Annotated in this window: 54 protein-coding genes, 1 tRNA gene and 2 pseudogenes (1 of these 57 running past the window's edge); 27 read left to right on the forward strand and 30 right to left on the reverse strand. The window is 47.2% G+C overall.

Annotation, left to right across the window (positions count from 1 at the left end; all coding sequences use genetic code 11):
• The first annotated feature begins 180 nt into the window (after positions 1 to 180).
• Positions 181 to 1,887, forward strand: coding sequence for an FAD-dependent oxidoreductase (locus tag JCM12296_RS05575; RefSeq protein ID WP_054690836.1), 1,707 nt, complete (start codon positions 181 to 183; stop codon positions 1,885 to 1,887).
• A gap of 235 nt (positions 1,888 to 2,122) precedes the next feature.
• Complete coding sequence (locus JCM12296_RS47090) at positions 2,123 to 2,335, forward strand: hypothetical protein (RefSeq protein ID WP_281491932.1); 213 nt, start codon at positions 2,123 to 2,125, stop codon at positions 2,333 to 2,335.
• Positions 2,336 to 2,452: 117 nt separating this feature from the next.
• Here the strand turns inward: JCM12296_RS47090 and JCM12296_RS05585 are convergent, their stop codons facing one another.
• The gene (locus JCM12296_RS05585; RefSeq protein ID WP_054690837.1) at positions 2,453 to 2,938 is read right to left on the reverse strand and encodes an FmdE family protein; all 486 of its coding nucleotides are present in this window, start codon (positions 2,936 to 2,938) and stop codon (positions 2,453 to 2,455) included.
• 216 nt (positions 2,939 to 3,154) lie between these two features.
• Complete coding sequence (locus JCM12296_RS05590) at positions 3,155 to 3,619, reverse strand: tellurite resistance TerB family protein (protein ID WP_054690839.1); 465 nt, start codon at positions 3,617 to 3,619, stop codon at positions 3,155 to 3,157.
• Positions 3,620 to 3,904: 285 nt separating this feature from the next.
• Between JCM12296_RS05590 and JCM12296_RS05595 the strand changes: the two genes are divergently transcribed.
• Positions 3,905 to 4,309 (forward strand): pyridoxamine 5'-phosphate oxidase family protein, encoded by a 405-nt coding sequence (locus tag JCM12296_RS05595; RefSeq protein WP_054690840.1) that lies wholly within the window; start codon positions 3,905 to 3,907, stop codon positions 4,307 to 4,309.
• Between the two features lie 297 nt (positions 4,310 to 4,606).
• Entirely contained in the window at positions 4,607 to 4,813 is a 207-nt protein-coding gene (locus JCM12296_RS05600; RefSeq protein WP_054690842.1) for a hypothetical protein, read from the forward strand.
• 111 nt (positions 4,814 to 4,924) lie between these two features.
• On the opposite strand, the gene JCM12296_RS43605 is transcribed toward JCM12296_RS05600, so the two are convergent.
• From JCM12296_RS43605 to JCM12296_RS05625, 5 genes are all read right to left on the reverse strand, one after another.
• Positions 4,925 to 5,251, reverse strand: a complete 327-nt coding sequence (locus tag JCM12296_RS43605; RefSeq protein ID WP_054690844.1) for a hypothetical protein — start codon at positions 5,249 to 5,251, stop codon at positions 4,925 to 4,927.
• 41 nt (positions 5,252 to 5,292) lie between these two features.
• Positions 5,293 to 5,589, reverse strand: a complete 297-nt coding sequence (locus JCM12296_RS47095; RefSeq protein WP_054690846.1) for a methyl-accepting chemotaxis protein — start codon at positions 5,587 to 5,589, stop codon at positions 5,293 to 5,295.
• Positions 5,586 to 6,614, reverse strand: a complete 1,029-nt coding sequence (locus JCM12296_RS05615) for a HAMP domain-containing protein (RefSeq protein ID WP_054690847.1) — start codon at positions 6,612 to 6,614, stop codon at positions 5,586 to 5,588. The genes JCM12296_RS47095 and JCM12296_RS05615 overlap by 4 nt, the downstream gene beginning before the upstream one ends.
• Positions 6,615 to 6,675: 61 nt before the next feature.
• A complete protein-coding gene (locus tag JCM12296_RS05620; protein WP_054690849.1) occupies positions 6,676 to 7,584 on the reverse strand; it encodes a hydrogenase small subunit in 909 nt (302 codons plus the stop codon).
• 18 nt (positions 7,585 to 7,602) lie between these two features.
• On the reverse strand, positions 7,603 to 9,117 hold the full coding sequence (locus JCM12296_RS05625; protein WP_054690851.1) for a nickel-dependent hydrogenase large subunit: 1,515 nt from the start codon (positions 9,115 to 9,117) through the stop codon (positions 7,603 to 7,605).
• Positions 9,118 to 9,374: 257 nt separating this feature from the next.
• Here JCM12296_RS05625 and JCM12296_RS05630 point away from each other — a divergent pair.
• Positions 9,375 to 9,451 (forward strand) — tRNA-Met (locus tag JCM12296_RS05630).
• Here the strand turns inward: JCM12296_RS05630 and JCM12296_RS50220 are convergent.
• The 5 genes from JCM12296_RS50220 to JCM12296_RS05665 form a co-directional block, all read right to left on the reverse strand.
• Complete coding sequence (locus tag JCM12296_RS50220; RefSeq protein WP_083455883.1) at positions 9,408 to 11,099, reverse strand: recombinase family protein; 1,692 nt, start codon at positions 11,097 to 11,099, stop codon at positions 9,408 to 9,410. The genes JCM12296_RS05630 and JCM12296_RS50220 overlap by 44 nt on opposite strands.
• Before the next feature lie 904 nt (positions 11,100 to 12,003).
• Positions 12,004 to 13,623: a type IV secretory system conjugative DNA transfer family protein gene (locus JCM12296_RS05650; RefSeq protein ID WP_054690857.1), complete on the reverse strand. Its 1,620-nt coding sequence runs from the start codon at positions 13,621 to 13,623 to the stop codon at positions 12,004 to 12,006.
• Positions 13,623 to 14,648 carry a vWA domain-containing protein gene (locus JCM12296_RS05655; RefSeq protein ID WP_054690859.1) on the reverse strand — a complete coding sequence of 342 codons (1,026 nt, stop codon included), beginning with the start codon at positions 14,646 to 14,648 and terminating at the stop codon, positions 13,623 to 13,625. The genes JCM12296_RS05650 and JCM12296_RS05655 overlap by 1 nt, the downstream gene beginning before the upstream one ends.
• A gap of 12 nt (positions 14,649 to 14,660) precedes the next feature.
• Positions 14,661 to 15,347, reverse strand: coding sequence for a hypothetical protein (locus JCM12296_RS05660; RefSeq protein WP_054690860.1), 687 nt, complete (start codon positions 15,345 to 15,347; stop codon positions 14,661 to 14,663).
• Entirely contained in the window at positions 15,344 to 15,949 is a 606-nt protein-coding gene (locus JCM12296_RS05665) for a hypothetical protein (RefSeq protein WP_054690862.1), read from the reverse strand. The genes JCM12296_RS05660 and JCM12296_RS05665 overlap by 4 nt, the downstream gene beginning before the upstream one ends.
• A 249-nt stretch (positions 15,950 to 16,198) precedes the next feature.
• Between JCM12296_RS05665 and JCM12296_RS05670 the strand changes: the two genes are divergently transcribed.
• Positions 16,199 to 16,951: a hypothetical protein gene (locus JCM12296_RS05670; protein ID WP_054690863.1), complete on the forward strand. Its 753-nt coding sequence runs from the start codon at positions 16,199 to 16,201 to the stop codon at positions 16,949 to 16,951.
• A 29-nt stretch (positions 16,952 to 16,980) separates the two neighbouring features.
• On the opposite strand, the gene JCM12296_RS05675 is transcribed toward JCM12296_RS05670, so the two are convergent.
• Positions 16,981 to 17,883, reverse strand: coding sequence for a hypothetical protein (locus JCM12296_RS05675; RefSeq protein WP_054690865.1), 903 nt, complete (start codon positions 17,881 to 17,883; stop codon positions 16,981 to 16,983).
• Between the two features lie 300 nt (positions 17,884 to 18,183).
• Here JCM12296_RS05675 and JCM12296_RS41435 point away from each other — a divergent pair, with 300 nt between their 5' ends.
• Both JCM12296_RS41435 and JCM12296_RS41440 read left to right on the forward strand, forming a co-directional pair.
• A complete protein-coding gene (locus tag JCM12296_RS41435) occupies positions 18,184 to 19,092 on the forward strand; it encodes a hypothetical protein (protein WP_218187984.1) in 909 nt (302 codons plus the stop codon).
• On the forward strand, positions 19,008 to 19,721 hold the full coding sequence (locus tag JCM12296_RS41440) for a Fic family protein (protein WP_218187985.1): 714 nt from the start codon (positions 19,008 to 19,010) through the stop codon (positions 19,719 to 19,721). Before JCM12296_RS41435 ends, JCM12296_RS41440 begins: the two co-directional genes overlap by 85 nt.
• A 627-nt stretch (positions 19,722 to 20,348) precedes the next feature.
• Here JCM12296_RS41440 and JCM12296_RS05685 read toward each other — a convergent pair.
• The 6 genes and pseudogenes from JCM12296_RS05685 to JCM12296_RS35995 form a co-directional block, all read right to left on the reverse strand.
• Positions 20,349 to 20,600, reverse strand: coding sequence for a hypothetical protein (locus JCM12296_RS05685; protein ID WP_083455877.1), 252 nt, complete (start codon positions 20,598 to 20,600; stop codon positions 20,349 to 20,351).
• Positions 20,597 to 21,351, reverse strand: a pseudogene (istB, locus tag JCM12296_RS05690) (IS21-like element helper ATPase IstB). The gene JCM12296_RS05685 and the pseudogene istB overlap by 4 nt, the downstream one beginning before the upstream one ends.
• On the reverse strand, positions 21,348 to 22,844 hold the full coding sequence (gene istA, locus JCM12296_RS05695; protein WP_054690867.1) for an IS21 family transposase: 1,497 nt from the start codon (positions 22,842 to 22,844) through the stop codon (positions 21,348 to 21,350). The pseudogene istB and the gene istA overlap by 4 nt, the downstream one beginning before the upstream one ends.
• A 379-nt stretch (positions 22,845 to 23,223) precedes the next feature.
• Positions 23,224 to 24,372 (reverse strand): tyrosine-type recombinase/integrase, encoded by a 1,149-nt coding sequence (locus JCM12296_RS05700; protein ID WP_172683780.1) that lies wholly within the window; start codon positions 24,370 to 24,372, stop codon positions 23,224 to 23,226.
• Positions 24,365 to 24,604 (reverse strand): helix-turn-helix transcriptional regulator, encoded by a 240-nt coding sequence (locus tag JCM12296_RS39645; protein ID WP_172683781.1) that lies wholly within the window; start codon positions 24,602 to 24,604, stop codon positions 24,365 to 24,367. The genes JCM12296_RS05700 and JCM12296_RS39645 overlap by 8 nt, the downstream gene beginning before the upstream one ends.
• A complete protein-coding gene (locus tag JCM12296_RS35995) occupies positions 24,604 to 24,837 on the reverse strand; it encodes a helix-turn-helix transcriptional regulator (RefSeq protein WP_083455878.1) in 234 nt (77 codons plus the stop codon). The genes JCM12296_RS39645 and JCM12296_RS35995 overlap by 1 nt, the downstream gene beginning before the upstream one ends.
• Before the next feature lie 553 nt (positions 24,838 to 25,390).
• On the opposite strand from JCM12296_RS35995, the gene JCM12296_RS05710 reads away from it, so the two are divergent.
• Positions 25,391 to 25,621: a hypothetical protein gene (locus JCM12296_RS05710; protein WP_054690873.1), complete on the forward strand. Its 231-nt coding sequence runs from the start codon at positions 25,391 to 25,393 to the stop codon at positions 25,619 to 25,621.
• Positions 25,622 to 25,709: 88 nt separating this feature from the next.
• Here the strand turns inward: JCM12296_RS05710 and JCM12296_RS41445 are convergent, their stop codons facing one another.
• From JCM12296_RS41445 to JCM12296_RS05720, 3 genes are all read right to left on the reverse strand, one after another.
• On the reverse strand, positions 25,710 to 26,762 hold the full coding sequence (locus JCM12296_RS41445) for a 3'-5' exonuclease (RefSeq protein WP_218187991.1): 1,053 nt from the start codon (positions 26,760 to 26,762) through the stop codon (positions 25,710 to 25,712).
• Positions 26,735 to 27,541: a UvrD-helicase domain-containing protein gene (locus JCM12296_RS41450; RefSeq protein ID WP_218187986.1), complete on the reverse strand. Its 807-nt coding sequence runs from the start codon at positions 27,539 to 27,541 to the stop codon at positions 26,735 to 26,737. Before JCM12296_RS41450 ends, JCM12296_RS41445 begins: the two co-directional genes overlap by 28 nt.
• A gap of 288 nt (positions 27,542 to 27,829) precedes the next feature.
• Entirely contained in the window at positions 27,830 to 29,494 is a 1,665-nt protein-coding gene (locus tag JCM12296_RS05720) for an AAA family ATPase (protein ID WP_218187987.1), read from the reverse strand.
• 1,170 nt (positions 29,495 to 30,664) lie between these two features.
• On the opposite strand from JCM12296_RS05720, the gene JCM12296_RS05725 reads away from it, so the two are divergent.
• From JCM12296_RS05725 to JCM12296_RS05765, 9 genes are all read left to right on the forward strand, one after another.
• Positions 30,665 to 33,055 carry a type I restriction-modification system subunit M gene (locus JCM12296_RS05725; protein ID WP_054690876.1) on the forward strand — a complete coding sequence of 797 codons (2,391 nt, stop codon included), beginning with the start codon at positions 30,665 to 30,667 and terminating at the stop codon, positions 33,053 to 33,055.
• A 1-nt stretch (position 33,056) separates the two neighbouring features.
• Positions 33,057 to 34,370, forward strand: a complete 1,314-nt coding sequence (locus tag JCM12296_RS05730) for a restriction endonuclease subunit S (protein ID WP_054690878.1) — start codon at positions 33,057 to 33,059, stop codon at positions 34,368 to 34,370.
• Positions 34,371 to 34,382: 12 nt separating this feature from the next.
• The gene (locus JCM12296_RS05735) at positions 34,383 to 37,448 is read left to right on the forward strand and encodes a type I restriction endonuclease subunit R (protein WP_054690880.1); all 3,066 of its coding nucleotides are present in this window, start codon (positions 34,383 to 34,385) and stop codon (positions 37,446 to 37,448) included.
• Positions 37,449 to 37,493: 45 nt separating this feature from the next.
• Entirely contained in the window at positions 37,494 to 38,570 is a 1,077-nt protein-coding gene (locus JCM12296_RS05740; protein WP_054690881.1) for a hypothetical protein, read from the forward strand.
• 27 nt (positions 38,571 to 38,597) lie between these two features.
• Positions 38,598 to 39,149 carry a helix-turn-helix domain-containing protein gene (locus JCM12296_RS05745; protein ID WP_157067396.1) on the forward strand — a complete coding sequence of 184 codons (552 nt, stop codon included), beginning with the start codon at positions 38,598 to 38,600 and terminating at the stop codon, positions 39,147 to 39,149.
• Positions 39,150 to 39,437: 288 nt separating this feature from the next.
• Positions 39,438 to 39,809, forward strand: coding sequence for a metal-dependent hydrolase (locus JCM12296_RS05750; protein ID WP_054690885.1), 372 nt, complete (start codon positions 39,438 to 39,440; stop codon positions 39,807 to 39,809).
• Between the two features lie 13 nt (positions 39,810 to 39,822).
• Positions 39,823 to 40,977, forward strand: coding sequence for an SAVED domain-containing protein (locus tag JCM12296_RS05755; protein ID WP_054690887.1), 1,155 nt, complete (start codon positions 39,823 to 39,825; stop codon positions 40,975 to 40,977).
• Positions 40,967 to 42,157 (forward strand): nucleotidyltransferase domain-containing protein, encoded by a 1,191-nt coding sequence (locus tag JCM12296_RS05760; RefSeq protein WP_054690889.1) that lies wholly within the window; start codon positions 40,967 to 40,969, stop codon positions 42,155 to 42,157. Before JCM12296_RS05755 ends, JCM12296_RS05760 begins: the two co-directional genes overlap by 11 nt.
• Before the next feature lie 54 nt (positions 42,158 to 42,211).
• On the forward strand, positions 42,212 to 42,919 hold the full coding sequence (locus JCM12296_RS05765) for a hypothetical protein (protein ID WP_218187988.1): 708 nt from the start codon (positions 42,212 to 42,214) through the stop codon (positions 42,917 to 42,919).
• Positions 42,920 to 43,634: 715 nt separating this feature from the next.
• On the opposite strand, the gene JCM12296_RS05770 is transcribed toward JCM12296_RS05765, so the two are convergent.
• On the reverse strand, positions 43,635 to 43,877 hold the full coding sequence (locus tag JCM12296_RS05770) for a DUF6429 family protein (protein ID WP_054690890.1): 243 nt from the start codon (positions 43,875 to 43,877) through the stop codon (positions 43,635 to 43,637).
• A 444-nt stretch (positions 43,878 to 44,321) separates the two neighbouring features.
• Between JCM12296_RS05770 and JCM12296_RS05775 the strand changes: the two genes are divergently transcribed.
• From JCM12296_RS05775 to JCM12296_RS05795, 5 genes are all read left to right on the forward strand, one after another.
• The gene (locus tag JCM12296_RS05775) at positions 44,322 to 44,837 is read left to right on the forward strand and encodes an antirestriction protein ArdA (RefSeq protein ID WP_054690892.1); all 516 of its coding nucleotides are present in this window, start codon (positions 44,322 to 44,324) and stop codon (positions 44,835 to 44,837) included.
• Between the two features lie 150 nt (positions 44,838 to 44,987).
• Positions 44,988 to 45,308 carry a hypothetical protein gene (locus JCM12296_RS05780; protein ID WP_054690894.1) on the forward strand — a complete coding sequence of 107 codons (321 nt, stop codon included), beginning with the start codon at positions 44,988 to 44,990 and terminating at the stop codon, positions 45,306 to 45,308.
• Positions 45,298 to 46,557, forward strand: coding sequence for an Lcl domain-containing protein (locus JCM12296_RS05785; protein WP_054690896.1), 1,260 nt, complete (start codon positions 45,298 to 45,300; stop codon positions 46,555 to 46,557). Before JCM12296_RS05780 ends, JCM12296_RS05785 begins: the two co-directional genes overlap by 11 nt.
• Positions 46,558 to 46,637: 80 nt before the next feature.
• Positions 46,638 to 47,006: a four helix bundle protein gene (locus JCM12296_RS05790; protein ID WP_054690898.1), complete on the forward strand. Its 369-nt coding sequence runs from the start codon at positions 46,638 to 46,640 to the stop codon at positions 47,004 to 47,006.
• 356 nt (positions 47,007 to 47,362) lie between these two features.
• Positions 47,363 to 48,562, forward strand: coding sequence for an RNA-directed DNA polymerase (locus JCM12296_RS05795; RefSeq protein ID WP_172683782.1), 1,200 nt, complete (start codon positions 47,363 to 47,365; stop codon positions 48,560 to 48,562).
• Between the two features lie 48 nt (positions 48,563 to 48,610).
• Here JCM12296_RS05795 and JCM12296_RS05800 read toward each other — a convergent pair whose 3' ends face one another.
• From JCM12296_RS05800 to JCM12296_RS05830, 7 genes are all read right to left on the reverse strand, one after another.
• Positions 48,611 to 49,243, reverse strand: coding sequence for a hypothetical protein (locus JCM12296_RS05800; RefSeq protein ID WP_054690901.1), 633 nt, complete (start codon positions 49,241 to 49,243; stop codon positions 48,611 to 48,613).
• A gap of 124 nt (positions 49,244 to 49,367) precedes the next feature.
• On the reverse strand, positions 49,368 to 49,610 hold the full coding sequence (locus tag JCM12296_RS05805; RefSeq protein ID WP_054690903.1) for a hypothetical protein: 243 nt from the start codon (positions 49,608 to 49,610) through the stop codon (positions 49,368 to 49,370).
• A 90-nt stretch (positions 49,611 to 49,700) separates the two neighbouring features.
• Positions 49,701 to 50,264, reverse strand: coding sequence for a hypothetical protein (locus JCM12296_RS05810; RefSeq protein WP_157067398.1), 564 nt, complete (start codon positions 50,262 to 50,264; stop codon positions 49,701 to 49,703).
• Complete coding sequence (locus JCM12296_RS05815) at positions 50,261 to 51,040, reverse strand: relaxase/mobilization nuclease domain-containing protein (RefSeq protein WP_054690906.1); 780 nt, start codon at positions 51,038 to 51,040, stop codon at positions 50,261 to 50,263. The genes JCM12296_RS05810 and JCM12296_RS05815 overlap by 4 nt, the downstream gene beginning before the upstream one ends.
• Positions 51,030 to 51,341: a plasmid mobilization relaxosome protein MobC gene (gene mobC, locus JCM12296_RS36000; RefSeq protein ID WP_218187989.1), complete on the reverse strand. Its 312-nt coding sequence runs from the start codon at positions 51,339 to 51,341 to the stop codon at positions 51,030 to 51,032. Before mobC ends, JCM12296_RS05815 begins: the two co-directional genes overlap by 11 nt.
• Positions 51,335 to 51,469, reverse strand: coding sequence for a hypothetical protein (locus tag JCM12296_RS47100; RefSeq protein ID WP_281491933.1), 135 nt, complete (start codon positions 51,467 to 51,469; stop codon positions 51,335 to 51,337). The genes mobC and JCM12296_RS47100 overlap by 7 nt, the downstream gene beginning before the upstream one ends.
• Before the next feature lie 884 nt (positions 51,470 to 52,353).
• The gene (locus JCM12296_RS05830; protein WP_054690912.1) at positions 52,354 to 52,566 is read right to left on the reverse strand and encodes a hypothetical protein; all 213 of its coding nucleotides are present in this window, start codon (positions 52,564 to 52,566) and stop codon (positions 52,354 to 52,356) included.
• A gap of 170 nt (positions 52,567 to 52,736) precedes the next feature.
• On the opposite strand from JCM12296_RS05830, the gene JCM12296_RS05835 reads away from it, so the two are divergent.
• The 4 genes and pseudogenes from JCM12296_RS05835 to JCM12296_RS05850 all read left to right on the forward strand — a co-directional run.
• Positions 52,737 to 53,312 carry a hypothetical protein gene (locus JCM12296_RS05835; protein ID WP_157067399.1) on the forward strand — a complete coding sequence of 192 codons (576 nt, stop codon included), beginning with the start codon at positions 52,737 to 52,739 and terminating at the stop codon, positions 53,310 to 53,312.
• A gap of 169 nt (positions 53,313 to 53,481) precedes the next feature.
• On the forward strand, positions 53,482 to 53,823 hold the full coding sequence (locus tag JCM12296_RS36005; RefSeq protein WP_083455880.1) for a HigA family addiction module antitoxin: 342 nt from the start codon (positions 53,482 to 53,484) through the stop codon (positions 53,821 to 53,823).
• Positions 53,824 to 53,867: 44 nt separating this feature from the next.
• Positions 53,868 to 56,801: a virulence factor SrfB gene (locus tag JCM12296_RS05840; RefSeq protein ID WP_083455881.1), complete on the forward strand. Its 2,934-nt coding sequence runs from the start codon at positions 53,868 to 53,870 to the stop codon at positions 56,799 to 56,801.
• A gap of 22 nt (positions 56,802 to 56,823) precedes the next feature.
• Positions 56,824 to 57,671: pseudogene (locus JCM12296_RS05850) on the forward strand (virulence factor SrfC family protein) (it continues 1,764 nt past the right edge of the window).

Raw genomic sequence — 57,671 nt, forward strand, 5'->3', positions numbered from 1 at the left:
TGCGTTGCCTTCGATATGGGCTTGACAAAACCTGAAAAAGCAATAAATTGAAATTCCTTATGGGAGATATCTCGTAAAGAGCCAATACTCGCAAACCCGACGATAGCTTGCATCTATCCTGCAGACCCGGCAAGCTACTGTGTCCATTATACCGATAACCGGTTAGAGGAAAGGTTGAAAATGGCCCAGAACATCATCATTGTTGGCGGCGTGGCCCTCGGTTCCAAGGCGGCCTGCCGATTCAAAAGGCTGGAACCAAAATCCCACGTTACGATCATTGACCAGGACCGATACATTTCCTACGGCGGTTGCGGCATTCCCTTTTACGTCTCCGGGGATGTCAGCGACGTCAATGATCTGCGCAAGACAAGCTTCCACATGGTTCGTGATGAAGCTTTTTTCCATAACTGCAAAGATATCGATGTGCTCACCCAAACCCGGGTGGAGAAAATCGACCGAGAAAATAAAACGGTTCAGATCCGCCGTATGGACGGCTCAACCGACACCCTGGCCTATGATCAGCTGGTCCTGGGAACCGGCAGCCGGCCCCGCCGTCTCCCCATCCCGGGCATCGATCTGCCGATGGTCTATACCGCGGCCAATCTCAACGATGCCCAGGCGATCAAGGAGGTGGTCACCAAGGGTCAGGTCGAACGGGCCGTCATTATCGGGGGTGGATTCATCGGCCTTGAAATGGCCGAAGCGCTTGCCGACATGTGGGAGGTGGAAACCACCGTTGTCGAATATTGCGACCAGATCATGCCCGGGTTTGTCAGTTCCATGTTCGCCCGCATGGCCCAGCAACAAATGGAGCAGCACGGCGTTCATTTTTATATTTCCGAAGAGGTCAAGGCCATCGAGGGCACGGACACGGTGGAAGCCGTGGTGACCAACAAACGCCGCATCGAAGCGGATCTTGTGATCATGTCCGTAGGTGCCATTCCCAATGTGGATCTGGCACGTGATGCCGGCCTGCAAATCGGCAAAACCGGAGCCATTGTGGTGGATGAATATCTGCGGACGACGGATCCGGTGATCTACGCCGGCGGCGACTGCGCGGAGATCCGTAATCTGGTCAGCGGCCAACCCGCCTATTTCCCCTTGGGCTCCATGGCAAACCGACAGGGCCGGGTAATCGGGACCAATCTTGCCGGCGGTAAGGCCGTATTCAAGGGTGCTGTTGGCTCCTTTGTGGTAAAAACCTTCGAGGCGGCACTGGCCGGCGCCGGTTTGAGCCTGAGCAGTGCGTTGAAGGCCGGCTTCGATGCCGTCAGCGTCCAGGTTGCCCAATTGGACCGTGCTCATTTTTATCCGGGCAAGGCGATGATGCACCTGGAACTGGTCGTGGAAAAAGAGACCCGCCGTGTTCTGGGAATTCAGGGTTTTGGCGACCAGGGCGACGCGGTGGTCGGACGGATCGACACCGTGGCGGCGATCCTTGAGGACCGTCCCACCATCGATCGGATCAGCAATATGGAAGTGGCTTACTCACCACCTTTTTCGTCGGCCATGGATATTCTCAACGCCTTGGGCAATACTGCCGAGAACATGCTCGACGGACGCTACCGTCCCATCAATGCCGAGGAATTCGCCGAGAAATGGTCCTGTAACGGCGACGGCGATGAGTGCCTGATTCTCGATTGCCGGGCAAGGCAGGATGGCGAAGCGTTTGCCCAAAAATACCCAGACCGCTGGATCAATATTCCCCAGGACGAACTGCGGCAGCGCGTCGGCGAAATCCCGCCAGGCAAAAAATTGATTCTGCTCTGCAACACCGGGGTGCGCTCTTATGAAGCCCAACTCAACCTGAAAGAGATGGGCCGGGATGACCCCTTGAGCGTGCAGGGCGGCATCGTCACCCTGAACAAATGTGGCCTGGATCTATAACGCGCCCCCTTAACCGTCTTCAAGGATGCCCCATGACAAACCAGGAAATACCGCAACTGGCGACTTTCATCGAAGAATGGCAGGATACGGAAGAAAAAACAAAGCTGCTTTTTTGCGTTTGAAAACCGCCCTTGAACAAAAAGAAGGTGTCTCGCTCGACTTCATTCCAAGGCCGGGAGTAACCTACTCCCTTCGCGCAACGCATGCCATGCAAAAGGAGAAACCCCTATTTGTCATGGTTGATGTGATTGAGGATGCACCGCGATGGCTGTCGGTCTGTTTTTATGGCGACATGATTTCCGATCCGGAAGACATGGGCGACTTCGTCCCGGAGGGGTTGCTGGGAGAAGATGCCATGTGCTTCGATATTGACCGTTGGGACGACCATTTGATCGCCTATGTGGAATCGCGGATGGACGAAGCCTGGCAGTATGCCGGTACCCCCTAATTCACTCAGGCTATGATTTTAAGCCTATGATAAACGGCGCTTCGCGTCGCTTATCATAGGCTGCCGCCTCATTTGAATACACAAGCCCGCGAACAGCCGGTGCAGCCGGTGGGCCGGTTAAGCCCCACCCTCGAGCGTATAGTAGGCCTGCCCTTGGCAGGCACTGCAAATCGGGCCGCACTTGAGGTTGTAGGACTCTCCGCATTTCTCACAGATACCGGTTTTTTTCCTTGGAAAGACATTGTCCGGCGACACAATGCGAACCTCGCGAACCCCGATCAATTCACTGCGCGCTTCGAAAAACGCCTCCACCAAATCCTCAAAAAGAGGGGACTCACCGATGCGCTGGGCAGGGTTGAACCAGTCGTTGATCAGGGGCCACTTGGGCACCACATCGGCAATCACCCAGGTACGCACACCCTTCATGGTCTCGCGATTGTAGGCGGTCAGGGCAAATTTGCCCCAGTCGTAAACTTTCATCCGCCCGTTGCCGGTGGTGCACGAGGTGAGCACCTGAACGGCATCCGGCAAACAGGTAATGGTTTCAACGGCAACCACCAATTCCGGCGATTCCGGTACTTTCGCAATGGCCGTGTCCAGCATCAGCGATCCGACGATGATGCCCGGCGCCGTGCGCCGTGAAAATCCTCCATGTCATAAACAAATTGATCGAAATCCATTCCGCAAATCATTTTTTTGCTCATCACGCGCTCCTGGTTTTGGGCTTATTCTCGGAACAGGTTAAAAAATCGGCGGTTAAAATGCAAGGTGCTTTCCATCTTTTTTATGCATTTTTCCACGCCGATGCCGATCAATACTTTAATTTCGATCACCATGCAGAACCTTCAGTTTGGCGTCGATCAACTGCTGGTGCGAAAGGCGCAAAAGATGGGATAGCTTATTCATCAGGTAATGCTCATATTGGTCCATTTTACCGTCGACATAGACCACCCGCCAGAGCCTTTCGATCAGCTTTTCCTTTTCCGCATTGCTAAAGTGGTCATTGATCACCCGGGCAAACTGCCACAGATCCACGCTCTCTTTCAGCGCGCGATCGGCTTCGGCGATCAAGGCATCGATATCCTTGCGGGCAAGCCCGTATTTTTGGGTCAGAAGGCCAATCACCTGGGCGGTCTCCTTTTCGCTGAAGGTACCATCGATCCGTCCCATTTCCAGAAAAAGGGCGCCCACCGCCACGAGCAGTTCATGCTCTTGGTCTGCCGTTGCGCCATTGTTTCCGTCGGTTGACCCAACATGGAGCAAATGATTTAATAATTTCATCATTGTATTCACCTCAATCATCGTTTGGTCTATGTGGCATTATAAGCGTATCGGCCGGCTTGTCCAGCCGGAGCCGACTCCCGTGGCAAAATCCTCTCCAGCACCAGAAGGATGGGCGATACCCCGGCAACATTTTTTCAAGGGTGAACGGGTATCGATAATTCCGGATTGCAAAAAAGGCAAAAAACGGATCTAATCCAGAGCAGCTCCAGCGAGAGCACCCAGAAATCAGCCACACGGGATTCATTTTCGCGCCCACCACCCCAACTTCGTATGTAAGGAGGTACCATGGACAGAAAATCGGTCATGGAAATGTTCAACAAGAAAACGCGTATCGGTGCATTGGCCACATCCAACAAAAATGGCGACGTCAACTCGGCGGTGTTCGGATCACCACGGATGATCGATGAAGACACGATCATCATGGCCATTGGTGACAATCGTTCCTTTCAGTACCTTCAGGAAAACCCCAAGGCAAGTTTCATCGTCCTCGAACCTGGGGGATCGCCGGCGGAATGGAAAGGCGCACGGCTGTACCTCGAGGTCGAAACATTTGAACGATACGGCGAGGTGCTGGACTCGTTCCGGGAAGCCATTCGTAAAATGGCCGGCGACAAGTCAGCCAACGCCATCGTTGCCGCCATTCGGTTCAAAATCACCGATGTCAGACCGCTGATTGCCCCGTTGAGCTGACGCGTCTTGGATTGCGGCATAGCGGACGCCGCGTGCATGAAATGGATCGCGATTGGCTTGCGGCCATGTTGTTTTCCACTTTTGCCCGCGACCGAAAAAGCAGGCCGCATATTACCATTTGGTAATTTTCCCGTCAGCTCGTCGCAACCTGAACGGGATATGGTGCGAGGCATTGACAGGCCTAAGCCAGCCTGCCAATGCTGCCTTCTTCCTTGATGGACCGGACCACCGATACTTCGGGGTCCGGTACCTACCTTGGCGGCAGGTATCATTCACCCAGCGAAAGGGCGAAACACCATGTCGGCAAAAAGCGATTACGTTGACCAGATGATTGAGGAAATTCTGACGGACATAACGCTCAAGAACCCCACCCCCAAGGCGAACGATTTGAACGCCGCCCAAATGGATGGTATTTTCAATAGCCTTTTCGAGGATGAGGATGCCACCAGCAAGGCGGTCATGCATAAAATCTGGAGCGAGCTTCAGACGATGCATCTTAAATGATGCGTCAACGATAGCCTTTTCTCATGCGGCGTCCTGCCGCTGGCGCGTGGCGATAGCCATCGCTAACTAATGAGATGGCGCGCATGGAAAGGCGCCGGCAAGAAACTTTTCCTAGGCAAACGTAAAGCGGTTGACCAATTCTTTCAAGTATTCGGACTTTCGATTCATATTTCCGGAACGCGTGTTGACTTGGCCATTTTGTCGCGACATGTGATCAGCCGCTTTATTTACCGTCGTAATCGTTTCAAGGATATTCTCACTGGCGGCGGCGCTATCTGAAACATGGGCCGATGCAGTTTGGATGCTCCTGGAGGCCTGACCAATATTATCCGTAATGCCATGGGTGGACTCGGATTGGGTCTTCATGATCGCTTCAATATTGGAAACGATATCATTAACGCGCGTAATGGTTTGGGATACCTTCTCGATGGTATCCACGGTGCTGCCGGTCGATTGCAGAATATCCTGATTCTTTTGTTTTATCTTTTGGGTTGAATCAGCGGTTTGTTTGGCCAGCGCTTGATCTCATTGGCCACAACGGCAAATCCCTTCCCGGCTTCACCGGCTCGGGCGGACTCGATGGTGGCATTTAACGCCAGCAGATTGGTTTGTTCCGAAATTTCAGCGATGCTTTCGGTGATGGCCTGGATATCGTGCGTCGCCTGGCTCAGCCGGTTCATCATCTCCGTGGCCGTACGGGTCTGCAAGACCGCGTCCTCACTGATTTGATGGGCTTCGGTGGTTCGTTTTACGATACTGGTAATGGCCGTATTCATTTCCTCCGTTGCCGAGGCGACCGTTGCAATGTTGGATGACGCGTCTTCATGGTGAGGGCCACGGAACGCATGCTTGAATTCATCACCGAAGCCGCCTCCGCGGCTGTCTTTGATCGTCTGGACATCTGGTCCGAATCCTCGGACATCTTTCCGGACATGTCGGATAGATCGGAGGAGGATTCACTCAGCATAACCGCATTTTCGGCGATGTTCTTGACCATCTCCTGAAGCTTTTCGACGAAGATGTTGAAGGAAATCGCCAGACTTCCGATTTCGTCCGCATGGGCCACTTGGATCCGTGCGGTCAAATCGCCCTCACCTTCGGCAATATCGTGCAATCTGAGATTAATTTTTCTCAGTGGCGCACCGACAAGTTTCTTGACTAAAAAATGCATGGCGACGGCAAGTACCAAAACGATGCCGCATAACGAAAAAGCAGCGCTTTTCAACGCGGTGCTCTTCATGGAGGAGAGGATTCCCGCCGCTTGGGTTTCCGCCGTGGTGATCGCCGCTTTGGAAAAACGAAAATGAACGATGCCCCCAATGTCATCCCGGTTCCAATCGGTATGGCAGCGGATACAGTCGTTGCTGACCCGAAGCGGCTTGTAGATTTCGACATCATCCTGATTCCATTTCAAAAGCATTTCAGGCTTGTCGAAGAGCTGTGTCTTTACGTCTTCAGGGATAGCTGTAGCCAGGAGGCGCCGATCCGTTGAGTGCGTGACCACGCCCTTTCGGTCCTGCAACGAAAATTCCAGCAACCCTTCCAACTGGCGCTGATCTTCCAACAGCCGAGAGAACTTTTCCATCTCCCCTCTCTCGAGGGAACCGGCGACAGCATGGTTTACCGAATAAAAAATATTCTTTGCCGCCCGCTCCTCCCGGTCACGCATCACTTGGAGATTCGCGGCTGAAAAGGCAGAGACCGCATGGGTCATCTTTTTGTATTGAATGATCTGGGCGATGGCGATTACTAAAATGAGCAGTAAAACTTGAAAAAAGATGAGTTTTGTTTGCAGTTTCATTTAGCTATCTCTAGGGGGAAGGAATTTGGCACATTTGGGTTATCGATAAAAGGGAATGCTATTACATTTTCTCATTCATACGATAAAAAGCGAACTTTGCTTCTCGAGCAAAATCCTTTGACGTACAACCAATACATGGGGCTCCGGCGTTAATGCAGCAATTGGTACCGGCATTCCATAGCCGTGTGGTACAATCCGCATGGGTCGTCGGTCCAACGCAACCCAACTTGAAAAGGCAGCCCTCGTCACCATAGTTACGCGCAAACTTCTCGCGTTCATAATCGGCGAATCGGGGGCATTGGTCATGAATCCGGCGGCCATAGAAAACCCGCGGACGATATTGGTCATCCAATTCGGGAATCCCGAATTCAAGCACATGAACCAAGGTGCCCACGATCCAATCCGGGTGTGCGGGGCATCCGGGAATCGATATGATGGGCTTGGCAATCTGATTCGATTCCAGAAATTCCGGGACACCGATGGCACCGGTGGGATTGTTTTCAGCAGCGGGGATGCCACCGCTGGCCGCACAGGTGCCCACCGCGACAATGGCCGTCGCACCTTGAGCGGCCCGCAAGATTTGCGTCGTGACCGGTTCGCCGCCAACCACACAAGCCTCGGGCATTTTCAGGGGCACGCTTCCCTCGACCACCAGAATATACCCGCCCTGGGCAATACTCGTGTTGAGCACCTCCATGCTCACATGGCCCGTGGCTGTCGAGAGCGTGCTATGGAACACCAGCGAGATATACCCGGTCAAAAGATCCGCGGGGGTGGGATGATCTGAATTAAGAAGCGAGACGGAGCATCCGGAACAGCTCTGCGCTTGCAACCATAAAAGTGGCGCATTGCCCTGGGAAAGTTGGCTCAAGGCCTCGGCAACCTTGGGAGCAGCCGCGGGTGACAGGCAAAGCAAGGCAGCCAACCTTGCCCCGGCTTTCATAAATTCTCTACGGGTACAAACGGTCATGCCTTCTCCTTTTCGATGCTAATGCACCGCACAGGCAATACATGGATCAAAAGAACGAACCACCCGCGTGGCCTCGATCGGGTTCTTCTCATCGGCAATCGGGGTCCCGACAAGGGCCTGCTCCACGGCGCCGGGTTGATCCCGGCGGTCCCGCGGTGAACAGTTCCAGGTGGTCGGCACCACACATTGATAACGGTCGACCTTGCCGTTATCGATTTCCAGCCAGTGGCCCAAGGCCCCGCGAGGGGCTTCGGTGATTCCCACGCCCACGGCTTTTGCGGGGATGGTGAAGGCCGAGCAAGAAGGCTCCCCGGGACGTAAGGCGTCAACCCATTCCGCGCAACGATCGGCCACGACCTTGCACTCCAGCGCGCGTGCAGCATGGCGCCCCATCGTGGACATCAAATCACCCGTCGTCAGATTCAATTCACCCAGCAACCGATCTATCAATGGGCGCACGGAAGCGGGCTGATCCCGATGATAGGCGACCAACATCCGCGCCAATGGCCCCACTTCGACAACCTGACCGCCGTACCGCGGAGCCTTCAACCAGGTATAGGCGCCCTCCTTTTTCGGCCAGGGCTTGGTTTCCCCCCGGGTTGGAGCGAGTTCATCCGCCCCTTGATAGAAAGCATGGGTTGGATCCTCGGTAATCAACATCGGATCGAAGTCGCCCAACTGGCCGTTGATGAGGACGCCCGAAGGGAATAGACGGCGATCATCTTGGTTGGATTCAGGGAAGACTCCGTATGCCATGAAATTGGCCGGTCCTCGGCCGATCCGGAAATAATCGGGGAACGCCTTGGCAACCGCGACCACGTCGGGCAGATAATGATGATCGATGAACGCCCTTAACTTGTGTAGCATGGACCGGTAAGCGCCAATATTTTGGGCGGTTACTTTTTCGGTAACCCCTCCGGGAACAAGGCTGGCCACATGGGGCATTTTACCAGAAAAAAGGGCGCCCATTTTCTGGGCCAGCGCCCGCATTTCCAAGGCCTCCAGGTAGTGCCGGATGGCGATCAGATTCAATTCCGTATCCTGGAGATAGGCGCCTTCGTACCGCGGCAGAAACGGGGCGGCCGGATAAAGGGCCTGGGTTTTCCCCTGGGCACGCAACCAGGACTTCAAATCTTGTAAGGCAGGATCTTGCCCCTGGTATTGAGCAATAGCGGCAATATCCACGAAATCGAGTGCGGCCAGATGATAGAAATGAATAATATGAGATTGGATATAATTGGCACCCAAGATCAAATTGCGAAGCAACCGGCCATTTTCAGGCAAGTGGATGCCATAGGCCTGGTCTTGGGCCAGGATTGATGCCATCCCATGGGACACAGGGCATACACCACAAATACGTTGGGTAATCTGTTGGGCATCCAGCGGATTCCGACCTTTAAGGATGACCTCAAACCCACGAAACATCTCACCCTTGCTATGGGCTTGGACGATTTGATGGGACGCCACATCGATACTGATGGACAAATGACCCTCGATGCGGGTAATAGGGTCGATTACGATACCTTTAGACATTGTGACTTCTTCTCGTTTAGCAATTGGGTTATATGCTCATTTGGTGGTTAGGCGAAAAAGTAACAATTGTTGGTAGCGTTATTCGGTCTTTTTCCTCCAAACTGAAGGATGGCACGTGCTTTTTCGTATATCTGCATCATTGCCGCGTTGGGGTGGAACGATCGTCTGGGCCATAGGGATCGTTTTTTTGACACTGGGCGGAAATATCTATTGACAATCTGACCAATTTCGCTTATTTTCTGTTTTTCAAAAATTGATGCGGGGTGGAGCAGTCTGGTAGCTCGTCGGGCTCATAACCCGAAGGTCGTTGGTTCGAATCCAGCCCCCGCTACCATCTGAACAGACGGCTCGAAAGGAACGTTGTCATTGACGGCAACCCTTTCGAGCTTTCTTTTTAGGACCGCATAATTCTTCATAGCTTTATCCTCCGTAGCAATTTTCAGGATTCCAGCCAAATCGCCGTAAAGATCGATGGATAGCTCTTTTCGGCCTTCTTTTGGGGTGAGTACGATTTTTTCGATTAAACCCCTGACATGTTCTTTTGCTTCGCCAGCCTGTCCGCCTTTCAGGGATTTTCGAAGTCCGGTAACGGCCTGTCGATAACGAAGGGCCATAGCCGGATGGATCAAAGGACGGACCTCATGGCTCTCGCTTTCAATTCTTTTTTGCAACTCCTCCTTTCTTTGTGAAATCTGTTCCAGCTCATCTTTGATAAGCTCTGCAGGCACACCATCCTTGATGGCCTGGATGATGTTGGCTTTTTCCTTTTCCAGCTTAGCCAGTTCGGCTTTTTGCCCGGAAATGGCCTTTCTTTGGGTTGCCCTGAGCTGGTTCAGGCTTTTCTGGTATTCCTCGCAAAACACCTGGACCAGCTCGTCACGCATGAGATGCGTCTCAAGGGCTTTTAATACGGCATCTTCCAGGACATCAGCCTTGATCGTGATCTTGTTTGAACAAACGCACGTGCCCTTATTCCTGGAGGTTGAGCACCCATACCTGTCGGTATTGATCTTGGAATAGCCACCGGAACATTGACCGCAGACCAGCAAACCTGAAAGCAGGTATTGAGGGCGCTTTTTTGCGCCAAGAGGGCCGCTTTTTTTATCCAGGGCCTTTTGCCGCGCCTTGGCGGCATCCCATAATTCCTGCGGCACAATGCGAAGCTCCGGCAGCTCTTTCCTGATCCATTCGCTTTCCGGGTTGAACCGGGGCACGCGGCGACCGGTTTCAGGGTTCTTGATGAAGCGCTGACGGTTCCAGACCAGCTCACCGATATATAAATCGTTGTTCAAAATCCCCGTGCCACGCCTGCGATTGCCGTTAATGGTCGATTGCGCCCAGGTCTTGCCGGACGGGCAGGGAATACCTTCTTTATTCAGGCTCGCTGCAATGGCTTTGGGGGATTTGTTCTCATAAGCGTATTCCTTAAAGATGCGCCGGACGATCTTAGCCTGATCTTCGTCAATTTCCCGCTCTCCCCTTACGGCTTCACCGGCTGCATTGAATTTTCGGGCGACCTTATATCCATAGGCCAGACCGCCGCCGGATTTGCCTTTTTCCACCCGACCCCGAAGGCCGCGCCTGGTTTTATCGGCCAAGTCCTTCAGGAACATGGAATTCATGGTCCCTTTAAGGCCGATATGCAGCGATGAAATTTCCCCTTCAGACAGGGTAATGATTTTGATCCCGGCAAATTCCATGCGCTTGTAAATCCCGGCAATGTCCTCCTGGTCGCGGGAAAGCCGGTCGAGCGCTTCAGTGAGCAGGATGTCAAACTCACCATTCAGGGCCGCAGAGAGCAGGGACTGAATACCAGGGCGCATGAGCGATGCGCCGGAAATCCCGGCATCGGTGTAACAATTCACGATCTTCCATTTTTTCGCCGCTGCCATTTCCGAACAGATACGGATTTGATCCTCAATTGAGGAATCACTTTGAAGATCACTGGAATAGCGGGCGTAAATGCTAACGCGTTTCTTCATGAGCACTACCACCTTGATTTCGAATGATTGATTGTCGGTAATCCTCTTCGGCAGCCTGACGTGCCAGAAGTTTGACCAGTTGGATTACAGCTTCATTGGATAATGTCCTAATATGACTCATATTTATGGAAATATCCAACGGTTTTTGAGCGTCATTCGAGATCAAGCCTATATTTGTTTTAGACTTGCTCATAGCGCCACAGTCTTTAAAAGAGACAGCGAGGGCAACTGTGTTGCTCTCGCTGTCAGGTTTGGGCGCATATGAGTTTGTATAATGAGAGCATATGTACGCCATATGAAAAGGGGGCGGCGTACACATACAAACTCATCGTCACAAGAAAAAAGAGCATTCGGGGCAGCTATGCCCAAAGATGCTCTCATACACTCTATAGTAGACTCAAAATGTTTAATAAAAAGTAAATTGCTGCGCTGTAAGCCGCAGAATATATTAGTTTTTGTTAAATTAGTACTTGTGATGTTCGGTTTTCTCATTTTACCTCACCGCTCCAATCACAAGACGCAGCATGAACCAAATGCCCAGAATCGAACCAACCCACCGCGCAGCATCGACGCTGCAAAGCTGCTTTAAAATGGCCGCAACGGCTATCAGGAACAGTCCAAAGCAGGCATGCTCAAGAATACTTGGGCGCAGCCTCGATCCTGATGGGAGGTGCGCTCCTCGGGCCAGGTCCGGTGCGGTATTCTTTGCCGCCATCATGCGCCGCCAGGTCAGGCAGCGATGCCAGGCTTCATCGACCCATAAAGCAGGGCCCACGGGCAGGAATGATAGAGGTAATATTTCCAGATCGGGGCGTAAGGCACTTTCCCGGCCATTACGCCCCAGGCCCCGTAAGCAGCGGCACAAAGTAGCAGGATGTTTATCCAGGCGCGAAGAAACATCTTTCTAACCTCCCTCAAAAACCCGGTCCAAAACGCCGCCGATATCCAGGCCCTTTCTCATGAAATCCACGGGACGGGATAAAGGCCTGTCAGCATAATGAGGATGGATGTCAAAAACAGGCCGACCACCTTTCCCGCGATAGCGCCGATCCAGGAAATACGCAGTCTTGAAACAGGCAACCGGATGAGCATGCGCCAGGATCAGAATTTGCGCCGCCGGATGCATGGTGGTGACTTCATCAGGCGTGATGAGCTTGCGCGTAATCAAGCTGTCCTCACGGCTCAAATATGAGGGGTCAGAAAACAGCTCTGCGCGTTTTTCGGCGCTGCGCTCGGACAGGGATTCAATTGTGGTCACGCCACAAAGCCGGGAGGTGTATTCGGCGGTCATCAGATCAGTGGTCCCGAAAATCTGAATCACGCCGCTATTGGCAATAAAGGTCTGCCAGCGCTTTTCGTAAAGGTCCGCAAGCTGGTTGAAGTCCTGGACGATCATATGGAGCTGCATGCCATATCCGGCCATCAGACCATAGGCCGTCTCGATTGAATCCAAACGGCCTAATGCTGCAGCTTCCTCGATTAAAAAATAAACAGGCGGGTTTGGCTTGGTCTTAAACCGGGTGACAGCGGTAATGGCGATACTGATCAGCATTCGCAGGAAACGGTTATAAGTGTAGAGCCGCCCTGCAGGCAGAACGATGAAGACATCAAGCTTGCCTTGCTCCAGCTCCTCAAAGGAGAAATCCGATTTTGCCAAAGCGCGCTGGATTTTTGGACTTTCAAGGAAGTGGGTATTTTGCTGCGCTGTCGATATAACGCCGGAGCGTTCTTTTTCTGCCTTGTTCAATATTCTGGCTGCTGCCGAGCGCACCGCCTCACTGCGGCTCTGAGCCATGCCCGGATGGACAAGGCGCAATTTGTCATCTTCTCCCTTTTCGAATTTGCCGCTAACCATGGTTTCAAAATCGCGCCTGGAGAGATTGAGCAGCCGTCGCACCTGAGCCAGATCGCGGGATTTCTTATCAGTAGGCAGGAGCACCAAAGGCGTGGCCGCAACGTATTCAGTAAGTCCTGAAATGAACGATCTGGCTTCTTCATCCCAATGGGGTTCCCTGGTGTTGCGATCCCTGACAAGAGCGCTGGCAATGAGCATCGCATCTTCAACAAAATCGTCATTGTCAGGATCAAGCCAGTCCAGCACATTGATGCGAGCCGGGGTCATGCCCAGCCTTGAACAAACCATATCCCAGGGATCGATGATGACCACCTTATGCCCCAGAACATCACGCCGGTAGCGGGCAGCAATTAAGGACAGCTCACCATCCTTGACATCGATGGCCACCAGCGGCCCGCGATGCTCAAGGCAGCGCGGCATGCTTGCGGTGAGGAGTTTGCCGCTCCTGGTCGGGGCCACCGTCAAGAGATGGCGCTGCGTGCTTGACGTGATGGTAAAGCTTGCAGCCTGCCTGTGTTCAGGGAAACCATAGCCCAGAAATATCTTGCCGTTCTCGCCGTAGTGACGGCGTTTAAGATGCGCCTTATCCGCCCATCGCGCCGAGCCGTGAAGGCCCGGATCGCGGGCGTAAATCCGCGCCTGGAGGAGGCTGTTATTTTGTTTTTGCATTACGAACCTCCTTTACAGGGGCGCACCTCAAGGACTTTTTGCGTTCCATAGGCCGTGCTCAAAGAATGGAAATACTGGTTCAGGTTGGCTTTCAGGTCAGTGGTGGATTGCAGGAAGGCATCGGCCAGACCGATCAGGGGGTGTTCGTACTTTTCGCCCAGGAAATAAACAAAGGTCAGGACGTCCTTTTTGGCCGTGAGCAGCTTTTGTTTCATCTCCTCATCAGGCTCTATTTGCCCATCGGTGATGAGGATGACGGCTTTTTGATAATCCCTGAAATAATCCTGCGCGAGGTTCTCATAGGCCCCCAGAAGAGGGGCATATAAATCTGTCCCACCCTCGGCCTTCAAATCATCAAGCTTGAAATCTCCCTTGTTGCAGCTCTGGTAATATTTATTGTGCCAGGCATAGCCGCCATTGAAGCTGGCAAGGGCGCATTGCGCTGAAGGTGGCAAATCTTTTAAGAAAGTTTGAGCGCTATCCTGCACATCTGAAATCACCTCCGCCATAGAGCCGGAGCGATCCAATAACAGGACGAAAGCCATTTTCGGAGCGGCGATATGGACATCCTTATATTCAAAGCAGAGCTTTCGCCCGGATGTCGTGTAAACCGCCAGACTGCCCTTTGGCGGGGATATGAAATTCCCGTTCCCATCCCTGAAATTTGCGATGAGCGTTAACCCGGACGTGCCAGCAGAGGATTTGATGATTTCGGCAACGCCGCCGCTAAAGGCCAAAACAAGGTCGTTCTGGACATCGATGTCAAAGCCTGACGTGATGCGGATACCCTTAGCATCGGTCATTCCCATCTCCGATACCGCCCGGATCAGGACATCTGATGGGATAAACCTTGGGTCAAGCCGCACCTTCAGTGAGATATCTTTCTCAAAATCATAGGGACTGCGAATGATGATCTTTGGGCGTTGCCCGGCAACCTTGGATTTGATGGATATGGAAGCATCCTGGGCCAGGGCCGAAGTCAGGAGAAACAGGCTTAAGGCCGCTGCTATGGCTAATTTCTTCATGGCATTCCTCCCTTAAAGCAGGTTTTTAAGCCTGGAACGGGTCTGCGCCACGCCCAGCAAGGCAAAATCCAGATCGCCGGAATATGAGCGCTTCAGGATTCCAATAGAGGAGAGATAGGCCTTCAGCGGTTCGTCCTGGTCGGGATGGACGCGCATGATTTTTAGGGTGCTCAGACGATCCGCAAAACTGCCAAGAGCAAGGTTTTTCGGGACTTCCTGCGGAACTTTGACCTCAATATGTTTGTCGTCACTTACCTGAAAGGGCACGTTAATACATGGCCCGATCCAGTAGAGCCGGACGCTATCCGGCTGCGTCAGATCGATTGTCGTTTTGATTTGCTCGAAAGCGACCACCAGATCAGAAAACGACGATTCAAAAGTTATGAGGCTTTTGATATAGTCCGCCTGTTCCAAAAGCTGGCGGGAAGTTCCAGACCAGGCAATACGATTAGGCTGGGCACTGAGCAGGATGTGCACTTGTGTGTCTCGCGTGGCCTTTCGTTTTGCCAGTTTCGTGAGCTGCTGCAAGAGGTGCAGGCAGGTCTTGAAACTTTCGTCATGTTGCTCCTTGGTAACAGTGCCGCCGTTCTCGATCAGGAGGAATATGGCTTCATTGCTCTGGGGCGCGTTCACAGATACAGGGCGGTCATTACAGGCAAAGAGGAACGTACACAGGATTAAAGCAATTATTCGTTTCATGAGGGTACACCTCCTTCGGGGGATTTGAGGCGTTTAAAAGCCTGGGCGGTGAACAGCCCTAAAATGATGTTTATGACGGCGATGACGATGCTTACGGCGATGCCCATACCCTTGTTCTCAGCCAGAAAAGCCATCAGGTCGTGGGCCTCGTTTTGAATAAAGATACCGCCGGGCGCGGCCTGTTTGGCGATAAGGCTGTAGAGACTTACGATTTCTACGCTTATCACCAGAGCCAAAACGAGCGCGGCCATGCTGGCGATGATCTGGTTTTGAGCTTCAGCAAGCCATTCACGAGGGTTTTCGAGGATGTTTTGGCGGAAGATTTCCGTCCAAATGAAAAAGGGCGTTCCAACACTAAACGTGGCTAAAATTGCCGATATCAGATGTGCAGCATTCGCATCTTGGTCGATATACCGGAATGCCGTGCCGATGATCGGCAGTTCTGAGAGGTAGGTTTCTTCCATCAGGCCTATACTTTCAGTATAGACACTGAAAAACATCAGCCACATGGCGGCTTTCAGGCAAACGCAAAGCACGGGTGCCAGGATGCGGGAAAAATTTGGTGTTTGGACGTTTTCAAATGGGGATGGTTTATCGAACATAAAGCCTCCTTTCCTGCGAGCGCAGGTCAACTAATCATTTGGTGATTGCTGGTTTAGAGGCTTTGCGCAAAGCTCGCTGTTTGAGAAATTTGTATTACAGCAGATCAATCTTGAAAAGAGCAGATGTTTTTTCTGGTTACGTTTAGTGTCCTAAAAAGTTAACTATCTGTAATTTAAAATTATAATTTTGTATTCTCAGAGCTGAAATTTGACAACCTATTGAAATAGAAGGTATTTATCGAGGTATCTATGCCACGAAAAGAGAGGCCTCAAAAAAATCCATATTGCAAAAGGTCAAAACTAACCAAGAAGCAATTTGAAGATTTGGTTTATTACTATTTTGCAGAGGTGATTGAAAAATTCCCAAGAGACAAAATCCGCTACCTATTCACGATGACTAGTTGGCTAAAGGAAGAAGAGAGAACACAAGATCCACCCACACGCCAAGCTATCAGCAGAAATTTTGATAAGATAGGGCAATATATATGGGACAGTTTTATAGTTGATCTACACCCATCGTTTAAAGAAGAGGATGTATTTGATGATCTTTTAGATTTAATCTATGAGAAAATAACTGCAATCTCTTCATATATAGAGTTTTACAATTCCCTCAACGATTTTCCTTTATACGTAAATTCGGAAAACATAACCGGTTCAATGTTCTTCTACCTGTTATCCAGCAGGTCAAAGGCCATTAGGGGCTACAAAAAAGATAAATTTTATTTGGAGTTCAGCAGAGCATTCTTTATTTGCGCGGCTATTGATACAAATAAAACTAAACTTTCATCAATATATGATGTCCATGTGCTGGATTATCCTTACCCCAAAATTAGAAAAATAAAAAATTTCAATCAGATTAAATCTAATTTCGGATGGTATAGAACTAATCTTGAGTTTCAGAAAATTGACGCCGAATGGCAAAAAAGTAATACCATACGCAGAAAAATTATGGGATTTTCAAAAGGACTTCTTTTGTCCTTTTTAAAGGAGAAGCCTATGTAAATTTATAACGTATACTGTTGCTATCGCCGCTATTTTCTATTTTCTGATTTCTTTTTATAAAACTCTGCGATTTCTTTACTATTTATTGGCTGCTCAACGAGTTCCACCCTCATTTTTTGTTTACGCATTAAAAATTCTTCTCCATTAAGATATTCGTCTCTTAATTTCCAAGTAAAAATTTTCTCGGGGCATTGCATAAGAGAGAACTTAACATCATACCAGCCGATTATTTTATCTTTTACAATATCTTCGATCATAGCATATTCAACCGCTTGATCTTCAGAATAAATTAATACAATATCGTTTTTTTGTCTCTTTTTTCCCTCCGAAGATAAATAAGCATAATGGCTTTTTTTTCTAAATTTTTCTAACTCTTCACTGTTAATATTAATCTCAACTTGCTCTAATCTTGACATTTTACCGCTCGAATTTTTCCATTCATGACCATCAATGAATTTCCTCTTTAGTGTCAAAGTCTGTTTGGGAACCGGATTCATTAAAAATTTCAACGTCAAATTATAGTAGCCAAATTTATCGGCTTTTTTAATTTCATCAACTATGACAAAATGAGTTGGCTGATCGTCAATATATATTAATATTATTTCGTTTTTTTGAGGCAGGTTTTTTCGGGTATGTGAGCTATCAAACATCGCTGTTATACTAACCAACTCAAACCTCATTTCTTTTCCACCTACCGAGAATTCATCGCCTTTCAGATAACAAATACCTCTCCGATCATTGCTCCTCATTAGTGTCACATTCACATGGTATTCATCTGGCTTTAATGCCTTAATAACTTCTTCAATCCGAGCAAATGCAAATGGCTGATCATCATCATAAATCAATATGATATCATTTCTTTTTAACATTTTATCCCCTGCTGTTGAGCTATTAGAATAAGCTTTTGTTTCAAATTCGATTCTGGGATACATCCGTCCGCCTTTTCGAAGGCTTGTAATTGCCTCACCCATCGCCAAGGAAGCTGCAGCAAAAAACCGAGCGTATATTGAAAATCTGTTTTTGCGTTTCCTGGTTGAGAAACCTATTTGAAATTACACAATTTAAATGGTCATTTACCATAACGGTGAGCACAAAAACAATCTTCACAAACGGTAAAACCTCATACGAAAAACTATTTTTCATATAAAACGCAAAATTTAATCAGTATTCATGGACAATAATCGTTTTTCATGCCATAATAAATTACGCAATTGAAATAGGAATTCATAAATATGGCGATATATAATCAAAATTCACAGGTTGCAACTGTTTTTCACGGCTTCCCGGCCTTGGAAGAGGGTGCCCGTTTGACTGGATATTCCGCGCTAATTCAGGCTCATGACCTGAAAGTTCCGCTGCCGGACTATCTCTGTGCTATTGGGACGAAACATAAAAAATACGATTATGAGCGCTGGCATATCTTTACACCGCGCCATAGGCCTGAAGACACACTATATGGGCACTTAACCTTTGCGCTTAAGTATGAGGGCATTGATCTGGCGGTCCTCAATGCATTGTTTCAAGATGTTGAAGCCAGAGATATTGAGAAAATCATCCGCTCAGAGCCTACCGGAATGTATAGCCGCAAATTATGGTTTTTGTGGGAATGGCTACGCGGGCAACACCTTGACATTGAAGATGCACAGGCAGGAAATTTTGTTCCTCTCGTTAACAGCAAGCTACAATATGAAGGGAAATCATATCCGTCTAAACGCCATCGGGTTCGCAACAACTTGCCGGGAACGCACGATTTTTGCCCTTTGATCCGAAAAACAAAAAAGCTTGAGCAATATATAGGCAAGAAACTATCCGAAGCAGCCATAAAAAATATTGGCCAGACCCATCCCGATCTACTGAGCCGCGCTTCGGCTTTTTTGCTGCTTAAGGATTCCAAGGCATCTTACACGATTGAAGGAGAAACCCCGCCTCACAGCCGGATCGAACGATGGGGAAGAATAATTGGCGAAGCGGGCAGCGTAAGCTCAACATTCCTGAACTGGAATATCTGCAAGGAATTGTTATCGCAGATAATCGTTTTATTGAGCCGGGGATACGCATGGAAGGCGGTTTTGTTGGAGAACATGATCGCAGCTCAGGCATGCCAATGCCTGAGCATATTTCGGCCAGGCCGGATGATTTAAAAGCGCTCATGACCGGGTTAATCGAAACATATGAGCTTCTTTGCAAGGATGATTTTGATGCGGTCCTCATAGCGACACTTATCGCTTTTGGTTTTGTATTTATCCATCCTTTTGAAGATGGGAATGGCCGGATTCACCGTTATTTATTTCACCATGTTCTGGCTGAAAATGACTTTGTTCCAAAAGGATTAATATTCCCTGTATCCGCTGTCATTTTGGAACGTATAGATGAATACCGTAAAATACTTGAGCATTTCTCAAAACCGCGCCTCGATCTGATTGAATGGCGACCAACAGAGAATAATAATGTTGAGGTCCTAAACGAAACCATCGATCTATATCGATATTTTGATGCAACAAACCAGGCTGAGTTTTTCTTTGAATGCGTTGAGGAAACTGTAAATAAAACGCTTCCTGATGAGGTGGAATATTTAAAAAAATATGACCTGCTCAATGAATTCATTAAAAACTACATTGATATGCCTGATAACCTTGTTGACTTGCTCATTCGCTTCTTGTCTCAAAATAACGGTAAGCTTTCAAAACGTGGGCAAAAAAAGGAATTTGCAAAACTAACTGACCGTGAAATTCAAGCGATTGAACAAAAATACGAAGAGATTTTCGGATAAAGCCTTCTTGTTGTCGGCTTTGCCCCGGTGACTGACAGTAATCTCAAAGAAACGCAAAGAACGTGCATCTCTCTAAAATACGTGCACATTTTAAAATTAACTGTCAGTAGCGCCACCGCCAGATTTGAACCCCAAACGGCAACGATGGATAGATCGGTTAACGCCGATCTTTTATAAATGATAGGAAATAGTCATTCTAAAAATGCATGAAAATAGCAATTTTTTCTGTTTTTAAAACGGTATATCAAGCTCAGACTCGACATAACAAAACGGCCCGCCTTCTAATCCTACTTCTTTTTTCCAATCCTCATCTTCCATAAGTCTTCAACGGGTTTTGAAAAATTCCGACTATCGGCAGCCACGTCACCAAATTTTGTTTTAATAACAACAGCACCTTTTTCGTTACCTGGGTGAAACATCGTGGGAACTCCTATTCGTTCCCTTTAATATTATCGAAACGTCAACCGAAAAATGACCCCTTGCGACAACCCAATTTTGACCCCCCTGTGATTTAGATGTAAATTTGCCAATAGCCATAAAATCATATGGTTTCTTGAGGAAGAGAGAAGCTGGAGGGAACTTAGCGAACGCGGGATCCTCCCTTCCCGGCCTTCAGTTTAATGTGGTTTAATTTTGCCGGTGCAACAGCTCCAATGCTTTTTGTTGATTATTCCCAATATCGGATCGGGAGACGTCACCAGTCAAAACCGGATAACTATACCCGGTTTTCTGGATCAAAAGTCCACCAAATGCATCCGCGATCCTATAAATATCGTAACCCTCAATGTCGTCAAACCAGGTGGTATTTTCTTTTGTAAATTCAAAATCGACTGCTTCCAGTCTGTCCTTTAACGTATTGTATATAGGGATATTCTTCACTTGGAGTGCCTCTTCAATGTTTCCTTTAGCCGGTAGCTTTCCCAGCTACAGTTGATTACATGAGCCTTGTGCGTTACACGATCGAGTAGTGCAGCGGTCATGCTTGGATCACCAAATATTTGGGTCCAATCTCCAAATCCCATATTGGTGGTTATCATGACCGGTTTTCTTTCGTGGCGTTCAGCAATATTTGGAAGATCAGCTGAGCGCCTTCCTTGGAGAAAGGGACATACCCCAGTTCATCAATAATGAGCAGCCCGTAACCGGCATACCGTTTGACCACACGGCCTAAGAGTTTTTCATCCCTGGCTTCAATGAGTTCATTGGCAAGGCCGCAGCCGGTGACAAAGCGGGCCCTGATTCCCTGCTTGCAGGCTTCCATGCCCAGTGCGGTGGCCAGGTGGGTTTTGCCGGTGCCGCTTTTACCCACAAAAATAATATTGCGGCTTTTTTTAACGTAATCACAATTTGAAAGCTCCTTCACGAGTCGAACGTCCAGTTCCGGCGCTGCATCGAACTTGAAGGTCTCCATCGGCTTTAAAATAGGAAATTTGGCTTCCCGTAGACGTCTTTTACGGCCATTCTCCTGGCGGGTCTGAACTTCAGCCTCGCTCAGGTTTAAAAGAAATTCCTCATAACTCAGCTGCTCCTGCTTGGCCTGGCGGATCAGGCTTTCCAGGTTGCGGATCATCGTGGACAGTCGCAATTTTTTGAGATTCTCAATTAAAAGTGCGTTCATCCCTGCATTCATAGAGCACCTCCGATCTGTCCGTAAACGGATATATCCGGAGGCGGCAGGGTTTGCCAGTTATCCAGGGCTGAAAATGATTGATCGCCCTCTTTATGGATTAAAATATGTTTGACGGACTGACTGGAGCCCGCACCCGATGATAGCGCTGTCTCGACCGCCGACTCGATATCGTCGGCAGCATGGTCTTTGTAAAGCATTAAAACTGAAACAAAGTCCTTGATGCCTTTGGTATGGCCCTGCTTTTGGCAGAATTTTTCCAAAAGCCGTTCAAGGCAAAAAGGCCAATTCGGACGCCATTGTCTAATCACGCGGGCCGATTCAAATGCCTGTGGCCGCTGGGCAATGAGCTCAAGATAATGCTCCGGCAAAAGACTCCATTTGTTGTTACCGAAAAGTCGCCGATGGGAGGCAATCTTCTTACCCCCGTAAAATATCTCAACACGATCGACACGCAACACAACATTGACCTTAAAATAACCATAGGATGACGGCACCGAATACCGATTCTTGTCCACCACCACTGTAGCGTATTTATCCACTTTGCCACCGGCGGTCTCTACATTGGTGAACGGAATGTCTGGAATGGATAGAAGGTGCTTCTTTTCTTCTTCATACAGCTCATTGACCGTGTGTTCCCTGCCGGCGATCCGATGGTCGCCATATGCAAGACATTCCTGCAAAAGCTTTTTGTTCAGATCTTCCAGTGAATCGGCGACCGGAACAGGAACCATGTAATTGCGTCGGGCATAACCGACCAGGCCCTCGACGCCGCCTTTTTCATGACCTTGACCCCGGTTGCAAAAGCGCGGGACAAAATTGTAGTAACCGCGAAACTTGTCATACGATTCCTGAAGTATCCGATTTTTGCCACACAATATCTTTTGGACCGCTGTGGTTAAATTGTCATAGATCAGGACCGGAAAAACACCGCCGAAAAATGTGAACCCGCGTATATGACCGTCAAATAATGCCTGCTGCCGCTCGCAGGGATAACAGCGAACAAAATGCTTGCCGGAGAATTTGGATCGCATGCAAAAGAGCTTGAGCAAAGTCTCGACGCCTCCTAAAATCGCAAAGCATCGTCCCCAATCAACTTCGCCTTCAACTCCGGCCTGCGGATCTGAGGGAATAAATACCTGCGGTGCACCGACTCCCAACCTCAGTTTTGCTTCACGAACATATCGTCTGACGGTCGTCTCCGCACCTTGAAAATCATGCTCCTGCTTGAGACGGCTAAAAACCCGGGCCGCTGTATGACGCTGCTTTTTTGGCCGTTGTTTATCCTCCTTCAGCCATTGATCGATGATGTTCAGATAGGGACCCAGAACCGGATACGGTTGTTCGACCCTGGGTTTGTAACCCCGATATTCTCCCCGCAGCACCTTTTTGATTGTATTTTTTGAATGTCCTGTCTCCCTGGCAATTTGTTTTATCTTTTTGCCATAGACTCGATGCGCTGTCCGAATGTAGCTGTATTGATCCACCTTGAGCATTCTCCTTTCTACCTCCAGTCATAGGATTGATGTCTATCAATCCCCTATACCAGAGGTCCGCTCACGGGGGTCAATTTTGGGTTGTCGTTTTACCGTTCAGGGGGTCAGTTTTAGATTAGCGAAACCAATATTACGACCCAAAGGTTAATTTCTTGAAAAGAGATGGCCATAAAAATGGTCATTTTTTATAAAAAAAAATTGTATAATTTTTGTCTGACTCTGCTCGGAAACCCGCAGAAAATAGACCGTGAACAAACCGTGAAAAGTCAGACAAGCCCTTTGATTTAGTTGTTTTTTCTGGTGATTTGCAATCCGCTGCATAGCCACTCTGCCACCGCGCCTTAAGGCTTGTATACTCTGGCTTTCCGCGTATATTGAATCATTTTGTCTGACTCGTTTGTCTGACTTTTTGTCTGACTCTGTCTATTTTCGCAACACCACGGTTAGCCAATTCTTCGTTGCGGATTTCTAAATAATGACGATCCAGCATAGAGTCAACTGTTTTCATGCTGTGGCCAGTCATTGCGCTTATTATGTTCTTATTTAATTCATTCTCATAAAGATAGTAAACCTGAGAGTGACGCAGGTGCGCATAGACATATCCTTCCAATCCGATGCAATCGCAAATCTCGCGGATTTTTTGAGCAAGCGAACGATATTGCCATGGTCGTTTGGTGTTTTCGTTGATGAATAAAAACATCTGGCTTAGCGAATGAAATTCTTTATATCTGGAAGTTAGTTTCTTTGTTGCATTAAACTTGACCTTCTTTCCGGTCTTTTGTTGGATGTAAATCAGCTTTCCATCCATGTAATCAACACTATGACGCATCTTAATGACATCGGCTTGTCTTTGCGCTGTCTCTATACCCGTTAGAACTATAGAACCGACAGAGTGTAAGCCTCTCTTATCAGCTTCCTCAACGAAAGCATCTATGTCCTTCTGGCTCCAGATGTGGATTTTTTTCTTCTCTGCCCGTTTCACCGCTTTGAGCTTTATGTTTTCCGCAAGATTTGTTTCGACATATCCCTCACGAATTGCCATCTGATACAGGATAACGAGTACAGTTCGTGCATATTTTTGTCGCCTATAAGCATCCCGCCAATTCTCTATTATCCATGCATATAGCGACTTTGTTGTCAGTTTTGATATATGAGGATGTCCAGCCCTGAAAGACCACTCATTAATTTTATTCAGAAATATGTTATAGTCTGATTTTGTCCTGTCAGTTAGCGATGTCCAGAATACGCTATCTTTGTATTTCTTTATGATATCAGGGAAACTGCCTTCCTTAATCCGTATATCTATACCTGTTTCGTGTCTAAACCGGAAAGCCTCATAATCGCCATATGTTTCATTGGCTCTTTTTATAATTTCTTCTGCAGGGGTTTTTCCTGTGCGGCCAAGGTGTATTGTAGCAGGCCATTTATCCGGCCTGTCCTTAGGATGAGGCATAAAATAGACATCGCAATAATTCTTGCGCTTCTTAACCTGACAATGAGGCGGTAATTTTGTTTTCAAATTAGCCATGTATTGCATCATAAAATGGATCATCGCTGTTGTCTAGAAAACCAAGAGCTTCATATACTGCTTTCCCCTGGTAAATATTTCCGTATTTACGTGTGTAGAATAGGGGTTTTGGAAATCGTTTTTTCGATTTCCAAGAACTTAATGTGCTTTTTGACAGGCCAGATAGATCGAGAACTTCCTGCTCGGTCAGGCGTGGTGGCGGTGTTTGTGATCTACATGATTCCGGTAACATTACGCACCTCCATTTTCAGGCTTAAAGCTTTCCTGCAGATAGGTATGCGGACTTTTGATCCATTCATGCAGGTCTTTCAGATAAAAAGCCTTACGGATCGCATTGTTCCTGTTAGACAGTTTGTATGGTTTTGGGAATGTACCGCGAGCTATACGGCGGTTGATCTCCTGGCGAGAGATACCGCATAAGCGAACAGCCAGCTTAATAGGAATTAAAGCATTGCTCTGGATCATGAGGCAGCAGTTACCTCAGCCTCAAAATCCTTTTTAATGCTTATTCCGTTCAAAAACCTATTCATGGGGCAAATCCTTTCATAAGATATCGTTGCGGCCATCTGCCGCATTCTCATATTTGCGCCCATGATTAGAATAGAGGCGTAATCGCGTAACCAGCTTCGTGGTTCCTGCAATCTTAAAGAAACCGCGCCTCTACCCTTAAGGGTACGCCCAGTTTCCTAATAAACCGTTAATTGCCGCCTTAAATCTGTTGCTCAGAGCTGGTTCCCGAGCGCTTTGTTTGCTGCACCTGCGAGTATGACATGACATCGCCTTTTGTCATCAAGAACGTATAAGAGGTCATTTCGGACCTTTTGACGTGAACGCTACCCGACAGGTGCTCCGCATCAAATAATTTTTCCCGTAAGCGCGACCAGGGCGCAAACGCACCGGGTCTTGCTAACGGTCCCCCACAAAATATTTTGACGCGGAGCCGATCTCCTGACGGGTGATCGCTGTTCACAAGGCCGAAATCCCTCGGTTCTTGAAACAAGCAAAAGGAGATTTAATCATGTCAACTCAGGATAAAACGCAAAACGAAAACGCCAAAACGAAACCCACTCATAACCTTCGCAAAATGGTAGGTTACGGCAAGCAGGCTCATTTCGAAACCATCGGGGTTGCCTGGTCACGCGAAGACGGCGGATTCTACGTAAAGCTGCACGGCACTCAAATCATTGATAGCGGATTTTACGCCGTTCCTGTCAATAACAGCTTTACTGAAGATGAAAGAGGCGAATAGGCTGGCCTAATACCAAAGCTAATCAATTCCTGCACCGTCACCATGGTGCAGGTTTATTGTCAAAATCAGATGAAGCGCTTGTTTGTTTTTAGTCTTTCTTTTGAGGGGTTAGGAGAACACAAGGGTTCACTCTTGGAGTGAGAATGGTCGTGCGCTGCTTTGCACGGGTAATGCTGACACGAAAATTCTGCCGCGTTTGATCATCGATGTTCTCACGGATGTTGCCCCGCACAATCCGATTAGGATTTGCGGCGATCTTACGCCCGGAAAACACAGGCCAGCCCTCAAATATGATCACCTCATCGAATTGTTTACCTTTCGCTTTGTGCATGTTCATAACGACCACACCTGATTCTGGTTTGGAATTGGTTGAAAAATGCTCATGGACGAAGGCTTGTCGGACAATATCTAAACCGTCTTCGTATCGTCCTTTATCGCGCCAGTTCTGCGACAAAGCTTCGCGAAGCTGTGTCCCTCGGTCCAACAGACGGATATTTCGAGCTTCAGCAGCAATTTCGTTTAGTCGTTTACAGTCAGCATTTTCCAGGTGCTTTCGTACAGTGATCCAGTCTTTGTCAGGATTGCCAATCATGACAAGATCGTGGGACGCTTTATAGGCTGCTTCAATTGGTAAATGAATACATCTCTTAGGAACACTTTTGCTGGCTTCATAACATTCGACAACTTTTTGGTAAGCCGCAGATATGCGCGCCGCTTCTTGAAGACTGGTCTTGGTAGGGGTATCACCACCTTTGCCTCTGTAATAGCTGCAGATCAGTCTAACAAACTCGGCGACATCGCCCCCACCACCGTGACTTTGCAGTATGTAAGCGATGATTTCGGCAGCAAGGATAGCGGCTTCCATATCGACGGCTGCATGATGCCCGATCTTTGGTAGTTTACCCTGCGGTTCGCGAAAAGCGTCTGATACAGTGCGAGTCATGCGCTTTGTAGGAACGAGGATCGCCAATGACCAGTCTTTCGGGCCATTATCGATCAGTCGCTTCCTTGCCTGCAAGGTTGCGGTAACCACTTTGGTAATCGCCTGATTCTGATTCGCCTCGAACAGGTCAAAATGTACACCGTTATAGTTTTGCTTTGTAAACCTTCCTTTTAGAATGTCGTTCCCAAAATGAGCAATGTCTGTTCCTTTGCTGCGGTGATTTTCATTGCTAAGATCAAATTCAGAAGGTGCGAACTCATCCTTGAAATGTTGGAGCGTTTGGGATCTGCGCCGATAAAGTCGAAAATTCGTTGTTCAGGATCTGCCAACGCTACTAGTTGGCTGTCACGCCCTAGCGCCTGGATGACACGCCATTGATCAGGCGCTGTGTCTTGGAACTCGTCGAGTATGATAACTGGATAAGCGTTTGAGATCAGTCGCCTGATTTTGTTACTTCCGTGGAGCAATACACCGGCAAACTCTGCAAACAGGTCAAAACAAACCATTCCTTCTTCGGCAGCGAGGCGTCGCCGCTCATCATACTCACGTTGATTTTTCTCTTCCCCCTCTTTTTTCGTTAGTTTGTCGTCCGTTTTGTATTCATTCCTTATGTCGCACAGGGCCACGGCTTCATTGGGTGGTGTCAGGATGGCCAAACGACGTGGCAGACCGAGTAAATATCCGTGGGCCTTTATAAGCCGCCAGAAAAAGGCGTGATAGGTATCGACGTCGATATGACGCTTAATCTCAGGGGTAATCTCATCTTCTTCAGCGATGGCTTCGAGCACCCTTGACACTGTCGCCCGCGCGAAGCTTAAAAATAAAACGAGTTGACCACCCCTCAAGCCCTCTTTGACGATCTTTCCTGCCTTCAGGATGGATATGGTTGTTTTGCCGGAACCGGGACCGCCCTTTACGAGCATGTGCCCATTAGCACCCAGGACTTCCTTTTGTTTGTCCGTTAGATCAAACGCCACTTTGAGTCCCATTATCTGAAGGTTGAGGTGGGTTCGCGTCAGTTTCTGTCATTGTGTCATCAGACTCCTGTTGATCCTCTGCAGCGGCCTCTTCGGGAGACGGCTGCAACAATTCTCGGATGCGAATGCACGTTTCTCGCATCCATTCTGGAATCTCATCCTCAGTACATTGCGCTAAAAAATCTGCGAGGCCCCAATTACCCTTTGCCCAGCAGAAATAATCGCAAACTGCGTTCACAACATCCGCTTTCGGATCAGGATATTTTTGAAGAATATGCTGTGGCCATGTCAGCAAGTCTGCAAACGTTCGAGAGCATCAGCCGTTGTGTTCCTTAATACGAGGTCTTCAATACCATTCTCGACATGCATAAAAAGCTCATCGACCTGGGCTTTTATTGCGGATTCATTAGCCGTGGTTTGCTTATCGCATACGGCGTAAACTGTTTTTCCTAATCCGCGATATAGCCCACCCAAGTCAGCGATCTGCGATTCTGTTCCGGCATTGATTGTGCAGATACCGAGCGCTTCCAAGGAACTGTATTTAGTTGGAGCTAAAATTGCGAGACGGCGGGCTACCACCGGGAAAGCGCTAGCTTCGGTGGCCCCTTCAGCAAGCAATATGCGGCGAGACAGCAAACCTTCACAAAATCGTGTTCGGAATTCCTGTCTATATCGTTTGTGCTTTACGCTTTCCGGCAGATTGACAGATGCTTGCGTAAGTAGTCCCTCGTCAGACCGTGATAAAACAAGTGTCTGATCGACATCGAATTCTTCCAAAACATATGGTGAGTGCGATGTAAACATGGATTGAGCGGATAAGTTTCTTATCTCATGGACAATGCGCTTCTGCGCATAGGGCGGGATTGCGGTTTCTGGTTCCTCCATGGCGAAAATGACGTTTTGCTTATCTTCAGCAATCTGAGACAGCATTGCCAGCACCAGCATATTGATCGTGCCGGTCCCTTGCCGGAAGTAGGGTGCAGCATGAGGGCCCTCTCCTGTTGCCACAAAGGCGGTAATGACTTTTCTGAGATGTTCGCGAGTCAAAGCCGAAACGCGCAAATGTGGTTCGACACCCCATTCCTTTGGTACGTACTTTTTGAGCGCTGTATTGATACTTTGCAGGACGCCGGTAATCCCCAGCTCCGGTGCGCTTGCGACATCAAATGAAGCCAGGCCATTGATGGTGGATTCCCACATCTGTGGTCTGATTTCTTTCAGCCTCAGAATGATATCCAGCAGGCTACCATGTTCCAGACTGAGGGCGCGACTTCCGGTGCGCAAGCTCCTCAGATACAAAAAGCCGCAAAATTGCTTATCACGACGTCCAAAAAATTGAGGGTTTCCGCCTTCTTCAAGACTGCGTGCGAAATAGGTATTGCCGTCGAAGTCATCTTCATCGAATACATAGTTTCCGATAAAAGTTACACGCAAAGCTTCAACAATAGCCTCTTGATCAACGCCTTCAACATCTGGGTCTGTATAGAATGTCCCGTTACCTGTATTCCACCACTCAATGTAATCACGAAAATGCGCCTTCTGTTCATCGGACAAGCCCGTGATGGTCGCTTCGATCTTTATCTTGACTGTCTCAGGTTCCGCATCTTCCTGAACTTCAGTGGCAGGCGCATCTTCAGTATCTGTGGTTTCGTCCACTGGAACTTCATCAGTAGCTTCCTCAGTTCCGATAGTCACAGCCTCTGCGGCCGCTACTGGTGCCGTTTGGGATTCATCCGATCCAGGGATATAGAAATATTGACCGACGTAAAAATCATGTTCATCAATTGGGGGGCGACGTCGCAGCCGATCTGGTCCAAGGACAAGGTCAATCGCTTCAAAAATAGTTGATTTACCGGTATTATTATCGCCAATGAGCACCAAGTGATCAGGGAATTTTATTTCTGCTGATTTAATCCCTCTGAAATTCTCTATTGTTAAATAGCTTATTTTCAATGTTCCCTCCAATGCTTGAGATAGATTTGTCCCATCTATTGGGAGGCTTCCTTTAAATTTTAGAATATAGATTACGGTTACATATCGTAGCAGTATACTATTTCCCCATCAACCTATGATCGTTCGCTAACAAAAAACAAGAACGGCCTTTTCCCCCGGACGGTTTTCATCCTTTGTTCCGGTGTCACGCCGGAAAACCGGTCCGGCCACTAGAACCCACCCCATGACCTGCGCGGCTTCCCGCTGCGGCCATACCGTCTGCTTTTGAGATACAAAAGCGCAGCTTTTCCGTCAGGAGGCTCAAGCAGACGGTTTTGCAGGCAGCGGCTGGTCAAAGTGCCCGAAAATGGTCAGATCGGCATTATGCGTTTAAATTTGACAGGTGGCAGGCTTTATATCTAAAGTCCCGATATCCAGCGCAGGGCATATGTCGGTGGGTTCCGTCATCGCACAAAATGCACCGGTTCTGACGCTCAATTAGCAGGCGCAGCAATAGTTCCGCTATTGGTAAGAGGTGCGGCTGTGATGACCGCAAGATGTGTGCGTGTAGTACAAAATCGGAGATTTTTCCCCACAAGCACCATCTTGGCAAGGGAGATTGCTGTCGCTCTCCCGTTGCATCCCTCTTGACCGCTCTAAGCCTCAGAGCCAATTAAAATGTGTCTCTGAAGGCAAGAGCGTTTGGCACATCGAGGCAAGATCATCCTCAATGCACCACAAACGTCTGGCCGTTTGATCACCACTTAAGGGAGCCTCCGAGCTGCCCCTAAGAACTCCATGGCCAAGGGCGATATTTCGATTATCCCCTTGTATCCCCTTCGACCAACCGTGCGCCGATTGGATGCCGTGAACATGTCGCTGTTCAATCACGACCAACCCTGCGCGGATTGGATGGGCGTGAGCGTTTCACCGCTCAATCACGACCACTGTTTCGCCAGTGGATGACGACCAGGGAAGCCCCTGGAGGCGTACTATACCACCATGTAGCACTATTCTCATGATCCAGATTTATGGTTGTTGAATATCTAAAAATTTAGTAATAACTGGTATTTATCATTTAATGGGAAAATGCCCGTAAAATAACCAATAATTACGATTGATAACAGCATCTAAAAAGTGGGTTATTGAACGTTGAACCAAAACTAAAAAATGTGGAATTAGGGACAATTAATGGATCACTCTGTACACAACAAACTTGTTTCATTTATCTGGAATATTGCTGATGATTGTTTGCGTGATGTCTATGTACGGGGCAAATACCGTGATGTAATCCTGCCCATGGTGGTCCTCCGTCGTTTAGATACCTTGTTGGAACCCACGAAAGATGCCGTTCTTGAAGAGGTTCAGTTTCAGAAAACAGAAATGAAGGTAACATTGCTGGATGAAGAGCCATTAAAAGAGGCATCTGGTTATGTGTTTTTTAATACCTCCAAATGGACACTTAAAAGACTTCAGGAAACAGCGACAAATAATCAGCAAATATTGCTGGCTAATTTTGAAGAATACCTCAACGGATTTAGCGATAATGTAAAAGAGATCATAAAACGCTTTAACCTCAAAGCTCAAATCCGGCATTTAGCCGGTAAAGACGTTCTCTTGGATGTCCTGGAAAAGTTCGTTTCCCCTTATATCAATCTAACACCAAATCAAGTTGAAGACCCTGATGGCAATAAGCTGCCCGCCCTAAGCAATCTGGGTATGGGGTACGTTTTTGAAGAGCTGATCCGCAAATTTAACGAAGAGAACAACGAGGAAGCCGGGGAACACTTTACGCCGCGTGAGGTTATCGAGTTGATGACCCATCTGGTATTCGATCCGATAAAGGATAAGCTGCCGCTAACGATAACTGTTTATGACCCTGCTTGCGGTAGCGGTGGCATGTTGACTGAATCCCAAAAATTCATAGAGGAAAAATACCCTAGCCTTGGGAAAAATCGCGATATTTATCTGTACGGGAAGGAAATCAACGATGAGACTTACGCTATTTGTAAGTCTGACATGATGATTAAGGGCAACAACCCTGAAAACATCAAGGTAGGCTCTACACTCTCAACAGATGAATTTGCCTCAGACCGTTTTGATTTTATGCTCTCCAATCCGCCATACGGCAAAAGTTGGGCTTCTGAGCAAAAAAATATCAAAGACAATGGTGATGTGATTGACCCGCGATTTAAGGTCGAGCTTACCGATTATTGGGGCAATAACGAAACGGTGCCAGCAACGCCACGATCCAGTGACGGACAGCTTTTATTTCTTATGGAGATGGTGAGTAAGATGAAATCACCATCGGTTAGCCCGCAAGGTAGCCGCATTGCATCCGTTCACAACGGCTCAAGCTTATTCACTGGTGATGCAGGAGGCGGAGAAAGCAACATACGCCGCTATATTATCGAGAACGATATGCTCGATGCTATTGTGCAACTTCCCAACAACCTGTTTTACAACACAGGGATCACCACTTATATCTGGCTGCTCAATAATAACAAACCTGAACACCGAAAAGGCAAAGTGCAGCTCATTGATGCCAATTTGCTTTATCGCAAATTGAGAAAGAATCTTGGAAATAAAAACTGCGAATTTGCGCCTGAACACATTGTAGATATTACCCGGACCTATCTTGATTGCTCTGAAATAGAGCGCGATCTGGATGCAAATGGCGACTCCGTCGGTATAGCCAGCAAAGTCTTCAAAAATCAGGATTTTGGGTATTACAAGGTCAATATTGAACGACCGGACCGCCGTAAGGCAAGATTTACTAAAGATGCTATCGGACCATTGCGTTTTGATAAATCGCTGCGTGATATCATGGAATATTTGTTCATCGAACACGGTGATAAGGTTTATGAGAAAGGTTTTTTAAAATCCATCAAAAAAGAAATCCTGGCCTGGTGTGAGGATAATGAGATCAATATAAACGGCAAGGCAAAAACCAGGATTGTTGATGGAAAATACTGGCGGAAACTTCGTAGCATATTGGATGCGGCTCAAACACTTATGACCGAAATTGGTGAGATAGAGTTTGATGATTTCAATATTTTCAAAGATAAAGTTGATGAGGTGTTAAAGGCGCAAAAAATCAAACTCTCTGCGCCCGAAAAAAAGGCAATACTCGATGCTGTAAGCTGGTATGACGAAACAGCGGTCAAAGTCATTAAAAAGATCATAAAATTGTCCGACGACAAATTATCAAATCTTTTGGAGCACCTTGGATGCAGTGAAGACCAACTCCCCGATTTTGGCTTTTATCCTGCTGAAAAGTCCGGGCACTATATTACTTATGAATCAAACAGTGATTTGAGAGATGCTGAATCCATACCTTTGGGGGATGAAATTCACAGCTATTTCCTTGCTGAGGTCAAACCTCATGTTGAAGAGGCATGGATTAACCTTGATAGCACCAAGATTGGTTATGAGATCAGTTTTAATAAACATTTTTACCGTCATAAGCCATTGCGCACTTTGGAGGAAGTCGCTGATGACATCATCGCCTTAGAACAAAAATCCGAAGGCTTGATTGCGCAGATATTGGGCGTTGAAGTCGCAGAAGTGCAGGGGGAATAGCATGGTGACCTTACCGGAAATGCCAAGATATGGTGAATTCAAAGAAACAGGTCACGAATGGCTGGACAATATCCCCACAAACTGGGAACACACCAGACTTAAATTTTTCTCCTCATTAAAGGCAAGAATTGGTTTTCACGGTCTAAATAGCTCTGACTTTATAGATGAGGGAGCTTTTTGCATTACTGGAACTGATTTTAAAGATGGCTGTATTGACTATTCAAACTGTTATTATGTTTCAGATAAATGGTACGAGCTAGATAAAAATATCCAAGTAAGAAATGGAGATGTCTTAATAACTAAGGATGGAACAATAGGTAAAACAGCCGTAGTAAAAGGGCTAAAAGGCAAGGCTACGCTAAATAGTGGCGTGTTTCTTCTTCGTCCTAAAATTTATTCCCAATACTTATATTGGATACTAAATTCCAGAGTTTTTGGTGAGCAGGTTGATTATATTTCAAGAGGATCAACAATAAATCACTTGTATGAGAGAGATTTTAAAAATTTTTACTTTCCCATTCCAAATAATATTGAACAGATAGCTATCGCTAATTTTCTTGATAAGAGAGTTGCGTTGATTCACGATGCAATTTCAATCAAAGAGCGGCAAATTTCTTTATTACAAGAACGTAGGCAAATAATCATTCAAAATGCCGTCACTAAAGGTCTCAATCCAGATGTACAAATGAAAGACTCTGGTGTTGATTGGATCGGGCAAATACCTAAGCATTGGGAGCTGTTTGCAAACAGGGCATTATTTTCTGAGCGGGTTGAATCAGGTAAAGAAGGGTTGCCACTTCTGTCTGTATCTATCCATTCCGGTGTCTCTTCGGAAGAGTTGACTGAGGAGGAAAACACTCATGGCAGAGTGAAAATTGAAGATAAGACTAAGTATATTCTCGTAAAAAAGGGTGATATTGCGTTTAATATGATGCGAGCCTGGCAAGGGGGAATTGGGGCTGTAAGCACTGATGGCATGGTAAGCCCTGCTTACATCGTGGCGAAGCCAAAATCGACTATCAGCGCAGAATATTTTGAGCATCAGTACCGGTGCCCTGAATTCATTCAACAAATGGATAGATTTTCTAAAGGGATTACTGATTTTCGCAAGCGCCTTTACTGGGACGGATTTAAACAATTAAATACGGTAGTTCCGCCGATAAATGAGCAGTTAGAAATAGTGCTTTTTATAAAAACACATTCTGAAAAGGTAGATTCAGGCATTGATCTTCTTAATAATCAGATCGAGAAACTAAAGGAATACAAAACCACCCTGATCAACAGTGCTGTAACGGGCAAGATTAAAGTGGCTTAGCAAGGAGTTAGCATGGTTAGTCAGACAAATGAGCAGGCACTGGAGGCAGCGATTGAGAAATCCCTCACAGGGGTAAGCTCTGAAGAGCTGAAAGCCGGTAAGCAGGCGGCTAACCAAGGATCAGGGTATAAAGTCGGGTTCCCAACCGATTTTAATATGCAATACGCCATAGATGATCGGTTTTTCTGGGAATTTTTGAAAAATACCCAGGCAGATGATCTTGAAAAAATCAAAAAAAACAGCCCAAATGACTGGCAACGTAAGCTTCTTGATCGATTTGACCGCCTGATTAAAAAGCATGGAATCCTGCATTTGCTCAAAAAGGGGCTAAGCGTTGATGATGCGCATTTCAATCTGATGTACCCCGCACCTCTTGCCAGTAGCAGCAAAAAGGTAAAAAAGAATTTCGAAGCAAACATCTTTAGCTGTACGCGCCAGGTTCGATACTCTCAGGCCAATCCCTTGCAAGAAATCGATATGGTGCTGTTTGTCAATGGTATTCCGTTGGTAACGCTTGAGCTAAAAAATCCCTGGACTGGTCAGACAGCACGCTATCACGGTCAAAAGCAGTACCGCGAAGACAGAGACATAAATCAGCCCTTATTGACCTTTGGCAGGTGCCTGGTGCACATGGCGGTGGATACTGATGAAGTATACATGACCACCAAGCTCGCAGGAAAAAGCACCTTCTTTCTACCCTTCAATCAAGGATATAATCACGGCCAAGGCAATCCTCCCAATTCTAATGGTCATAAAACCGCATATCTATGGGAAGAGGTGTTTACCAGGGAAAGCCTGGCCAACATCATCCAGCATTTCGTCAGACTGGACGGAACAAGTAAGAACCAGCTTAATAAACGCACCCTATTTTTCCCACGCTATCATCAGATGGATGTTGTTCGTAAGCTTGTTGCGCATGCTTCTGAAAATGGGGTCGGGCAGACCTATTTAATTCAGCATTCTGCTGGTTCCGGCAAATCCAATTCTATTACCTGGGCCGCGTATCAGTTTATTGAAATATATCCACTGTCAGAAAAGGTTCCCGGAAGCAAAGGCCTGGACCAGCCCTTATTTGACTCGGTGGTTGTCGTTACGGACAGAAGGCTTTTGGACAAGCAACTTCGGGATAATATCAAGGAATTCTCTGAAGTTAAGAATATCATTGCTCCAGCTTATAGATCCTCTGAACTCAAATCTGCACTGGAACGCGGCAAGAAAATTATAATTACCACCATTCAAAAATTTCCATTTATCATTGATGGTATTGCAGACCTGAGTGACAAGCGCTTTGCGGTTATCATTGATGAGGCGCACAGTTCTCAGTCTGGATCGGCACATGACAATATGAACCGGGCGATGGGGCATGATGACGAGGATGCAGAGGATGCACAAGATAAAATCCTTAAGGCCATGCGCTCACGTAAAATGCGCGGCAATGCCTCTTACCTTGCTTTTACGGCCACGCCCAAGAACACAACGCTTGAAAAATTTGGCCAGCAACAAAAAGACGGTTCCTTCGAACCTTTTCATCTTTATTCCATGAAGCAGGCTATTGAGGAGGGTTTTATCCTTGATGTGCTGGCCAACTACACAACCTACAAAAGCTATTATGAGATCAAAAAGTCAATCATTGAGAACCCTGAATTTGACACGAAAAAAGCACAGAAAAAACTCAGGGCGTATGTTGAACGCAGCCAGCAGACAATAGACACCAAAGCGGAAATCATGCTGGAGCATTTCATACCACAGGTCGTCAATGCTAAAAAGCTTAGAGGTAAATCGAGAGGGATGGTTGTTACCCAAAATATTGAAACAGCCATACGATATTATAAAGCCATTAACCGCATTCTTGATGACTATGGCAATCCTTTTAAGGCGCTGGTTGCCTTTTCCGGGACCAAAGAGGTTGATGGCATTGAGTACACAGAAGCCGATATCAATGGATTTTCTGATAATGATACCAAGGACATGTTTGATAGAAATTACATTGGTGAAAAAAAGCCAAAGGGCGTAAATGAGGACAAATACCGCCTTCTTGTTGTTGCCAACAAGTATCTGACAGGCTTCGATCAGCCAAAACTTTGTGCTATGTACGTCGATAAAAAGTTGGCACATGTTCAATGTGTGCAGGCATTATCACGGCTTAATCGTTCAGCCCCTAAATTAGGCAAAAAGACCGAAGATCTGTTTATTTTAGATTTCTTTAACAGCATTGATGATATCAAAGGGGCCTTTGATCCATTCTATACAGCTACATCCCTGTCTGAGGCCACGGATATAAACGTCCTTCATGAGCTAAAGGATGCGATGGATGATGTTGGCGTATATGAATGGTACGAGGTGGAGGATTTTGTAAAGCGTTACTTCGATAACGAAGATGCCCAAACACTCAGCCCAATAATTGATGTTGCCGCTGCCAGGTTTAATCATGATCTTGAGCTTGAAAATAGTGAGAAAGCAGATTTTAAGATCAAGGCTAAGCAGTTCGTTAAAATATACGGCCAGATGGCTGCTATTATGCCCTATGAAATGGTTGCCTGGGAAAAGCTCTTTTGGTTTCTCAAGTTTCTTATACCAAAGTTGAAAGTGGTTGAACCGGGCGGCGATCAACTTGATGAATTGCTGGAATCTGTGGATTTGAGTTCTTATGGGCTTCAGCGTGTTAAGCTCAACCATTCAATCGTCTTAGATGAGGCAGAATCTGAGCTTGATCCTCAAAATCCAAATCCACGCGGTGCTCATGGTGGTGAGGAAGAATTAAACCCGCTGGACGAAATAGTCCGGGCCTTTAATGAACGTTGGTTCCAGGGATGGAGCGCCACGCCCGAAGAACAGCGGGTGCGATTGTTAAGTATGGCAAATTCAATCAAATCCCACCCGGACTTTGAAGACAAATATAAAAATAATCCTGATCCGCATAACCAGCATCTGGCTTTCGAAAAGCTTTTTAAAGAGATTATGCTGCAAAGACGTAAAGATGACCTGGAATTTTATAAGCTATTTGCAAGCGATGAAGCTTTCAAAGCATCGCTCATGCAAAGCATGCAGCGGATTGTGAATATGCCAGAAGGCGTTTAATAGAGTTTCAAAAATATTGGATTGATAGATACCGGAACAGACTAAATGCAAGAAGTCATCAAAAAATTATTGAAGATTTCTCCTGGTTTAAAGGGTAAAGAAATTGCAAAAAAATTGGGCTACGAAAAGAAACAGGTAAACTCATTCCTTTACAGTAATCCGGATATTTTTTTACGGGATGATAATTTTCGCTGGTCGCTTGTTCCGCAGCCTGAAATCAGAATTGAGTTTGAAGAAAATACATGGATGGATTGTAATTCATTTGAAAATTCATTGCTTAAAGCAGAGACACTACTTCATGAAAATAACAATGCCATTTATTTTGTAGTTCCAGAAAATTGCAAAATTCTATTGGACGCTGCCGCTAGGTTCCTAGCCCTTTGCAATCAATTTTCAAATGGGGGAAATACTGTCACTATTGACTTCAGCGATTGTCAAACGACGCTAAGTTATTTTAACCGTATTGGCTTTGTTGACCATCTGGATAAGAATGTGGTCATTCTTCCTCATAGGCCCTCTGAATCCGGTGCTGAAAAATATAGAGGGAATAGCGATACAGTAGTAGAATTTGGTTCGCTAAATCCTGATGAAGCAGACAAAGAGTTAATCAATCAGCTTACGGATCGGTTTGTGCAACAGTCTGATCGTAAATTTGAAGCAGCAGCTTTTACAGTCTTTAGTGAACTTATTGATAATGTTTCAGAGCATAGTGAGACACCGATTCCAGGGTTTGCCGCACTACAAAAATATGGGGGTAAAAGAGACCATATTCAAACAGTAGTTTCAGACAGTGGGTTAGGGATTGCTGCAACACTTGTCCCTTCTTTACAAACACACTATCCAGACATTTACAAAATTCATAACTCTAAAGACTTTAACGTCCAATTAGTCATTGATCTCTTAACTAAAGGAGGGATAAGTCGGTTTGGATCAGGTCGTGGTTTAGGCTTTAAAAGCAGTCGAGAACAGACTATAAAATTTGATGCAAGGCTATCAGTCAGGCAGGAAAATTTTTCTGTTTGCATTGAATATATCAATGGAGAAATTGAGGAAATTACTAAGAAAACCAATCTCCAGACCATCTACGGAACGCATTTGTGCTTTGACTTCTTTGTTGACTAATTAAAATAAACTGGTTAAATTAATCAGATGAATGAGAATATTATAATAAAACTGTCTGATTTTGTAGGGGATTCTGCATTTGGCAACAAGGAAGGCAGAGAGGTCTATCAAAAGCTTCTGGACAGGCTTGATGCTCACCCAGATAAAAAAATAATTGGAATCTCGTTGGCTGGAATAACGAGAACAGACGCATCCTTTCCCAGAGAGAGCGTGATTTCATTGGTAAAGTCAAGAAATGGAGAGAAAGGATTCTATTTACAAGATTTTGCATCAAGGGATCTAATGGATAATTGGGATTATGCAGCCAAAGCAAAAGGTCTGACAATGATTGTTATTGTTGATGACGGTTACGAGCTTATAGGCGTAGATATAACCCCAAGCGCAAAGGAACTACTTGATTTTGCAATGAAACATAGAACAGTGACGACCTCTATGATTTCGAGTGAATTTGATATTTCCGCACAAAATGCAAGCGCTAAACTTAAAAAGCTTTCATCCGTAGGCCTTGTCTTAGCAACAAAGCAGACTGCCGAAACAGGGGGTATGGAATTCGTGTATACCGCGATTCAAAAAATCTGATAAAACCGCTTGCGTTAATCAGAATTAAGTGCTATCTAACAATAAATCGCATTTTGCGGTTTTTTTAAACGCCCCTGGTGAAACAGGTTAACTTAAGCAGAAAGGATGCATTATGGCTACCAACCCACCCAAAGGCGATGGACACAGGAAAGGGGCCGTTCGAGGCCGATCACAAACCAAGACCCCTTCGGGGCATTACGTGAAACGAGACACCGAAACAGGGCAATTTATGGATGTTAAGACATCAGATAAAAAGCCCTTCAAAGGCGTGAGAAAGGAAAAATAGCGATGCCAAACGGCTTAATTCATACGGTTGCCGGTGGATTATCCGGTTTAGCGGTAGCAGTCCTGGACAAGGATGAAAACGGAGACAGCTATCACAATCCATTACCAGCAATCGGAATGGGGGCTGTAGTTGGTAAACTGCCCGATCTGTTGGAACCTTCACTGAAAAATCCGCACCATCGACAATTTTTTCATAGTTTAGCGGTGCTGGTTTTCGTCGGGTATGGGACGAAGAAGGTTTATGACTGGCAACCGCAAGATACGCTGGAATCAATAGTCAGATTTTTAACGCTGTGTGCCGGGGCCGCGTATATGAGCCATCTGATACTCGACGCTATGACCTTCAGATCATTGCCGCTGATAGGAAAGCTATAGGTAGGGGGCGATAATGGTTAAAGAGGTCACACGCTACATACCAAGTCCAGTAGAGCGCGAGCTGTGGGCGCGGGCAGCAGGCAGGTGCCAGTTTAACGGCTGCAATAAGCTGCTCTATAAATCTGCCGTTACCCAGGAATCTGTCAATTTGGCCCAGAAAGCCCATATTTATTCGTTTTCTGAGAAAGGCCCGCGTGGTTGGGGGCCGTTTAAGCGAAACACCAAGCGTCTTAACGATATCAGCAATTTGATGTTGATGTGCCACGGTTGCCACAAAAAGATCGATCAGGATGTGGGCGGTGAAAGATACTCGGCGGAATTGCTTATTCAGTGGAAAAACGACCATGAGCGCCGGGTTGAAATCGTAACCGGCATAGAGCCGGACAAGAAAAGCCACGTTGTCTTATATGGCGCGAACATTGGCTCTGAAAAATCTCCGATTGAATATCTCGCCTGCGTGGAATCCATGTTTCCGAGTTGGTATCCGGCGAATGAAAGACCGGTAATACTTTCGATGAATTCGGAGCTAAAAGATAGCAGTGCAGATTATTGGAGCGCTGAATATGCCCATCTCTACAGGGCATACGAGAGAAACATTGCGCCTCTCATCGACCAGGATTCTTGTAAGCATTTTTCTGTATTCGCATTCGCACCACAGCCGCTTCTGATACAGCTTGGCGCACTTCTTACGGATAAAATATCAGTGGAAACCTACCAGTTGCACCGGGAACCTAAAGGCTGGCGCTGGCAGGAATTGCCTGAAGAATTCGAATTTGTTGTGCGTAAGCCCGAAAATTTCGATGGAGTTCCGGCACTATTGTTTTCACTTAGCGACCATGTTGCACATGATCGCATAACCCGCGTTTTAGAAGGTGCAAATATCTGGGAAGTGACTATTGAAAACCCTCATAACGATTTTATGCTGTCAAAACAGCAGCTTTCGGTTTTTCGTAGGTGTGTAAGACAGATGATGGTCGATATTAAAAACAAACACGGGAATGATGCGCCTTTGCACATCTTTCCCGTTATGCCTGTTTCATGTTGCGTCGAACTGGGACGGGCAAGAATGCCAAAAGCCGACATGCCATGGATCATTTACGATCATGATGTTGGAACGCAGGAGTTTATTAAATCCATAGAATTACGAGGTGATATCCATGTTAGATAAGAGAAGCAACGCAATATTAGCCAAATTATTAGAAAGTATTGAACTGCCCGAAGGAGCCTACGAAAAAGCTGAAAAACGATATACGGACATCGGTGAATGGCTTCACAGGGAGGATTCGAAATGTGTGGATTTTGATCCGCATGTATCCTCGCAAGGCTCTTTCAGATTGGGAACGGCAAACAAGCCCTATAGAGGTGATGAGTATGATCTTGATATGGGCTGCAAGCTCCGTCAGGGCTTGTCGAAAGATACAATTACACAAGAGCAGCTAAAAATCCTGGTAGGCGACGAACTGGAACAGTACAGAAAAGCACGAAATATTAAGGAAGATTTGGCTGAGAAAAAGCGTTGCTGGACTCTGAAATATGCGGATGGCCTGAGCTTTCATATGGATATAGTGCCATGTATCCCGGAAAGTGACCCAACAAGAGCCGTACTGAAGGAAAGGATGATCAAATTCGCTCAGTTGGACGAATCTCTTGCTTCCGATGTATCAAAATTGGCCGTTTCGATAACTGATAATACCGACCCTGGCTATAAGGCTATAACCGACAATTGGAGGATTAGTAACCCGGAAGGATATGCCCGCTGGTTTGAAAGCCGCATGCGCACTGCATCTGCTTATTTGTCTGAGCGTGAAATGGTCTTTAAAGCCAGTATCGATACACTCCCTTACTATAAATGGAAAACACCTCTTCAAAGCGCAGTCCAGCTCTTGAAACGACATCGGGATACGATGTTTGAGGGCAATGAAGATTCTAAACCTATTTCGGTTATCATCACGACTTTAGCGGCCCGCGCATATAGAGGAGAGAGTGATTTGGTATCCGCCCTGTCTAATATCCTGGGCTCTATGGATAAATACATTCAACCGAAAGTGCCTTTCGTTCCAAATCCTGTCAATCCGGCAGAAGACTTTGCAGATAAATGGTATTCCGAAAAGCACGCGCGACTGAAACTAAAGGAAAATTTCCACAGATGGCTATTTCAGGCAAAGGCCGATTTTGCTGCATTGTGCTCAAAAGATAACAGCCAAGTCATTGTAGAGGCGGCAGACCGTGGATTTTCTGTCAATTTCGACAAGGTTTCCATTGAGCAGGTATTAGGCCTGAGTGCCGCAGTCATTACTCCGCCCCGGCGCGTTGAAGCGGCTGGTCCAAGGCCATGGTTTAAAGTGTAAATGTCAAAGTGGTATGAGTTAAAGCTTCAGAATTTTTTATCGTTGCATCCCAGGATGCGGCTTACAGAATTAGGAGAAGAGAGAGTTGTCGTTGAAGGTGAATATTACCTCAACGCTCAGATGGACGGTTATGAGGCCATCCAGGAGACCTACAAGCTTCGAATAATTTTTCCGCCCCACTATCCCAGAGCACTTCCCCAAGTCATTGAACTTGGAAATCGTATTCCGAAAAATTCCGATTATCATACAAATAAAGATAGAACTTTTTGTCTTGGGTCAGAGATAAGACTTAAATCTATTCTTCTTGAGCATCCATCAATACTTGATTTTATAAAGAAAATACTTGATCCGTTTCTATACGCTGTCAGTTATAAACTGCGGTACGATTTCTATCCATTTGGCGATTTGGCCCACGGGGAGAAAGGCCTAATAGATGATTACCAGCGTATCTTTAAGGTTGCTGATAAGGCGTCAGTCCTTCAGGTTTTGAGGGCATTGGGGAAGAGAAAACGTGTGGCAAACAAACTACCATGCCCATGTGGGTGCGGGCAGCGTATAGGTAAATGTGATTATCGGTTTAACCTGCAAGGCTGGAGACGTCTTGAGAGGCGACGTTGGTTTAGAGAGCATCTTTCAGAATTTACCCCGGTGAAAAAGGAAAAAAAGAAAAAACCGAAAAAACAAACTGATAGTAAGAAAAAAATCTCGCCTAATTCACGAATGGCTCAAGGGCAAGGTGCCCTTGAAGCCAGTTCATTTTGAATGTTTTCGATGGATGCCAGGGCGTTTTTCGCGCAATGGCTTTCAGGTTCACTTCTGGCAAGTTCATTAAATGCATATCTGAGTAATGCACGCAGCTCGTTTTCATCCTTCGCTACCAATTCAAATCGGGTAACCAATAACATTTTTACCTCCTTGATGTTGGAGGCCGCGCCTATCCGCGACCTTTCATGAGGCCGCATCGGCGCTAGTAGGGCATTACCTGCACCTTTGGTCGTAATTGGTATGGAGAAGCGTGCGCCACGCTTGCCGGGATTGAATGTCCGCTTGCGCTATGGATCGGTTTTATAAAAGGGCAAGAAGCAAGGCCCTTATCAAATCAGGTGAGAAAAAATGATGGTGGTCTGCGATTTTTAAGAAATAAGCAGCCAATGAAAGCCGGGGCTGCATAATGGATAAGATCAAATGCGGTGAACGCACTAACCCAAGTGAGCCTGAAGAACGGCGCCAGTTTTTGCGCAGGAGCGCTTTTTAACGGTGCAGACAAAATATCACAGGGGTCACGGTCTGAATTAAGCTTAACGGCGTGCTCTCTGCAATATTTTCCTGCGTCTGTTATCGAACGGAACCAGTCAGGCAAGTATGAAAAAGCACCACACTTCCCCGCGCTGAACCCGTTCGTTCACCTCACACTCATGGAGTTTGCGCTTTATGGTATGCGCACGCATATCGCGGATGCGGAAATAAGGGAGGCGTTTCATTCTGCGACAAAGAACTTTTCAAAAAGCTCTTTCGCCTTTTTGAAACCCTCTTCATCCATAGTAACGGACTTTGCTTTACCAACAGGATTTGAAATAAACCCTTTTTCATGCAGTCTGTTCAGAGTGTCCCAATCAAAGCCTTTCCATGCCCTGGCACCTATGCCATCTTGTATTTCATGTGTTACCAGATAAAGCAATGCCAGTGTGTATTCATCAACTTTATCTTTGTTGTATTCCATTTATCTTTCCTGTTTCATCTTTAAAAGCCGAACAAGTAATTCCACAGCCTTTATATCGTTTGAATCATGAACGATATGCGGAAAGACTGTTGTGAAAAAATATAAGAAAATAATCAAAAGATCAAAATCTATGCGAGTGCAATGGTGTAAATTTTTTACTCAAAATCTATACGATCCCCCAAATCAGGGCCATAAAACCAAGTTCACAGACAAATCCAACGAATAAGCCTGAAAACAAAAAGCAAATCAAAGGGCACTGCGTCCCCTCAAAATCAAGTAAAATGACGGTTTCTCTCTTTTAACCGCTTCGCTGAAGCCAGACACTCCGCAATTTTCCTGGATTTTTTCACCCCCGCCTTAGTCGGCCTAGTCGCCAGAGGTTCATAAGCAGCGCGCATCAACGCTGCGCTTTTAAGAACCTCAATTCAAAGCAAGGAGAGAAAAATGAGTGAAGAAATCAGAATTTATGTGGCGGACCTGGCGGCTTATAACAATGGAATCCTGCACGGTGCCTGGATCAATGCCTGTGATGACCTGGAGGACATCAAAACCCAAATCGATGAAATGCTGGCTGGTAGCCCCGAAGAGCTGGCCGAGGAATACGCCATTCACGACCATGAAGGCTTTGAAGGTTATTCCGTTAGCGAGTATAGCGGCATTGATGAACTGCACGAAATCGCCTGTTTTATCGATGAGAATCCGGGCATTGGTGGTGAACTGTTAAATCAGTTCGGTGATAATCTTGAAGATGCCCGCCGGGCAATAGATGAGGCCTATTATGGCTGTTATGAATCCGTTGCGGATTATGCCGAGGAACTGACTTCAGGCTCCTGCCAGATTCCCGAGCATTTATCCTGGTACATTGATTATGAGCGCATGGGTCGCGACATGGAAATGAGCGGCGATATTTTCGCAATAAAAACCGCTTATAACGAGGTTCACATCTTCGGAAATTTCTAAAAAAAATTCGGCCTGGATGGCCTCAGTCCATCCAGGCCAGAAAACCTTCAACCTGTGAGTAAATCTTTAAAAAACCATATTTTTAGTTTTCAACATGACAGCAATCCCTAATATGGAATCATCCATCAGAATTGAAGCAGGAGACTCAAAATGAGATACGCAAAAATATCGGTATTTATACTTTTCACTGTCAGTCTCATTTTTGGTCTTGATAGCATGCGGCAAATATATGCAAAGGACGAACTCCCAGCAAATAATTCCCCCGAAAAACGCGTTGAGCTTGTTACAGATCAGGAGCGCGGCATTCTTTCCATTCAGATAGACGGAGAACTGGTGGCGTTTCTTACAAAAGACGGGCTGCACGTCATTAAAAACATCGAATATGGCGGAACCATTGCTGACTATGGACAAGAACGTGTAAAGGCGGCTTTTGGCGCAACGGGACAAAAGGAGGCAGCGGATGAAAAGTAAGTTTTTCCTGATTGCTTTTTCATTTGTCTTAATGGCCTTGTGTCCTGTGACCACTGCCCTTGCACAAGAGGCCGCGCCAGGAGATGCGTGCTCTACCGAGGATGTGACGCTTATGGCCGGAGGTGTGGAGGCATCCGGCGTTGGATATTATATGGTGTGCCAGGGTGGTGTATGGGTGCGCATCTTTGAGACCGATACAAACGGATACCTGGGCGTTGGCCAGGCCAACCCCGCCGCGCCGCTTCATGTTGGTGGTGAGGCGATTATAGGCACAACAACGGGGTTGGGCTGTTCTGCTACAACCGAAGGTGCGATCAGGTATAATGCGACAGATAATAATATAGAGGTTTGCGACGGGAACGCATGGGCACAAATTCGGGCGAGTGCCTGCGACAATGCTCCTGCATTTCTGGCTTTTCCGACGCTCTCGGCTCAAAGCACATCAACGCTTGTGACGTCGGATATTTTGCAGGTTTCAGGGATGGATTCAGGATGCACCACGAACGTGAGCGTTAGCGGTGATGGTTCGCCGGAATACCGCACATGTTCAGACGCGAGTTGTTCAAGCGTACTGCAAAGCTGGACAGATGAAAACAATACGCTTGATATTCAGGGTAATTATATCCAGCTCCGTACAACGACCAGCGCCAGCACGGATACGGTCTATACTGTTACGTTGGTAACGGGACCGACCTCACAGGACTGGACAGTTTCCACCGGACTTTCGGAATGCGGTGCCATTGGTAGTTTGTGTGCTGATGGTACCGTTTATGCGGGCTTGACGGGTTCCGATCCCTTTTATGTTACCAGATGCGATGCCGGGCAGACATGGGGCGGGTCGTCTTGTGACGGAGCCAGATCAACATATACATGGAATGATGGAGCAACAAATTATACGACAACAAGCGTCATTGACCAGCAGGACGGGCAGACAAATACGGCCTCTTTGGTAACGATTGATTCGAATTCAAGTGTGGCCGGAACGCAGCCCCACGCAGCGGCGCAGTATTGTAATGACCTGATTTTGCATGGCCATAGTGACTGGTATCTGCCAGCCAAAAATGAGCTGAATACGATGTATGGAAATAGCGCTACGATTGATAATTTTGATGAAGGGGGAACGTATTATTACTGGTCGTCCTCGGAGTACTCTACTAATTACGCATGGAGACAGCGTTTCAGTGACGGCGCTCAGAGCTACTACGGCAGCAAGAACACCAGTTACGCCGTCCGCTGCGCCCGGAGATAGTTAATCATTCAATCATTTAAACATTAAAAAAATGCCGTGCGGAGCACGGCCCGTAAAAATTTTGAGAGATCAGGTTCCTAATGGCCCAGTATCAGCATTTGCCGATTTACAAGCTGACTTATGATCTTCTTATCAGGGTTATGCAGGTGACAAGAAATTTTCCCCGAGAATACAAATATACGTTGGGTCAGAAGCTGAAAGACGAAATTATAGAGCTGGTGGTTTTGATATACAAAGCCAACAGCACAAAGGAAAAAGCACCATACATAGAAAGGGCGTTAGAACATATACAGGTGGTTCAGCTTATGATTCGCCTGTCCCATGATATGAGAATTCTGCCCAGAAAGCATTACGTCGATTTGGCGGAAAAAACGGACAGTCTGGCCCGGCAGGCGCAGGGCTGGCTTAAAAATTCGGGGAAGAGTGAGCCGGAACGGATTGCTGGCTAAGGCCAGCGCCGGAGAGCGTGTTCATCTCGGATGATGGCGGTTAGAACACTCGTTTGTCATCCCGTTGGTGAGTACCGCGCAAGCGGTGCGAGCTTAAACAAACGGGAACCAGAAAAAGACGTCAGCAAAGCTGCCGACATAATGGTTCCCCGCCGTTTGAATTTGCTTTACAGCAAATCGCGGGGATGACATTGAGACGAGCTAACCAAAGTAGAAACCGTAAGGTGAAAGGCAATATGGCTGAGCATTCGGCCTTGTTGACCAAGAGATCGTCATCGAAACGTGCGCCGGTTGGTGCTTTGGGGACTGGTCGTCCTCGGAGAACAATAATAATAACGCATGGAGACAGCGTTTCAGTGACGGCGATCAGAACAACAACAACAAGAACAACAATAACGCCGTCCGATGCGCCCGGAGGTGGAAGCTCTTCCCCGGAGCTTGCCATTTTGACTTTGGAGGCGTTATTTGATGCCTATTTTGATTGCCGCAAGCATAAGCGTAACAGTCAGAACCAGCTTGCCTATGAAATGGAGCTGGAAAGAAATACCGTTCAGTTATGGCGCGATCTGGAAGAAGGCCGTTATGAGATTGGGCGCAGTATTGCCTTTGTTGTAACCCATCCGAAAATCCGGGAAATCTGGGCGGCTGATTTTCGGGATCGGGTGGTTCACCACCTTGTTTATAACGCTATCAGACCCAGATTTGAAAAAAGCTTTATCCGTGACGCTTACGCCTGCATACCGGGGCGCGGTATCCATGACGGAATGCGCAGGGTTTCCCATTTTGCGCGTTCGGTGACACAAAGCTGGAGCAGGCCTGCCTATGCTATGAAAGCCGATATCGCCAATTTCTTTAACAGCATTGACAATGAGCAGCTTATCCATATCCTGAAAAAACGCATTCACGAAAAATGGGTGATGGATCTGATAGAGCAGATCATTCACCATAACCCGCGCCCCGATGTTATCCGGCAGTCAACACCGGAGATGTTTGCTCTTGTCCCAAAGCACAAGAGCTTTATGCACGCCCCACCGGGGAAAGGCTTGCCGATTGGTAATCTGACCAGCCAGTTCTTTGCCAATGTGTATTTGAACGAGCTGGATCAGTTTGTGAAACATAAGCTCAAAGCCCGGTATTACGGGCGTTATGTGGACGATATTATCTTGTTTCATGAAGATGCCGGAGCGCTTAACGGCTGGTATGATGAAATCGAAAATTTTCTATACGAGAAACTTAAAATGCGGCTGCACCCTCATAAAAAATGGCTGAACCGCGCGGATGCCGGGATTGATTTTGTTGGTTTCGTTATAAAACCGGGGCGCACCTATTTGCGGCAAGCGTCCCTTTCCCGTTGCCAGCAAAAAATAAGGGCATGGGAAAAGAAAGGAGCCGTGCTTGATGAACATGTCCTTGACGGCCTTTCGGCCAGTTTAAACAGCTATCTCGGGATGCTCAGGCAGGTTGATGGATACAATGCCAGAAAATCTATATGCAATGGCCTTGAAAGCCTCTTTATCCGGGCGGATGAGGGGTATACTAAAATATTCCAGTGCTAAAATCAGATTTCCGGCTCCATATTAGCAGTTATCGATGGACCAGGACTTTTAAAATCGTTTGACCATATCGCTGAGCGACACTGTGAAATACCATCGATCCTTAATTGTTTTGCTTATAGCCAATGTTTTTATGATGTCTGGATCACATAGTGTAAAATTCGGATTTACGACCGTTCCAATACAATCATCGACACTATGGACTTCAAATCCGTCAGTGGAATAAGAAAAATTCGGGAAATGCCAGGGCTGATGGTCGCATTTATTTGACAGGGACCAGGCAAAATATTTTGTATCACCTTTCCGGGTCACTCGGTCGGTTGAAACGAAGAAAGTCGGGCAATGCCAGGGCTCATGGGCGCATGGATTGACCATGCTGTAGACAAAAAATCTTGAATCGGCGCTCCATTCAGCTTTGACAACAAATAAACCATCTTCGTCATCATCGGAAAAATAACCTCTTTGAAACAGTATTTTATCGTTTTTAGATTTTATGATTATTTCGCTTTCATCCATTCCGCTTTGCGGGCTTCGTACCGGTGTAACATAAGCTTTGTATTTTCCATTCGGTGACAAATACTCTCTTGGCAAACCATGATGCGCCGCTCCTGGGCAAAGTGCGGAAGACGGGAAGGATATATTGTTTAGGATTTTAATCATTTTGTTTGTCTGAAAATTAAACATGAGTTTTACTCCTTCTTAAATTTCCGGCTCCAGGTCGCTATCGATGTCCAGATCAAGGCCATCGAATTCAAGCTCGCTCCTGGGCATCTTTTTGGATCTTTTTTCAAATATTGTTTGTTGGCTGCTAATCTAAAGATAGAGCTTGCTCGCTATACTCTGATTGACGGTGTTCTTCCCTTAAATTCATAATTCTGGACACATCGTCATCAATGGCAACGTCGCAAGCGTCGGCAACATCGAATAGCCCTTTTAACGCGGCAAGCAGCCATTTACGCTGAATTAGATAATCTTCGCCGCGTCGGTGGCTTTCAAATATCTCTTCACTTGCTCGATTAAATTTTTCACATGCATCTAAAAAATCCGTCATTGTTTCACCTCCGTATAACCGCGATTGCTCCTTTACCTCCTCATTTTGGCAGATTAGCAACCTATTGATATATCATCATATTTTTTAATCCTAAATTTCCGGTTCCAAGTCGTTATCGATGTCCAGATCAAGTCCCTCAAATTCAAGCTCGCTTTTCGGCATCTTCTTAGGCCTGGATGCAGCTTGCCTTGATTTTTCCCGGTTTTGCCTGTCTTTGCCCGCTTCCATTCCCTGCGCATGCGACAGGTCACGGAGGAGGGCTTTTCGTTCCTCTTCCTGCTTTTCGCGGAGCAACCTGATTTGAGCCTGCAGGTTCCGGCGCTCCCGGAGCTGCGCACTTATCAAATCTTCCTGCTCTTTCTGGTCGCGCTGGTAGGCAAGCCAGGCCTCACGCTCGTTTCGTTTCCGGTTTTTCCAGTAGCGGCCATTGATTTTGTCCCACAACCCCTTAAACCCTGAGCGAATACGTGCCGAACGTTTCAGCTCCTCAGATTGCCAGCGCTTTTGCTGGACTTCATCCAGGCGGCTTCGATCCGACCGGTGGCGCTCCACCATGTCTTCCTTATCCTTTTTCAAAGGCTTTGATTTCAGTTCATGCTGCAACTGAAGCTCATCGGCAAAGCCTTTGAACAACTTGCTTAATCTTCCCTTCATGGTGGTTTGAACGTCCGAAACGCTCGGCAAGTCATCAGGGCTACCAAGCCGGTCCGCCAGTTCCTTCTTTTTTGACCGAGCTGGCGGGTCAGGGAATAGACCTCGCCATGCACATCGACCGCTACAAAGCCGCGCCGGTCTCCCTGCGCGAGGGTATACCCTATTTCCTGCAGGGCGCTTTCAAAACCGGCACGGCTGTCTGAAACAACCCAACATTCCTGCAGCTCGCGCTTGATATCATCAGGCTTGCGCCCGATGCGCAGCGCTTGCTGCCACTCAGCACGGCTATAGTTCAGTGGGTTCTTTTTGGATTTGTCCCTGAAGCCTTCAGGCATTTTCCAGCCATGCTCCTTATATAAAGATATGGCAATGTCCTTGAGTTTTAATTTGGGATGGGAAATATTGATCGCCTTCATGTTTTCGGTATCGATCCGGCTCCAGACACAATGGGCATGACGGCGTCCTTCCTTTTCATGGAAGACCACCACACGCGGCTGGCCTTCCAGCCCCAGTTTCTTTTCTATTCGCTCCAGCGCGTTTTCAAAGACGGCAACCGGCACTTTTTCATTTTGTGGGGGACTGAGGCTCAGCGCATACATGAACTGTTTGCACTTCGTGCCTTTGGAGAGGGCATAGGCCTCATTCAAAGCCCCCAGGACATCTGAGGCAATGAAGCCGCTGACCTCATGAACCTTTACATGCTCATTCTGATCCGATTTAAGCAGATGCTTTGCCATTTGCGCACCCCCGGCGCGTTGGTTCCCTTTAAGGATCATGGCGCTCCTCCCTTTGGGTCATTTCAGGGTCACTGAGAGGCTTCAAGCCCATGGCCTTGATCAGGGTTTGACGCATCCACCTTATGGCATCGCAGGCGTTATTGAGTTCCTGGGCGACCTCATGGTTCACAGGCAGCGAACCGGAATTAGCGGCCTTGGCAAGCTGATTGATGTTCTGGGAGATGCGTGATTTGCCTAGTGTGCCCAGGAGTTTGGAAAGCTCTTTCCGCTGAGGATCGGCCATTTGTTCGCGTGTGCGCCTTTTAGGCAGTTCGGGCATGTCCTCTTTAAAGATCAGCACCTGATATAAGCGGCCAGGGGGCGACCGTCAGCGGCCACTTCCAGGACGCGGCGCTCATCCTCGGTAAAACGCATGGAAAAAGGAGGCGGGTACTTTGGTTTTTTGCGATCATCAGGAGGCTTATTCATGATAAACCTCCTTGTCCGGGCAGGGGTGATTTTTTAAAGATGTGATATTACGGGCAGTTATGAGAGGTAGATACCGTTGGTTGCCAGCCCCCGCTACCACTTAAAGAGAAAAGGCACTTACAATCGATTGTGAGTGCCTTTTTTCTTGCCATACCATAAAAATCCGTACCCACTATTATACCCACCATCGGATAAGACTTGCCGCAATCTGCACAAGTCCATGTTTGTGGTTCCGGATTATGTGACGGCTTTGGTTTTGGTTTATTTGGCCTATTGGGCCTTTTAATGCCTTCATGATCACGAACGCTTGCATGTAACGCCTGATCACTTTCCCTATCACCAGGCGCCGCGCACTTGAGTTTCCCGCACACCTACCGATATCACCAATGCTGAGGAACATCGCCCCACATGGGCATGATCAAGTTTAACCGACTTCCTTGACGACTATTCTTAACGGATTGTAATAAAATGGGAAAATACATAGCCTACACGCTATTAATTGCTGTAACTTTATTTGCCCTCGAGTGGTTTCAGATTGTTGATATTCCGTATTTTGAAATTCCAGACTATACATCGGGGAAAAAAGTTATGGTTAATTCTGGGCACAATTATTTAAACCAGTCAGACGAATAGATTCCACACCTTCTCCCAAAAAAACAGGTGATTCCGCTTTTATGCGGTTTCGCCCATTTTTTTTGAATTGCACAACACGATCCATAAAGTATAATTCCCTTCAGCCAAAAAAAGGCCGGACCATCATCAGATGATCCGGCCGGTTGCGATAGGTGGAACGAGGGGGTAGCACGGGAAGCTGATGGTGATCCTACGGATAGTTTGTTCGGATTTTATTAAACCGGAAAAAATGATCCGTTGCCAGGGCAATTTCACGACCGGACATGGCGGCCCAGATATTGGAGAAACGATCTGCCGACCAACATGCTGGCCAGCATCAATACGCACAAATAGAACCATATCTTAACGCCATCAAAACCGAGATCGTAGTGGGGCATAAAAAACGCCGCGATACAGCAGACCGCTACCCACAACACCAGGATCGACCGAATGCTGATGGTGGAGATCCTCTTAAATTGATCCATTGCAGACCCTCCCCTTATTTTCTGTTGGCTGAGGCGTTTTAGGTTATACGAGGCGTGTTAGGAATCGATGAAATGTTCAGCAGCCACCGTAACCCGTTTCGTGGCCAGGAATCCAAAAGGAAACCGGGCCAGCAAAAGCCAACTCGGCAGGGAGAAAGAGAAGTTCTCTGGTGGCCTTTTTCCGCATCGATCCGAAAAGATCCAAAAAGGCCTTTCTCGAACTGATCGCCGACTGGAAAGGTCTGGGCATGATTCCTTCGGGTTCACACCCAGACCTTGCAGGTGATCCGCGGGCCGTTAGCGGTCACACTACAAATAATCATTCAAAGGAGCACCTGGAAATGTTATTGGTCAAAGTATTGAACGCTGGAAACATGGAAGACATGGGCCTCTACAATATCGTTGGGTTAATTCGCAAGGATTATAATGTGCTTGGTGAAAGTAATCAGGGTTATAAACTATACAGTCTACTAAAAGACTTGGCAGATGACAGAGCTGAAATGAAAGGGACAAAAATCAAAACCGATAATCGTGGCCCACAACCCTTTACTTACAACAGTCACAACGTAATGCACTACAGTACTGGAGAGAAGAGAAAGAATCCAAAGAAATACTCAGCTACTATATTTTTCTACAAAAGTGGCAGTACAATTTACATTATAGCCGCAGGGCACCACACAAAAGCAAGTACGCCTACGTATAAAATAACATGGGGATACATGGCCGGCCATACCGCTTGCGTATGAAAACCGCCCTTACAATGCTGATAGTTCGCTGCAACTAACATCTTGACAATCGTAACCCCTCGGGTTACATTTTATAGTCCATGATAATATCCTTTAAACATAAAGGCTTGGAAAACTTTTTTTGCACAGGGAGCAAGAATATGATGATTATCATTAGGAAGTCATAACAATGAGCAGAATAATCAAACGCCCAACACATCCGGGAAGAATACTAAAAGCGGACTATCTTTTACCTCTATCCATTACCATTAAGGATTTGGCTGCAACCCTCGGTGTTTCAAGAAAAACGTTATCTAAAATCATAAATGAAAGAGGCGCTGTCACACCCGATATGGCTTTGCGATTGTCACGTGCGTTTGATACCACTCCAGATTTTTGGCTGAATTTGCAGAAAAATGTTGATCTTTGGGACGCTGAAAATGAATCGCAGGAATGGAAAAAGGTAAAGCCATTTCCACAAGACAGGCTCCATGATCATCATTCATCGCTTAACAACGAACAAAGCACGTGAGGGGGCCGGGAGTATCCGTGCCATTTTACAAATAAGGTGAGAATATGCTGCAGGATACGATTCAGTCTTCGTTCGTCTCACTTATACCCTACACCGGCATTCAGTTTTTAGACTTTGGTCTAAAGGCAAATCAGATAAAATTTGCGAAAACGTATTGTGCTCGTAACGAGGGGCCCGCTCCTTATTTTAGTCATGCGCATGAACACGCGGAGTCGGGAAGGATCACGGATGACAATGGGCAGGACGTGCGTGAGGACGAGCAGATTTCTATCTCGCTCGCCCAGATATTTCGTGTTTATACAAATTCCTGGCTACCGCTGCCGTTATTGAGAATCAAGGAAGAAACCAAGACTGGAGCCATCCTGTTTGATAGGGGGCCTTTAAACTGGGCCAGGATCAGAATCACGGAGCTTGAGCCGTCGGATAAAGACGGCCATACGCACCGTATCACGGTTATTGTTGATACCAATTTTCTGGAAACGCATCCGAACCGACCCTATGCAGCGCCTTCTGAAACCGATGTAACGACAGCGGCGCAATTCAAGCTGGCATCGGCACTGGAGGACTACTGCTATTTACAGCAAACGGACTGGGCGGTTTCCATTATTGAAGACGCCTATGATGCCTATCTCGTGCAGCGTTATGGGGCAAACCGGTTTGAGCAGGCGAAAGCCAGTGTGCCGTTTATGCATCCCTGGGCGGTTTACGTTAGCCTGATCGATATGCTGAATGAGGCCGAAATACTGCCGCGGATTCAATTTGTCGATACCGTCAGCAGGCCGCTACAATATACGCCGATCGATGTCGACTTTGTCCTTGATATTGGAAATTCGAGGACCTGTGGCATTTTGATCGAGTCGGGTGATCATGACACGATTGATCTGAATAACAGCTATTCGCTGGAATTGCGTGATCTGAGTCAGGCAGAGCACATCTACAAAGAGCCCTTTCCCAGTGTTATTGAGTTTCACCGGGAATCCTTTGGGAACAATCGGCTGACAGCCCGCAGCCGCCAAGACGCCTTTCAATGGCCAACCCCGGCGCGCATCGGTTGGGAAGCCAATCGGCTGTTTAATACCTCCAGAAGTACCGATGGCCGCACCGGAATGTCGTCGCCCAAGCGTTACCTGTGGGATACCCGTGAGCAAAACCACGACTGGTATTTTAACAGTTACGGTTCCTTGCGGAAAAACACGGGACGTGTCCCCGCGATTAAAGGCACCTTCTTCCAGTATCTCACCAACAGTGGCGATGAATGGAACAGGGAGGACCCGGACTCTTCATGCGTGACCCGGGCAACCTATACCCGTAGCGCGATGATGATGTTTTTCCTGGCCGAAGTTTTCACCCAGGCGTTCATGCAGATCAATTCCTTCGGTCAGCGGCGAAAAAAGGCCTACAAAGATCTGCCACGGCGATTAAACCGAATTGTCCTGACCATGCCGACGGCAATGAGCTTGTCTGAGCGGAAACTGTTTGAAAAGCGTGCCAGACTTGCCTTGAAAACGGTGGCGGCCGTTATGAAGATTCCCGCAGCGCATGTTCCCGGCCTGGTGATGCAGTGGGATGAGGCAACAGGGACACAGGCTGTTTTTCTTTACAACGAAGTTAAGGAAAATTTCCGAGGGGATGCAGCGCAATTTTTCGAATCGAGCGCCCGCCCGTTGATTGCAAACAAGCATAAACAGATGCGTATCGCCAGCATCGATATCGGTGGCGGGACAACCGATCTGATCATCACGTCCTACACCCTTGAAGACGGGGCATTGATCCGGCCAGAGGAAAATTTCCGCGAAGGATTCAATATCGCCGGGGATGACATTCTGCAAGCCATTATCGAACGGCATATTCTGCCGGTATTCAAGCGTTATATTGAACAGGCGGGAGTTGAAGAATCCGAAACGGTGTTGACCGCACTGTTTGGTGCCAGCCGCGCCAACGAAGATGAACGTGAACACCTTAAGCGGCGGCTGTTTTGCAATCAGGTCTTTATCCCCATCGGCCTGCGTATTATCGGCCTGTATGAATATTATGATACGACGCATGGTAACCGCGCTTACACCTTAACATTCAGCGATGTCTTTTCTGACGATGACAGACCCAAGGATTCTGTCATTGCCTATCTGCAACAAGGGCTCAGTGATTTTGGCGTGCCGCCATTCGATCTTCAGGCGATGGCGTTCAATATCGATCTGGGATTGGTGGATAATACGGTTAAACGCACGATCGGTGGAACACTTGCCGATTTGTGTGAACTGATCAATCATTATCAGTGTGATTATCTTCTTCTTTCCGGTCGCCCGAGCATGATGCCCGGAGTCAGAGATTCCGTGATTGCCAAGCTTCCGATTCCGATCGACAGAATCATCTCCATGCATGATTACAAGGTCGGTGCCTGGTATCCGTATCGCGATCTCAAAGGCCGCCTGTCGGACCCGAAAACGACCGCAGCCGTCGGCGCCATGGTTTGCGCGTTGTCCAACGGCTATCTGGTTGGATTCAGTCTCAAGAGCAACACGTTTAAACCGTCATCAACGGCGAAATACATCGGGAAAATGGATGATACCGGACAGATTAAAAACAAACATCTCTACTTCCGGGACATTAATCTGGAAACCGCCCGGGACGCTGGTGGAAGCAGTGCGCCTTCTGCCGATGTCCGAACACAGCTCCTCTTCAGCGGCCCGATGTTTATCGGTTTCAGGCAAATGGATATTGAGCGCTGGCCGGGAACCCTGATCTACCGGGTCGATTTTAATGATCGCAACCATGCCGATCAGCTGCAGCTACCGTTGAAGATCACGCTGGCGTTAATTCCGGAGGAGGACGACAAGGAATGCAAACTGTTCGATATCGATTCCATCGAAGATGCCGAAGGCATGCCGAAACCCGCTTCACTGGTAAAGTTTCAATTGCAGACGCTTCGCAACGACAGTGGGTATTGGATGGATACCGGCGTTTTTGTCATTGAGCCGTAAGGATCGGAATTGAGGAGAGTGTATGCGCGATAAGGATAGAGAATTATCAGCCCGATGTCGATCCGCGGCGAACGTTGCATCCGACTTTATCCATTGGAGTTCAGAACACCGGGACATTGTTGAACCGAATGTTCAAACCATCAGGCGTAATTTCAATAAGTTTGAGACACAACTCAACCGTCTGGCCGTGGCTGCCGAAAGACCCATGGCGGTTGCGGTGTTTGGTCCGAGCCAGGCCGGAAAATCGTATCTGATTTCAGCATTGGCGCGGGATGGAGAAAAAGCATTACAGGCTAAAATCGGCACCGAGACCGTCGATTTTCTTAAACGCATCAACCCGGAAGGAGGGAAAGAATCTACCGGGATCGTCACGCGCTTTACCATCCGGGAAAATCAGCTTCCTTTTCCCGACATGCCAGTTAAAACCAGACTGATGGACCAAATTGATATTATCAAAATTATCGGGAATACCTTTTTGTCCGATGTCGATCCGGCCTGCATCGCCATTTTGGAAGCCGAGGATATTGATGCCATTCTGGCTGACGCGGCATCAAGGCTCAGCAGAGCCCGGTTGACAGTCTGACCGCCAATGATGTTTTTGACGTGCGCGATTACTTCATGCGTTACTTTCGAGGGGTTGCCCGAATACGGATGTTAACGGAGGATTTCTGGGAAGCTGCCGCAGACGTGTTACCGCGCCTTGAAATCCATGATCGTGCCCGGTTTCTGGCAGTCCTGTGGGGTGAAACGGACGCCTTTTCCAATCTCTACGTTCAGCTTTACACGGCTCTCAAACGGTTGGACTTCAGTCATGAAGCCTATTCTGCGCTGGGCTCCGAAAGCAGTGAAGGAGCGCTTTTACCACGCAGC

The organism is Desulfosarcina cetonica JCM 12296 (assembly GCF_001311845.1).
GTDB lineage: Bacteria > Desulfobacterota > Desulfobacteria > Desulfobacterales > Desulfosarcinaceae > Desulfosarcina > Desulfosarcina cetonica.

Coding starts and splice junctions, on each gene's coding strand:
- JCM12296_RS05575 (WP_054690836.1), top strand. CDS start 181: ATGGCCCAGAACATCATCATTGTTGGCGGCGTGGCCCTCGGTTCCAAG.
- JCM12296_RS47090 (WP_281491932.1), top strand. CDS start 2,123: ATGGTTGATGTGATTGAGGATGCACCGCGATGGCTGTCGGTCTGTTTT.
- JCM12296_RS05585 (WP_054690837.1), bottom strand. CDS start 2,938: ATGCTGGACACGGCCATTGCGAAAGTACCGGAATCGCCGGAATTGGTG.
- JCM12296_RS05590 (WP_054690839.1), bottom strand. CDS start 3,619: ATGATGAAATTATTAAATCATTTGCTCCATGTTGGGTCAACCGACGGA.
- JCM12296_RS05595 (WP_054690840.1), top strand. CDS start 3,905: ATGGACAGAAAATCGGTCATGGAAATGTTCAACAAGAAAACGCGTATC.
- JCM12296_RS05600 (WP_054690842.1), top strand. CDS start 4,607: ATGTCGGCAAAAAGCGATTACGTTGACCAGATGATTGAGGAAATTCTG.
- JCM12296_RS47095 (WP_054690846.1), bottom strand. CDS start 5,589: ATGAATACGGCCATTACCAGTATCGTAAAACGAACCACCGAAGCCCAT.
- JCM12296_RS05615 (WP_054690847.1), bottom strand. CDS start 6,614: ATGAAACTGCAAACAAAACTCATCTTTTTTCAAGTTTTACTGCTCATT.
- JCM12296_RS05620 (WP_054690849.1), bottom strand. CDS start 7,584: ATGACCGTTTGTACCCGTAGAGAATTTATGAAAGCCGGGGCAAGGTTG.
- JCM12296_RS05625 (WP_054690851.1), bottom strand. CDS start 9,117: ATGTCTAAAGGTATCGTAATCGACCCTATTACCCGCATCGAGGGTCAT.
- JCM12296_RS50220 (WP_083455883.1), bottom strand. CDS start 11,099: ATGAAGAAACGCGTTAGCATTTACGCCCGCTATTCCAGTGATCTTCAA.
- JCM12296_RS05650 (WP_054690857.1), bottom strand. CDS start 13,623: ATGCAAAAACAAAATAACAGCCTCCTCCAGGCGCGGATTTACGCCCGC.
- JCM12296_RS05655 (WP_054690859.1), bottom strand. CDS start 14,648: ATGAAGAAATTAGCCATAGCAGCGGCCTTAAGCCTGTTTCTCCTGACT.
- JCM12296_RS05660 (WP_054690860.1), bottom strand. CDS start 15,347: ATGAAACGAATAATTGCTTTAATCCTGTGTACGTTCCTCTTTGCCTGT.
- JCM12296_RS05665 (WP_054690862.1), bottom strand. CDS start 15,949: ATGTTCGATAAACCATCCCCATTTGAAAACGTCCAAACACCAAATTTT.
- JCM12296_RS05670 (WP_054690863.1), top strand. CDS start 16,199: ATGCCACGAAAAGAGAGGCCTCAAAAAAATCCATATTGCAAAAGGTCA.
- JCM12296_RS05675 (WP_054690865.1), bottom strand. CDS start 17,883: ATGTATCCCAGAATCGAATTTGAAACAAAAGCTTATTCTAATAGCTCA.
- JCM12296_RS41435 (WP_218187984.1), top strand. CDS start 18,184: ATGGCGATATATAATCAAAATTCACAGGTTGCAACTGTTTTTCACGGC.
- JCM12296_RS41440 (WP_218187985.1), top strand. CDS start 19,008: ATGGAAGGCGGTTTTGTTGGAGAACATGATCGCAGCTCAGGCATGCCA.
- istA (WP_054690867.1), bottom strand. CDS start 22,844: ATGCTCAAGGTGGATCAATACAGCTACATTCGGACAGCGCATCGAGTC.
- JCM12296_RS05700 (WP_172683780.1), bottom strand. CDS start 24,372: ATGGCTAATTTGAAAACAAAATTACCGCCTCATTGTCAGGTTAAGAAG.
- JCM12296_RS39645 (WP_172683781.1), bottom strand. CDS start 24,604: ATGTTACCGGAATCATGTAGATCACAAACACCGCCACCACGCCTGACC.
- JCM12296_RS35995 (WP_083455878.1), bottom strand. CDS start 24,837: ATGATCCAGAGCAATGCTTTAATTCCTATTAAGCTGGCTGTTCGCTTA.
- JCM12296_RS05710 (WP_054690873.1), top strand. CDS start 25,391: ATGTCAACTCAGGATAAAACGCAAAACGAAAACGCCAAAACGAAACCC.
- JCM12296_RS05725 (WP_054690876.1), top strand. CDS start 30,665: ATGGATCACTCTGTACACAACAAACTTGTTTCATTTATCTGGAATATT.
- JCM12296_RS05730 (WP_054690878.1), top strand. CDS start 33,057: ATGGTGACCTTACCGGAAATGCCAAGATATGGTGAATTCAAAGAAACA.
- JCM12296_RS05735 (WP_054690880.1), top strand. CDS start 34,383: ATGGTTAGTCAGACAAATGAGCAGGCACTGGAGGCAGCGATTGAGAAA.
- JCM12296_RS05740 (WP_054690881.1), top strand. CDS start 37,494: ATGCAAGAAGTCATCAAAAAATTATTGAAGATTTCTCCTGGTTTAAAG.
- JCM12296_RS05745 (WP_157067396.1), top strand. CDS start 38,598: ATGAATGAGAATATTATAATAAAACTGTCTGATTTTGTAGGGGATTCT.
- JCM12296_RS05750 (WP_054690885.1), top strand. CDS start 39,438: ATGCCAAACGGCTTAATTCATACGGTTGCCGGTGGATTATCCGGTTTA.
- JCM12296_RS05755 (WP_054690887.1), top strand. CDS start 39,823: ATGGTTAAAGAGGTCACACGCTACATACCAAGTCCAGTAGAGCGCGAG.
- JCM12296_RS05760 (WP_054690889.1), top strand. CDS start 40,967: ATGTTAGATAAGAGAAGCAACGCAATATTAGCCAAATTATTAGAAAGT.
- JCM12296_RS05765 (WP_218187988.1), top strand. CDS start 42,212: ATGCGGCTTACAGAATTAGGAGAAGAGAGAGTTGTCGTTGAAGGTGAA.
- JCM12296_RS05770 (WP_054690890.1), bottom strand. CDS start 43,877: ATGGAATACAACAAAGATAAAGTTGATGAATACACACTGGCATTGCTT.
- JCM12296_RS05775 (WP_054690892.1), top strand. CDS start 44,322: ATGAGTGAAGAAATCAGAATTTATGTGGCGGACCTGGCGGCTTATAAC.
- JCM12296_RS05780 (WP_054690894.1), top strand. CDS start 44,988: ATGAGATACGCAAAAATATCGGTATTTATACTTTTCACTGTCAGTCTC.
- JCM12296_RS05785 (WP_054690896.1), top strand. CDS start 45,298: ATGAAAAGTAAGTTTTTCCTGATTGCTTTTTCATTTGTCTTAATGGCC.
- JCM12296_RS05790 (WP_054690898.1), top strand. CDS start 46,638: ATGGCCCAGTATCAGCATTTGCCGATTTACAAGCTGACTTATGATCTT.
- JCM12296_RS05800 (WP_054690901.1), bottom strand. CDS start 49,243: ATGTTTAATTTTCAGACAAACAAAATGATTAAAATCCTAAACAATATA.
- JCM12296_RS05805 (WP_054690903.1), bottom strand. CDS start 49,610: ATGACGGATTTTTTAGATGCATGTGAAAAATTTAATCGAGCAAGTGAA.
- JCM12296_RS05810 (WP_157067398.1), bottom strand. CDS start 50,264: ATGAAGGGAAGATTAAGCAAGTTGTTCAAAGGCTTTGCCGATGAGCTT.
- JCM12296_RS05815 (WP_054690906.1), bottom strand. CDS start 51,040: ATGATCCTTAAAGGGAACCAACGCGCCGGGGGTGCGCAAATGGCAAAG.
- JCM12296_RS47100 (WP_281491933.1), bottom strand. CDS start 51,469: ATGAATAAGCCTCCTGATGATCGCAAAAAACCAAAGTACCCGCCTCCT.
- JCM12296_RS05830 (WP_054690912.1), bottom strand. CDS start 52,566: ATGGATCAATTTAAGAGGATCTCCACCATCAGCATTCGGTCGATCCTG.
- JCM12296_RS36005 (WP_083455880.1), top strand. CDS start 53,482: ATGAGCAGAATAATCAAACGCCCAACACATCCGGGAAGAATACTAAAA.
- JCM12296_RS05840 (WP_083455881.1), top strand. CDS start 53,868: ATGCTGCAGGATACGATTCAGTCTTCGTTCGTCTCACTTATACCCTAC.